Source organism: Paenibacillus sp. 2TAF8, assembly GCF_052114825.1.
Classification (GTDB): domain Bacteria; phylum Bacillota; class Bacilli; order Paenibacillales; family Paenibacillaceae; genus Paenibacillus.
This window is the reverse complement of sequence record NZ_JBFRFN010000005.1, coordinates 1-57,671: the sequence shown is the minus strand read 5'-3', so window position 1 is coordinate 57,671 and position 57,671 is coordinate 1. Positions and strand designations below refer to the sequence as shown.

The window sequence follows — 57,671 nt, the reverse complement described above, 5'->3', positions numbered from 1 at the left end:
TGGAGCCTGTGATGACAACGGGTTTATCGCTTTGAACCGTCATATCAAGGAAGTAGGCTATTTCCTCCATCGTGTCTGTGCCTGTAGTAACCACTACGCTRTCATATTGAGCTAATGCTTTATCTACCGTTTGTGACAAGTCGTACAAATCAGCCATCGAATAGGAACCGGAACCGGAATTGCCGAATTGCAGTGTGCTTACATCCGCAATTTTCTGTTTGTCCGGCAAATCTTTGACCATGTCAGCAATGAGCAGTGTGCCTGCCTTGTAATTTTGGAAGCTGGTTGCGTCCTCGGATTGTCCCGCAATCGTTCCGCCTGTTCCGATCACAAGCACATTAGAGAGTGGAGATTGTTTGGAGGATTCCGGCACGGCCGGGATGGTGGTGTTACGTGCTGGCGTGGTCGGGGTGCTCTGAACAGTGCTGGTTGTACCTTTTACCTCTACCGTAGCTGCCTGAGCGGCATAAGTCCCGATCGGGGACAGGGATAGAGTTAATGCGGTAAATGCAGCGGTACTCCATACGGCCCAAGGGCGAAGGTTAGATGACTTTTTCATGCTGACACACTCCTTCAAGTGATTTTTTGTGTGAGGTATTCTCTTTTTTTATGTAAGTAGATTGAGATAATACTATTTTATGTTAGGTAATATAACAAACTTAGGATTATATAGAGATAACGATTACAATCAATGTTTTTGATAGATAAATAGATATTTAATAGGGAAAATGGCTGAATTTAAATTTATATAATTTTTAGTTGAAAGGTAGTTGGAGAGAAAAGTAGAGAAAAAACGTCATATTATGTTATTAAAATTAACACAATCATCTTTCGACATTTACAAGGGTAGTTGGTAGCATGCGTTGGGTCGCGAGACTTATTTACGCGGTTTTGGTTGGAATCTATATCCAGTTGTGGTTATAATGGATATGAATACTATATGTAAATAAATATATATAATTGATTGGAGGAAACACGATGAAACAAGCGCCCCGAAAATATGCCAATTATATTCCTATTCGGGAATTGCACAGCAAGGAGCGACAACTATTTCCTTTCCAGGTGTACGCAGAGCTTCGTGAGAACACTCCAGTCCGATATGATGAGCATCGTGAATGCTGGGATGTGTTTCGGTACGAAGATGTACAGTATGTGTTAAAAAATCCCAAGTTGTTTTCTTCCGAGCGTAACCGCGCCGGTACGAGTATGTTAACGACAGATCCACCAAAGCACAAGCAACTTCGCGATTTGGTCAATCAGGCGTTTACGCCCAAGGCGATAGAAGCTCTTGCACCACGTATTCAGGAAATCACGGATGAGTTGCTAGCTCCGCACTTGTCGGGTGGAAGGATGAACCTGATTGATGATCTCGCAACGCCACTACCCGTCATCGTTATTGCAGAACTGATTGGTGTTCCGGCTACAGATCGGCGTGAATTCAAAGAGTGGTCTGATGTGCTTGTGAAAGGTGCGCGTGATGATAGTGAAGAGGCTTTTCAAGAGTTGGAGAAAGAAAAGCTGAAGAATATCAAGGAGTTGTACGCCTATTTCACAGACATTATGGAACAGCGTCGTCTAAAGCCTCAGGACGATCTTATCTCTTTGCTACTAGATGCGGAGATAGAGGGAGAGAAGTTAACAGAGGAAGAAGTGGTCAATTTTTGCATTCTCCTGCTGGCTGCCGGGAACGAGACAACTACCAATTTGATAGCCAATGCAGTGCGCATTCTCTCTGAACAACCTGAACTGCAAGAGGAGTTGCGTGAGCATCCGGACAAGGTGGCAAGTGCCGTAGAAGAGACACTACGTTATTATCCGCCGATTGTAGCCATTGGACGTGTTGCGAGGGAAGATATAGAACTAGGAGGCAAGGCGATCAAGGCAGGTCAACAGGTTATATCCTGGGTGGGGGCTGCTAATCGCGATAGTGCACAGTTTGAGCGTGCAGATGAGTTTGTGTCCGATCGTAAACCCAACAGACATATGGGATTTGGGTTCGGAATTCATTTTTGCCTGGGTGCACCGTTGGCGCGTTTGGAAGCTAGAGTTGTGTTGTCCACGTTGCTCCAGCGTATGGAACAGATACAGTTAGTGCTTGATCCTGAAAGCTCGTTAGAGCCAATCCAAAGCGCTTTTGTCTTTGGTGTGAAGGAATACCCGATTCAATTCCAGGAAAGACATATATAAAAGAAAGCCGCTCTCAGGCCAGAATTTGAACTGCTCCCCGTCAAGTAGACACTTAAAAAAACAAAAATGATTCGTTTGGATACCTTAGCTCGGATGACGTGCTGAGGTATCTTTGTTATGCTGCTCTTCGGTATTCGTTCGGAGATAGACCATCCAGACACTCTGTGTAACGGTAGTTGTTGTAGTAACGCATATAACGACGAATTGCGCAGTACAAAGCTTCATAGGTGTCAGCCTTCGTAAGATAATAACTTTCTGACTTGTAAGTGCCCCAAAATCGTTCAATGGGCTGGTTATCCAAACAGCGACTTACACGAGACATGCTCTTTGTAAATCCGTACTTCAACTGGAGCCTTTTATACTCATGAGACGTGTACTGAAAGCCTCTGTCGCTTTGGATCATTGGGGACACACCTGGATGCTTGACGTATGCTTTTTCCAGCGTATCCATCACGAGTTTATTGTTGTTGGAATAACCCAGTACCCATGAAACAATGGAGTTATCGTATAGATCAATAATGGCACTTAAATAAGCTTTACGCCCATTTCCATACTTCAGTTCTGTCACATCGGTAGACCATTTGACATTTGGAGCAGGGGCATCAAAGTTGCGATTCATTTTATTTTCAGCTACATGGATCGCTGTGGCACTCACGTAATGTGGCCGTTTTTTACGAATGACTGCTTTTAGCTCCAGCGCACGCATAATTCGGTAATAGCGCTTTTTATTGTACTTCTGGTTCAGCTTCCGATTTAATTGGGTGCGCATTTGACGATAGCCCAAAATTCCATCTCGCTTGTCATAACGACGCTTCACTTCTTTAGCCAGCATACGCACTTCACGTTCTCTGGCAGAAGGTATCCATTTTAACCATTTGTAATAGGAAGATCGTGCTACATCAGCTAACACACATAATGCCGCAATAGCGTATCCCTTTTCACGGTGTAGTTCTTGTATCGCTTGATACCGTTCTACATGCCTGACCAGGGTTAACGTGGTTTTCGTCGCCCGATCTCTGCCAACTTTTTTGCGAAGGCATTCTCCATCTCCAGGTATTCATTTCGGGCTTCCAGTTCCTTGATCCGCAGTTTAAGTTGTTCCTGCTCGCTCAGTTCTTCTACAGGCTTTTTACGCCCCCGACGATCTTGGAGAGCCTCTTCTTGACCTGCTTGATATTTCCGAACCCATGCATATACTTGCGAATAAGACACGTCATACTTCTCAGTCGCTTTCTGATAGTCCAGTTCATGTGAGAGGATATATTTTACAATTTCAATTCGTTCCTCGAATGTGGTTTTACGTCCTTTTTTCATGTGAGATCGTCCTTTACCTTGAAGGGTGTTTTTCCATACGATCTCCCCAGTATACTTGGAAATCCATCTCGATAAAACGCTTCGGCTTGAAATATGATAGGTTTGGATTGCCTTTTCTATGGAGGAACGTCCAGATAATACATCCTGCACGGCAGCTTGTTTAAGCTCGTTGGAGTACGCATGCTTTGTTCTTGATTCCACTAATCCGGACAAGCCCTCTTCTTTATATTTCCATATCCATTGCCTGATCGTATACGCACTACATCCTAATTGCTTGGCTTCCTGGTTTGGACTAGACCCCAACCCAAGGCACTGCTTCACTGCACGTAGTTTCGCTTCAAGAGACACCTGGCTTCGTTTAGACATTAAAAAAACTCCCATCATAGTAGACGTAGAAAGTTTTGTTTTTTTCTACTGTCTACTATGATGGGAGCATATCAATTGGCTCTGAAGCGGCTTTGCTTTTTGTTGCGTGTTATACCTTACATATGGAAGTGTAATCATAACTTTTAGTTCCGTTCTTTCTTGCTGACGGACTTCCCCCTACAAACAAATATCGTTTTCAGTGCTCATTTAGGCGAACAGGTTTTTTGTAAAGCTTGAACCGAACCCAAACCATGTTCAGCAGAAGTAATCCGCCCGAAACGATAAACAGTCCTTCAATGCCGATGAATCCGGCCATAAATCCACCTATAATTGCACCAAGCATGTTGCCTAGCGCCAGTGTACTTGTGTTAAAGCTGAATGCCCGGCTGATCATGTTGTCAGGTGAGTACCCGCGAATCAAGGCATTTACACTCGGGAGCAACCCGCCCATAAATATGCCCATGGCAAAACGGACAAGGATGAGTTGCCATACCGTTTGAACAAATGCTTGAGGGATAAGCATAATTCCGGTCCCAATCAGCGAAAAGGTGAGCACCCGGTGTGGACCGATCCGATCACTGAGTTTTCCAAGCACCGGTGACATTGCCATATTGGATAGACCGGTTACAGCGCCGACCATGCCAGCCCAGAATGCAACATTCACTTGAGTTCCATGCAGTTTCTCTACATAAATAGGCAAGAGCGACATCGGACTGATCATCGCAAATTGCAGTAGGAATGTCACAGCGAACAGTGCCGGTAGCTGTGGCGATTTAGTGAGCTCTTTCAAACCGGATAATACGGATTGATCAGGTAACTTCGCGGCTTCTTGGCGGTCGAATTTCTCCCGTACCAGGAACATGGCCAGCATGGACGCTGCGAAGATCAATCCGCCTGTAATATAAAATATAGGACGGAAGCCCACCGCATCTGCAAGCAATCCGCCAATAAGTGGTCCTAGAATGGTGCCTGCAACCTGACCAGACTGACTAATGCCCATGGCGAAACCCATTCGATCCTTCGGTGTTGTGCTTGAGATCAGGGCAACGGCTGCCGGATTGAAGCCGGAGATCGTTCCGTTGAGCAAACGCAAGAGAAGAAGTTGCCAAGGATTCTGTACGAAACCCATTAATGCAATGACAACCGCCATCCCGAATCCGGAGCGAAGTAACATGATTTTTCTTCCGTATTTATCTGACAACTTGCCCCAGAGCGGCTGAAACAAAAAAGAGGTGAGGAAATTGGCTGCAAAAATAAATCCGGCCCAAATACCAATCTCATGCTCGCCTACAACGCCAAGATCTCTGGCAAGAAATAGCGATAAAAAAGGTGTAATCATGGTCATGCCTGCATTGACCAGGAATTGTCCAAACCAAAGCACAATGAGATTGACTTTCCACAGTTTCAAAGTGCTTTCACTTCCTTTCAAAGAATTTTCTGTAACTCTCAAAAAAAACGATTCTTTCATTATATCACAAATGGCATATAGGGAGGGGCTTAACGAATGGAATAGATTAGGGTGTAACGAATGTCATAGTATTGTCACTTGGAACACATCCGCATATGGTTGTTACGGCTGTTTAAAAAGGGCATAATGGTAGTTATGAGTCCAAAAACTATTGGAGGCTTCTTAACATGAGCTATAATGATCGTCTGATTCGGGCCAGTTTCAAACAGCAGGTAGACCGTGTGCCAGTGTGGTACATGCGCCAAGCTGGACGTTACGATCCCGAATATCGCAAAATTAAAGAAAAGTACTCCTTGCTTGAAATATGTCAGCAACCTGAGCTGGCGGCTGAAGTTACGCTCATGCCTGTACGTAAGTTGGGTGTGGATGCGGCTATTTTGTATTCCGATATTATGAATCCGGTTGCTTCACTCGGGATTGATTTTGACATTGTAAAAAATATTGGTCCGGTGATTGATAATCCTATTCGYTCTGCTGCCGATGTTGACCGATTGCGTCCCATTGATGTGGAAGGCGATCTGTCTCACATTCTGGAAACAATCCGTATTCTGGACAAGGAACTGGACGTTCCACTGATTACATTCGCAGGGGCTCCGTTTACTATCGCAAGTTATCTGATTGAAGGTCAGCCTTCGAAAGGGTATATCAGAACGAAAACAATGATGTACAGTGAGCCTGAAGTGTGGCACAAACTGATGCAGAAGCTTGGTGATATGGTCATTACATATATCCGTGCTCATATTGCAAATGGCGGTAAGGCATTTCAGTTATTTGACAGCTGGGTAGGGGCACTCTCTCCCAAAGACTTCAAAACGTATGTGCTACCAACCATTACTCGTATCTTTACCGAATTATCCGATTTGAATGTACCGAAAATCTATTTCCCTGGTGTGGCTTCGGGCGAACTGTTGCCAACCCTGCACGATCTGAATGCGAATGTTATCGGGCTGGACTGGAGAGTCTCCATTTCCGAAGGACGCAGACGCCTAGGTGGCAAATTCGCTGTGCAGGGCAACCTCGATCCGTATATCCTGACTGCGCCAATGGAATTAATCAAAGAACAGGCGAAAGTCATCATTGATGAAGGGATTAAGGATCCGGGTTATATTTTCAATCTGGGACATGGCCTGTTCCCTGAAGCTTCGCTTGATAAATTAAAAGAACTAACGGCATATATTCATGAATATTCAACAGAAGCTTTGAAGACGGGAGTGACGGTAAGCAATGACTAATACAGTAGGCGTACTGGTGATGTCTTATGGCACACCTGAAAATATGGAAAGTGTAGAAGCGTATTATACGCATATTCGCAGAGGGCGTCCGCCTGAGCCGGAACAGCTGAAAGAACTGAGAGATCGCTATGAAGCGATTGTTGGCGGTGTTTTCCCGTTACGGGAGAATACGGATAACCAGGTGAAAAACCTTCAGGAGACGTTGCAAAAGGATGAGCGTCGAGGCGAGGTTGAATTCCGCTGTTATCAAGGACTGAAACATGCTTATCCTTTTATTGAGGATGGTGTGGAACAGATGGCGAAAGACGGTATTAAGAATGCTGTTGGCATTGTGCTTGCGCCCCATTTCTCCACCATGAGTGTAGGCAGTTACATCAAACGTGCACGGGAAAAAGCCGAAGAGCTTGGTATCCAGATGTCCTTTATCGAAAGTTATCATTTGCATCCGAAGCTCATTCAGGCTCTTTCTACGCGGGTAAGTGCTAAGCTTGATGCATTCGAAGAAGCGGGAGCGAAACGCGGAGATGTGAAGGTGCTGTTTAGTGCTCATAGTTTGCCCGCGCGCATTGTTGACATGGGTGATCCTTATCCGAATCAGTTGCTGGAAACTTCCGAGGCTATTGCTTCCCGAGTGGGGATTGCCAACTGGCAGTTTACTTGGCAAAGTGCTGGGCGGACTGCTGAACCTTGGCTTGGCCCGGATATTCTTGATACACTCCAAGAGCTTTCGCGCGAACAAGTGGAAGATGTGCTCGTAGCTCCAATCGGCTTCGTCTCGGATCATCTGGAGGTATTGTATGATCTCGACATTGAAGCCAAAGCGATTGCGAAAGAAATGGACATGCGGTTGATGCGCATTGATTCGCTTAATAGTGATCCGTTGTACATGGAGACATTGAGCGATTCTATTATTAGCCGATGGCAGCAAGGGTCTGATAAGTAATGGAAGACAAGAAAAGACGTATTGTTATTGTCGGCGGGGGCCTGACAGGCCTCAGCGCGGCATTTTATATCCGCAAGCATTACAGGGAAGCTGGTTTTGAAGCTGCGATTACCTTGCTTGAGAAGAGTTCGTCTATGGGCGGCATGATCGAAACGCTGCATCGGGACGGGTTTGTAATCGAGAAAGGTCCTGACTCTTTCCTGGCTCGCAAAACAGCGATGATTGATCTGGCAAAGGAACTGGAGATGGATCATGAACTCGTCAGCCAAAACCCGGAGTCGAAAAAAACATACATTATGCAGCGCGGTAAGCTTCATCCAATGCCAGCGGGGCTCGTGCTAGGCATCCCCACAGAACTGAAGCCTTTTCTAAAAAGCGGTCTGGTCTCTCCGGCAGGCAAGCTACGAGCGCTGATGGATTTTATAATTCCACCCAAGCGTACAACAGAGGATGAATCTCTCGGTTATATGATTGAGCGCAGGCTTGGCCCAGAAGTGCTGGAAAACCTGACTGAGCCGCTTCTGGCGGGCATTTATGCAGGAGATATGCGAAAGCTAAGCTTACAAGCAACTTTCCCGCAGTTTGGAGAGGTGGAGCGTGATTATGGCAGTTTAATCCGAGGTATGATGACAGGACGTAAACCGACCGAGACACATACAGGCACCAAACGGAGTGCTTTTCTGAACTTCCGTCAGGGGTTGCAAAGTCTTGTGCATGCGCTTGTCCATGAGCTTCATGATGTGGACCAGCGTTTGAATACAGCTGCCCAATCTTTGCAACGTCTGGATGGCGAGGATGCCCAATATCGCGTTGAACTTGATAACGGACAATTTCTAGAGGCAGATGATGTTATAATCACCGTGCCAACCTATGTGGCTTCTGAGTTGCTCAAGCCCCATGTGGATACATCAGCGCTGGATGCGATCAATTATGTATCTGTCGCTAACGTTGTTCTGGCCTTTGAGAAAAAAGAAGTGGAGCATGTCTTCGATGGATCAGGATTTCTTGTGCCGCGGAAAGAGGGACGTAATATTACGGCCTGCACATGGACATCGACCAAATGGCTGCATACTAGTCCGGATGACAAGGTACTGCTTCGTTGTTATGTTGGCCGTTCCGGAGATGAACAAAATGTGGAGCTTCCTGACGAGGCACTTACGGAGCTTGTAATGAAAGATCTTAGAGAAACGATGGGCATTGAGGCCACACCGATTTTCTCGGAGATCACAAGATTGCGTAAATCGATGCCGCAGTATCCTGTAGGCCATCTTGAGCATTTGGCTAACCTTCGTAAGGAGCTTGGAGATAAGCTTCCGGGTGTTTTCATTGCCGGGGCCGGTTATGAGGGCGTGGGCTTGCCGGACTGTATCCGACAAGCCAAAGAAATGTCTGTACAGGCCGCTACACAGCTTACTGCAACAAAGTAAGAGCATGAACTTATATCCGCCGCCCCGATGTAGAAGCATCTACAGAAGGGCGGCTTTTTTTATAGGATGTACATCCAGAATATGCTTGTTATAATGGTATTCATATGGATCTTTTGTTAAGAAGAGGAGTTGCTTATGTATCCCCCAAGATCACAACGAAGCTCAGAAAAGAAAAAAGTAAGACGAACCCGTAATACAAAAATCAGGATTGTCAATGTAATATTAATTGCAGCAATTGCTCTTGTCGGCTTATATTACATGCTGAACACACGTGAACAGCAACCGTCCCAGCCTGCGAATTCAGAGGTAGTACAGCAGGAGCCGCCTTCCGGATCGGAAGACAAGGGTGGGGGGGCGCTGAATCAGTCAGATACTGAACCTGCTAACACCTCGGATGAAGATTCTTCCACGGTTAATGAGAAGCCAGGGGCAGAGCCGGGCAATACTGGAGATCGCTCTGGATCGGGTACGAGTGAAACATCTGGAGTTGGTGGTGAGAAGCCGGCAACGGGAACAAATCCTGCAACCACGGGTAAAGGGACCCCGGGTAAGACGGGTGATGACAAGGGGACACCTTCAACATCGGATTCATCCAAGGATGTCACCATTCATTTTGTCGGAGATATTCAATTTTCCGGAAAAGTTGCGGAATTGCTGGAAAAGAACGGATACGACTATCCATTTGCAAAGCTTGGCTCCATGTTTAAGAGTGACGATTTAACCATCGGTAATCTGGAGACCCCGGTGACCCATGGAGGTACGGGTGCTACGGATAAAACGTATGTGTATAAATCTTCGCCAAAATCTCTACAAGCGATGGCTGCAGCAGGATTTGATGCCGTTAATTTGGCTAACAATCATATTCTGGATCAGGGCGTGGAGGGTTTGGTTGATACGTTGACGTATCTCAATGATTATGGAATCGCGCATGCTGGCGCGGGCATGAATGAGGCAGATGCCTATGAGCCTGCTTATTTCGAGCGCAAAGGCATGAAGATTGCCTTGCTTGGTTTCAGCCGGGTTGTTCCCGTTACAAGCTGGAAAGCGGATGGGAATAGGGCTGGAGTGGCAGAGGCGTATGACTCTACAAGAGCGGTTGAAGCCATCAAGACGGCCCGGAAGAAGGCGGATCTGGTTATTGTTGTAGCCCATTGGGGAGAGGAACGTGTGAGTACCCCAAATGAGGATCAAACGAGGCTTGCACATGAGTTTGTCGATGCCGGTGCCGATTTGATTATCGGGGGTCATCCTCATGTTCTGCAGGGGCTTGAGTACTACAAAGGCAAATGGATCGCATATAGTACGGGGAATTTCATTTTCACCAAGTCGACGAACGAAGAAACGTGGAAAACAGCTGTCTTTCAAGCACGCTGCAGCCGAGAAGCTGCATGCAGTATGAAAGTGATACCGTATGAGGCCGCCCTTGGGCAGGCTGTACCAATGCTTGACGATGCCAACCGACTTCTGCTCGAGCAGATGGCGAAGATGTCACCAGGAATTAGAGTTACCGCGGATGGAGTTGCTATACCTAACTAAGAAGCGTACTGCTGAGGAGAGATGATAATGAACAATCTGTGTGTGGCACATCGTGGGTTTTCTTCCATAGCACCGGAGAACACGATGGCCGCTTTTAATATGGCGATGGAAAGACCGGAAGTTCAGTGGATGGAGCTGGATGTACAATTATCCCGTGACGGCATACCTGTAGTGATCCACGATTTCACATTGGAGCGTACGACAAATGGCAAGGGTAGAGTGAAGGATATGGATTGGTCTGCGTTGAAACAACTGGATGCAGGATCATGGAAAGACAAGAACTACACAGGTGAGCGTATCCCTTCGCTTAGCGAGGTCTTGGATCGTTCTGTCGGCAAAGTTCGATTAAACATCGAATTGAAAACACAAGGAGATATGTACCCGGGTTTGCCTGCAGCGGTGATCCACGAAATTAGAAAAAGGCATATGCAGCATGATGTCGTTATCACATCTTTTGAACCAGCCGCATTAGTTGAAGTTAAAAAGCTTGCGCCTGAATTACAAACCGGTCTCATTATCGATGCGAAACCAGGGGATCTGCGTGTAGCGTTGAAACAAATGCATTGTACTTTCCTTTCACTCGGATACACCAATGTAGACAAAGCGTTGATGAGTGAAATGAATGCCGCAGGTATTCGAGTGATGGCGTGGACAGTAGATGACAAAGCAAGTATGAAAAAATTAGCGGCCATCGATCCAGATGTGATGATATGTACCAACCGGCCTGATGTATGGGAAGACGCGTTTCAGGAAACGAGCAGCCGTTTTTTCAGACCTTAATCCAGGCCATAATCTAAAACTGTAGTTGAGCTAACAAATGCAGCATTCAATCTAGCAAAGGTGGTTACAGCTCTATGTTAACTAACATTCGCAATGTGTATTGTGTAGGACGAAACTATAAACTTCATGCCGAAGAGCTTGGCAATGCGGTTCCAGATGAGCCGATGATTTTTATGAAACCTTCTCATGCTGTTGTTGCTCTGGATGGAGAATGGCTTGAACTGCCAGCCTCGAAGGGTGAAGTTCATTATGAGGCCGAACTGGTGATTCGTATAGGTCAGGATTATAAGCCGGGAGTACCTGTTGATGAACTGGTGGATGCCTATGCGTTCGGTATTGATTTTACGTTGCGTGATGTGCAGACGGTCATCAAGAAAAAAGGACACCCGTGGACGGCTGCAAAAGGGTTTAAAAACTCCGCACCAATTACAGCCTTTCAGACATTCCCAGGAGCGGCTACGCTGCAAGAGAAAGATTTCACTCTCACGAAGAACGGTGTTCAGGTTCAGCGTGGGAATATCATCAACATGATCTTTAGTTTACAGGATATTGTGGATTATGTAGGGCATCATTATGGGCTAGGACCAGGAGATATCATTTTCACGGGTACACCAGAAGGTGTAGGGGCTACTATGGCAGGAGATGTGCTTGAACTGGCATGGGCCGGCGAAACTCTGGGAGCATGTACAATCAAGGCAGCGGAGTAAACGATCAGCGAAGTGATCCGCAAGATGTATGGCAATATAGCACAAATCAACATAGAATCGTGTTAGCAGGGGGCGTGCGTAATTGCGCTCTTTTTTGCGTTTCGCTGCCTTGAATAATATTAGATTGAAGCGGAAGATGGACTAGATATATGCTCTGTTGGCGCTTTCTGTGATCAATTCTGCAATTTCCATGGACTGAAGTGCGTGTTGCTCAGAGCTTATACTTCCACTAGCAAGACGTTCATCCAGCTGAGTCTGAAGCTGTTTGATCTGAATGGCAATAGCTTTGGCGTAATTACCTTCGCTACTCTCAGCAATCGTTCGCAGCGAATGTCCCTGGTACAATTTCTCTGCCAGTTCCTCTTCGGAAGCCTGGTTCAGTGCACTAAGAAGTTCATCGTCTTCATTCTCACTGCTGCTATCCAGGTCAACAATTGACCATTTGGGTTCCGGAATCGGGTAGATGGTTGATTTGCTCCATGCAGATCCGGCGAAAGACATCGTAACAATCATTGTGCCCAGTATAAAAACTCTTTTCATATTCATCGTTATGCGCCTCGTTTCTATCGTTGTATACGAAATGAATCGCAGTTGTTCTTGTTGCTTGAGCTAAACTTATTGTAACTCGGGAACCTGAAGCGAAACTTAAAAATGAATAAGGTTTTGTTTGGGGGTAAGTTCGGTTTCGGCATTGGCCTCAAACCGTGGTATAATTAACTTTCAAAAAAATAAACGTCATGTGGACGGTACAGGTGTCACATGCAGGAGAGCTTATGGATTGGATTATTGGTGCTGTTTGCGCTTCACTGGTAGCAGGGGCTGCTTATGCTAAAAAATCGCTAACCCTGTCTGGATGCCTTGCAGCAATCCTGATGGGTACCATATATTACGGGGCAGGCAATCTGTTCTGGTTCGGCACACTGCTGTTATTTTTCATCACGTCAACACTGCTTTCCAGATTTCGCAAAGACCGAAAGCAAGAGATGGAGAAGTCTTATGCCAAGACAGGTAATCGGGATGCTGGACAAGTGATGGCAAATGGCGGCATAGGCATGCTGTTATGTCTGGCAAATTGGTTCATTCCGCATTCGGCGTGGATGTATGCTTTTATTGGGGTCATGGCAACGGTAACTTCAGACACATGGGCAACAGAGATCGGAAGTCTTAGCCGCAAGCCGCCTCGTTCTGTACTTACTTGGAAGATGTTAACACCAGGAGCATCTGGCGGAGTTTCATTATTGGGTAGTTTCGCTGCTGCTTTGGGCGGTGCTGTCATTGGTGCAGGAGCTTTTATTTTTGCATCAATAAGTGGTATAGATCAAACAGGATGGCTGGGGTGGGCTTTGGTTGGGCTAATTGGTGGTTTGGCTGGAGCGTTCGCGGATTCGTATCTGGGTGCAACGGTACAAAAAATGTATCGCTGTACGGTATGCGGACGTGAGGTTGAAGTTCATGAGCATTGTGGTCAGCCAACCGTAAGCGCTCGGGGCTGGTCGTGGATGAGTAATGATCTGGTCAATGTGCTGAGTTCTGTGATCGGTGCATGCATAGCCATCGGATTAGGCAGTATTTTGGCGTTATAGGGAGGGAATGTAGGTTGAATACGGTGCAGGGAGACAAATCGGAGGCTATCTTGGATGCGGCCTACGGCATTTTTGGGTCGAAAGGATTCTACGAAACCAAGATGTCCGATATTGCCGATGAGGCTGGGATTGCCAAAGGCACGATTTATTTATATTTTAAAAGCAAGGAACAATTGTTTGTCGCTGTATCCAAACGGGATTGTAATAGCTTTATCAGCCGTCTGGAATATGCATTACAAGCACATGAGAACACAGGTGACAAGCTTGGCGCTATCGCCAAAACACATCTGACGTATTATTATGAACGGCGCAATCATACAAAATTATTTTTTATGGCACCGAATAATGACCCGGATCTAATGAAATTTATGAAGGCTTTTATGAACGAGTACATGAGCATGGTATGCAAGGTTCTTGAGAGTGCAAGCGTACCCGAGCCTGTGCTGCTGGCTGAAGCCTATATCGGCATTCTGGACCGACTGAAGATGGATATCATGCTGAATCCGGAATTTAATGAGCAAGATCTGAACAAACGGATCGCTTTTGCAGCGGCGTTGTTTTTGGACGGATGCCGTTCCTTTTTACGGGTATAGGCAGATAGGGAATCGTATAGTAGTTTTATAACGTAGTTGAGGATAGAGCTTTTCAAATTATAGAGAAGTGTGGGTAACGGGCAATGAATATAATGACGGTAGAACAAGTTGCAAAAAGTTATGGTGAGAAAATACTGTTCAAAGATGCTTCATTTGGTATGGCAGATCAGGATAAAATCGGCGTCGTTGGTGTGAACGGTACAGGTAAATCCACGTTTTTACGAGTTATCGCAGGTCTGGAACCTGCTGACGAGGGACAGATCTCTATCGGTAATGACGTGCGAGTGCAGTTTCTGGCACAGAATCCGGAGTTCAACCCGAACAATACGGTATTGCAGCAAGTGTTTGAAGGTGATAGTGCCGAGATGAAAACGGTGCGTGAGTACACGGAAACGATGGAGTTGCTTGAATTGAACCCTTCGGATAGCGCTCTGAATGATCGTTTGATGCGTTTGAATCAACAGATGGAGCAGTTACAGCTCTGGCAGATGGAAAGCGAAGCGAAGAGCATTCTATCCAAGCTAGGCATAGAGCAATTTGATGCGCATATGGGCACTTTGTCGGGTGGACAGCGTAAAAGGGTTGCACTTGCTTCCGCGTTAATTCATCCTTGTGAACTGCTCATTCTCGATGAGCCGACGAACCATATCGATAATGATTCCGTTGTTTGGTTGGAGCAGTATTTGCAGAAGCGCCGCGGCGCACTGCTGATGATTACGCATGATCGCTACTTCCTAGATCGTGTGGCCAATGTCATGCTGGAGCTTGATCATGGGCGTTTATTCCGTTATGAAGCGAATTATACACGGTTTCTGGAGTTGAAGGCTGAACGGGAAGAACGGGAGTCTGCATCGGAGCAAAAGCGAAAAAATCTGTTGCGTACCGAGCTTGCATGGATTCGCCGAGGAGCCAAAGCGCGGACGACCAAACAAAAGGCGAGAATTGATCGCTTTGAACAACTCAAAGATCAGCAGGGGATTCAACGTTCTGGCTCACTGGAAGTGTCTGTTGGCTCTACACGTTTAGGGAAAAAGATATTGGAGATTGAACATCTCTCCAAATCTGTTGATGATCGCAAGCTGATCAATGATCTCAGTTATATTGCAGTCCCTGGCGACCGGGTGGGCATTGTAGGCCCGAACGGTAGTGGTAAGTCTACCTTGCTACAGATGATTTCAGGCCGATTGCAGCCGGATGCTGGAGAAGTTGTACTGGGCCCAACCGTGAACCTGGGTTACTTCACTCAAGAGCATCAGGAAATGGATGAAACGCTTCGAGTGATCGAATACATCAAGGAAGTTGCCGAAAATGTGAAAACAGCGGATGGTTCACTGATTACTGCTTCCCAAATGCTCGAACGCTTTTTATTCAGTCCTACAGCGCAATGGACACCGATTGCCCGGCTGTCTGGCGGAGAGAAGCGCCGATTGTATTTGCTTCGAATTTTGATGGCAGCACCGAATGTTCTGCTGCTGGATGAGCCGACCAATGACTTGGATATTCAAACGCTTGCTGTGCTTGAAGATTATCTGGATGAGTTTCCGGGCGTTGTATTCGTTGTATCCCATGATCGCTACTTCCTTGATCGCACAGTGGACAAAGTGCTGGCGTTTGAAGGGAACGGAGCGATCCGAGTACACGTTGGTGATTATAGTGAATATGCAGAATGGATGCTGAAAAATGCCCCTGGAAGTCAGGAAAACGGTGCCGGATTAGCCAAGAAACAGGTCATCGAAAAAAGTCCAGAAGCATCGGCTCTCGCATCAACGCAGGCAAAACCTAAACTGAAATTCAGTTTCAAGGAACAGCGTGAATATGATCAAATCGACGAAAACATCGAGAAAGCTGAAGCAAATCTTGCTCGGATTAACAAGGAGATGGAAGAAGCATTCAGTGATTCAGCCCGTCTACAGGAATTAATGGCGGAGCAAGCCGAGGCAGAGCACGACCTGGATGAATTGATGGAACGTTGGACTGTGCTGAATGAGCTGGCAGAGCAGATTGAGCAGAACAAATCCTGACCTTTATTATACGTGCAAAACATATGATTGCCTTTCTCTCATAAAGCGGCCGAATGTCGCTTGGGAGGAAGGCATTTTTTGTTGAAATATAAATAATGATTCAGGTAAGGCGGATAAATATGAAACGTTATCTCTGTTCATTACGTTTTATTTAGTAAAGAATTCCATAGAAGGGAGAGGTTACTGAGTTGATTAATAAGGAAATCAATGAACAACTTGCCGTGCTGAAGGAAAAAGGAAGAATCTATGATAAATGGACGAAGCGCCTTCACAAGCTCAAAGATGAGGAGAAACAGTGGGGAATGAAAGTGGAGCAGTCTACCGTAGCTCTTCAGAAGGAACAAAGAGATGTTGATCGGCTGAACAGTATGAGCTTAGCCTCATTTTTCTATGATCTGATCGGTAAGAAGACTGAACGTTTGGAGAAAGAAGAACTGGAATTGCTGGAGAGCAAGGCAGCATATGATACAGCATGCCGAATGTTACAGGATATACAAGAGCAGCGGATGCAAGTCGAGCAGGAACTTCGCAGACAATCTCAATATCAGTTCTGGGAGAGTGACTACCAGGTTTTATGGGGGAAGAAAGAACAAAGCTTGCTTAAACAGGACGAAGAATTGCAACAATTAGCAGAAGAACAGGAACATCTGGCGAGTGAGCTACAGGAGCTTAATGAGGCTCTCAGAGAAGGTGAGTATCTGGTATATGCGCTTGAACGTGCTGAGAAAGCCTTGGAATCAGCCGGGAATTGGGGCATCTATGACATGATGGGTGGAGGTGGAATCTCTACGCATATCAAGCGCAGCCGTATGGATGATGCGCAAGTAGCTATTATGGATGCGGGCAAGCGTCTTCGACGTTTTCAGAAAGAGTTGGAAGATGTAGAGATGGCAGTTAATGCAGATTTGAATCTGGGTGGTTTGCTGTCTTTTGCAGACTATTTCTTTGATAATTTCTTTGTGGATTGGATGATTCAGGACAAAATTCGCAGTGCCGAAAAACAGGTTAAACACGGGCTAAGCATGGTGAGTCAGACATTACAGGTATTACAGAGTGAAATTAAGGATCACGAATCCCGGCTTGACGTTCAGGAGCGTCAGTATCGCGATTATGTTGAACATGCGTGACTAGGTCGTGTCTTAAAACTCGCTGAAGTGCATCTTTTACCGTCTTTTCGCCCCCTGCCGCGTCACTTTCCCTTGACGTGCCCCGGCACGCCTGCGGTAAACTTCCTTGCTTGGAACGAAAACCCGACAAAATCTGCTTCCTTCGGACTTTTCAGACACTCCCTAAACTAATGAACGTATTTTTATGTACCGTATTTCGCATTGTTGCCGTTTGGAATAATAAAGGACACATTCCTCTCTCACACGTATTGATCATGTGCAGAGTGGGCGTGTCCTTTTGTCGTTAATTCCATTCAGTAAATTGAGTCAAGTAAAGTGAACTGAAAAATGAATGAAGGTAATTGTTTATTTACTTCGTGGTAATGTATGCGGCAAGTAGCCGGGCTGTATTGATCACCGCTTTTTTGTGCGTGCGCTCCATGGAGTGCGAAGCGTGAACTCCGGGGCCGATTAGAGCAGCGCGAATGTTGTTGCCGCCACGCAGAGCAGCACTACCATCTGACCCGTATTGGGGATAAATATCTACTACATAGTCCATGCCGTCCTGTTTGGCTAGCTCGATAAGACGGCTTGTCATATCGTAGTCATAAGGACCGGAAGAGTCTTTTGCACAAATAGACACATCGGTCTCTTTGCAGCTTAGGTCATCACCCATAGCGCCCATATCTACAGCTATCATTTCACTGATTTCAGCTGGGATATAGGCAGCTCCGTGTCCAACTTCTTCATAGTTGGATATCAGCAGAGAAACATTATGTACCGGTTTCCAGCCTTCACGATGTGCAGATTCAAGGATACCAAATAGGGCAGCCACACTGGCTTTATCATCCAGATGGCGGGATTTGATGTAACCGCTTGGAGTGATGACAGCCCGTGCATCAAAGGAGATGAAGTCACCTACATTAATGCCCAGATTTAAAACATCCTCTTTGGAAGATACGACTTCATCGATCCGGACTTCCATATGGTTTTCTGAACGCTCGAACGTACGGGCATCCGGATATACGTGCACAGATGGATGTAAAGAGAGGATCGTTCCCGTGTACACTTTGCCGTCTCTTGTGTGAATGGAGCAATACTCGTTCTCGATGCTATGCATCGTAAAACCGCCTACAGAGGTCAGTTTTAGGGTGCCGTAAGAAGTAATCGATCGCACCATTGCACCAAGCGTGTCTACATGCGCACTTAGAGCAACGGTTCTGGAAGGATCTTTACCAGGCAACGTGAGCATAGCTCCACCTTTGTTGTTCAGTTCACAGGAAATGTTCAGGGATCCAGCTTCATTGCGAATCATCTCCATAATGTGATGGGTGTATCCGCTGGGACTGGGTGTATCGAGTAATTTTTTTAAGAAAGAAAGAACGTAAGATTCATCAATGGTAAAACTCATTATTATAGTCCTCCTTAATCATGCAGGCGCTGGTCGAACAGAATACAGCCTGTCTGGGGAGAATGTCTGTCCATTCCGATCCACCAGCAGGCTGTCTCTGCTTCACAACGTACCTGTATTGTTTCCTTTGTGCTGAGCTTGGATTGAATCGTTGTGCAACTGTTGATCATATTCAGATTCGTTTGGACTTACGGAATCCAGATTGTCGTACGAAACAGATGCAGGAGCGCTGGCTACAGAAGCTTCCAGTTCAGCTACACGAAGGTGTAGGCGTTTGTTCTCCCGTTGCAATCGATATTGACGGTAAATCCCGTAAGAACCTACAATAATACCCCCAATTAACGTACAGCCTAGAATCAGCAAAATCAATGGAACCCGAACCGTATTGAACAAGAGGTTAACCTGAACAGAATCTACATTGATGACTGCGAAAATTCCTGTCAGCAGTGCAAAAACAAGACCTGCTATAAGCGCCCATTGCATTTTCATGATGTTGCCTCCTTGTTGTGGACCAATTGCGAACTAGAATGCATTACCCTTTTTCATACGAACTGTATCTTGTTTGATTATAAAATCCCTTGCCCGTCTGGGCAAGGGATATAGATTACAGGGGATTGCAACCTTATTTGGTTAACTGTTCCATCTGTTCGATCAATTCCTTGAAAACACTCATCGCTTCATGAATAGGCTGCGGTGTCGACATATCGACACCCGCTTTTTTCAAAATATTGATGGAGTAGTCACTGCCGCCACTCTTCAGGAAACCGAGATAACGATCCACTGCAGGTTGACCTTCTTCCAGGATTTGCTTGGAGAAGCTGGTTGCTGCCGAGAATCCGGTAGCATATTTATAAACATAGAAGCTGTTATAGAAGTGGGGGATACGTGCCCATTCCATCTCGATATCTTTATCAACGACCATATCTTTACCATGATATTGTACATTCAGATCATAGTAAATTTCGGATAGAAGCTGTGGTGTAAGTGCTTCACCCTGTTCTGCACGTTCATGAATAATTTTCTCGAACTCAGCGAACATGGTCTGACGGAATACTGTCGTTCTGAACTGATCTGCATAATACGTAAGTAAATACAGTTTTTCCTTCGGATCAGTGGATTTATTCAACATGTAATCCATGAGCAGAGCTTCGTTTGTCGTGGAAGCGACTTCTGCAAGGAAGATCGTATACTGTGCATCACGATACGAAAGGGTGGTATCTGAATAATGCGAATGTAACGCATGACCCATCTCATGTGCCAATGTGAACATGCTGTTCAGATTGTCCTTATGGTTGAGCAGTACATATGGGTGAGTGCCATAAGCACCCCAAGCATAAGCGCCTGAGCGTTTGTTCTCATTCTCGTAAACATCAATCCAGCGATTATCGTATCCAGCTTGAAGCGCGTCTGCATATTCTTTGCCGAGCGGCGCCAGACCTTCCTTCACGGTCTTTTTAGCTTCCTCATAGGTAATGTCCATTTTGTATTCATCCACAAGTGGAGCGAACAGATCGTACATGTGTAGCTGGTCTACACCAAGCAACTTTTTACGTAGATCCATATAACGGTGCAAGAGTGGAAGGCTTTCATGGATCGTGTCTACCAGGTTGTTATATACATCCGTTGGGATGTTGTCACCATACAGGTTCATTTCCATTACAGAAGGATACTTCCGCACGTTGGCATAAAACATATTTTTGGTTACGTTGGCATTCAGTGCTGCGGCAATCGTATTTTTCTGTTTTGCATAGGTTTCATATACTGCTTTGAAAGCACGTTCCCGCACTTCACGGTTGGGATTCTCCAGAAACTGAATGTAGCTGCCATGAGTCAATTCAACTTCTTTGCCATTCTCATCCTTAATACGTGGAAACTTAAGATCTGCATTGTTCAACATGCTGAAAATGGTTTGGGGAGCCTGAGAAAGGTTGCCGACCTGTGCAAGCAGTGCTTCTTCAGCCTGACTTAACACATGAGCCTTTTCCCGCTTCATCTCTTCTAGGGTAAAGGTGTATGCGGATAGTTTTTCATTTTTAATGAGAGCGTCAAGCTCTGAATCCGGTAAAGAAAGAATCTCGGGTGTAACAAAGGAAAGTGCTTCCCCTACCCGTACACCGAGCTTCTGAGCTTTTTGGGAAAGGCTTTGATATGTAGGATTGGCTGTGTCTTCATCTTGATGCATGCGAGCATATACGAAAAGACGCTCAAGCTTGAGCCCGATTTCGTCTTCGAATTCGAAGCTGGCTTTGAGGACGTCCGGCTGATTTAATTTGCCTTGGAATTCGGAGGCTTTTTTCAACATAGAAGATACTTCTTCATATTCCTGATCCCAAGCCTTCTGATCTGCAAATAAATCTTCCAGTTTCCAAGTGTGCTCGGCTGGTACTTCGGAACGTTTCAATAGTTTACTCATGGGAATCCTCCTTTGATTATGTGCTTGATGTGCTGAAAATACCGGCATAGCCGCCTTCGTCCCCTGTGCAGATGCGGCAGGAGATGAAGGAATCAGACTAAGAGTCAGAAGAATGAATAACGATTTTTGATATTTCAACAGCCTTCCTCCTTACCATACGAATAACTTAGAAAAATTACATCCAAATTACTTCGTATAGTATGACCTGGGCAGAGCTGAAATATTTGAGCGCCTTGAACCACGTGTAAGCACACCCAGTATCTTGAATCAGGCTCCCATGTTAACGAGGTAATATACGATAAGGAAAAAAGCGAAACAAACGAGCAGGGTAGCAATTAGAGCCATTCCCCTTCTTAGACGATCCGGGACGGAATTACGTCCTAGGATCAGAGCGAACCCGAGTGCAAAGGCAAGGATGATAAAGATAACGACATTGCCTGAATCCAGCTGCATCGATTAAACTCCCTTAAAGGCAGCCATCAGCGCACGCCATTCCTCTTCGCGATTCTCGAAGTCTTCCTTTGGGAAACGGCGCTCAGCCCAGTGCATCAACGCAGGACGGCTGAGGAAGGTATGGCATTCTTCGCCCCACTCTTCGGAAATTTCTCGCAGAACGAGATATTTGCCTTGGACTTCTACAGTCATCATATTCCACTTGTCTGTTTTGTATATTTCGTGTTTTTTTATCATAGGTAGTCTCCAAACTAACGGTTTTGGTAAAATGATACCGTACCCTACGATGCAAAGCAAATTATTTCATCGTTTTTGGAAAAGATAAATTGCAAAATGGAAGCCCATACAGTATAATAAAGGTATTCGCCATAGATGGCGATATTTTTAGGAGGTTGTTCATTTGAAAGGTACAGTTAAATGGTTTAACGCAGAAAAAGGCTATGGCTTTATTTCAGTTGAAGGCGGCGAGGACGTATTTGTACATTTCTCCGCAATCCAAGGCGACGGCTTCAAAACTTTGGAAGAAGGTCAAGCGGTAGAATTCGAAATCACTGATGGAAACCGTGGTCCTCAAGCAGCTAACGTAACTAAATTGTAAGATTTTTCCGGTACACACGGACTTCTTATAAATGATCTATTATAGCTGAACATAACAAACACAAGCACAGTCCCCATTCGGAGGCTGTGCTTTTTTTGATCTTACAAAACTCACGATGAACGGCTGGTAAAAGTACGAATGAATTGAGTACCAAAGCCAATCAAGGCAGCCAGGGCAAAGGCCATCGCCGTGAGATAAAACGTGTGACGCCCGGTAAGCTCCAGAAGCAAGCCCCCCAAGGTTCCGCTTAACAGTCCAGAAGCGCTCGACCATACAATGGTAAAGAGAGCCATGCCCGTTGCCCGATAGTCATCGGGGACAAGCCGGGTTACATAACGAACGGCAGTGACATAGAAGATACCGAAGGTAACGCTGTGCATGGTCTGAATAAGTACCACAGCAGTAGGTGTGTGTGAAACAGACATGAGCAGTAAACGAACCGTATACATTAAGGCTGCCAAGGTGAGGAGTGGAAGCTCTTTATACTTGTTGCCGTACTTGCTCAATAACAAAAATATTGGAATCTCACTGACAGAGGAGATGAGTAAGGCCCAGCCGATCAATCCCTCACTTGCACCCAAGTCTTTGAGTGTTATTGTCAAAAAGGCTTCGTTCATCCGATGTCCCATAGCGAGCAGGAACACACAACCGAAAAAAGCAAGAACATCTCTGCGCTTCAAGATAGCCCACAAACCGGATAATTCCATTTTGCTGCCGCCACCGGAGGGTTGATCACGTAATTGGAAGCTAATCAGTAAGGTTACAGTTGCTAGGCTGATACAGATCCACATTGTCCATTCGGGACCAAAAGATCCGAGTACATATCCAATGCTAAGTGCAAAAAAAGCGTATCCGATCGAGCCAAAGACCCGAATGGACGTGAAATTTCGGCCATATTTGCTTGCTGTAGTGATCGCCATCGTATCGGAAAGCGGGTAGACCGGATAATAGAAAAAGTAAAATAAGGTTACAAGTACAAACACTTCGCCGAAGCTTGATGCATTGGCCAAGAGTACACCAGTGACTAATTGCCCGCCAAGCAATAGAATCATTACTTTCCGTACAGTCTTGTATTTGTCGCTCGCCATACTCCAGAACATGTTAGAGAATACAGAGATGAGAGGACCAATGCCATACAAATAACCAATCTCGGCCGGGCTGAAGCCGAGATGGCTGAAGTAAAGTTGAAAGTAGGATACCACGAGTGCGGTGGACCCGAAGATGGTGAACATCAGTGCCCGAAGCCAGTTCTGATCTGGTCGGGCCATATGACTTGATTTCATGTTGAGAAGCTCCATTCTTAAATACAATTCAATATTTAATTGTTTTTGATCATTGATTTTCTGAATTTCACTAGCCTTTCATGGATGAAGACCCTCGAGATGGTGGGACAGACATCGTTGGTTCTTTTTGCGTGCGCCGGATGACCAGCCAGACGATAATCAGTTCTGCAAGCAAACCGATTGACTGGGCGGCTGCCCCAATCATACCGTTCCATGCGGGGAAGATGCTGACGAGAATGAGCAACACTATGATGGTGCAGATGGCATTGGCACTCTGCGAACGAAACATCGTTTTGGTCTGTCCGCGAAGCAGGATGAGGCCGTTACTGAAATCCAGGAATGGGGAAATCAGTGGGAAGAGCACAAAAACGCGCAGTGTCCAGAGACTTTGTTCAAGCAGCTGTCCCTGAACGCTCATCATATTCTCTAATACCCATGGTCCCAGTGGGGTATACGCAATGGACACAGTCATAAAGAACGGAATAAAACCAGTAACAAGTGCGAATTTCTTGACGAGCTTCGCATCAATCAGATAGAAATTCAGCACGATCTGATGAATATAGGTGAAAAAACTCAGCATGAGCTGCATCAGACTGCTCGCTACAGCAAAAGAAGAGATAGCCAGCGCGATTCCAGTTGTTTTACCAAGCACAATGTTGATCACGGGACCTATAAAAAGTGCTACAAAACTGGAAAGAAGCAAGGGCTTGTAAAAACGATACACATCTCCCTTGCTCTCAACGGGATGATCCTCAAGCTTAGCAGGCATTTTCCGCATAATGCTTCTGCCCTCCAAGTAGCTGACAAGGGCTTCAATCATCATACCTGCAGCAAAGATGATAGCGCCTACACGTCCACTGTTAATGGAGTCTGTGTAGATGAAATACAGAGATAATCCATACATACCTGCTAATCGAAATATCATACCAATCGTGAGCCATTTGGTTCGGTTGTTCGTGATGATAATGCCTTGGTAGATATTACGGATGACAGAAAAAATACTCACATACATCAGGATCTCGTAAACGTCGATCACTTTGTCCAGCAGATCCGGGCTTACGCCGAATAGATATTTGAACACCCCGGTACCCACGGGGGAGTATACGATAAGAAACCCAATCAGTAAAACGCAGGCCAGAAATATTTTCGTTACAAACGTAAGAGCCTGAAAAGAGAGGCGGTCACGCACCAACGCAGAACAGGTTTGGCGAAGTAAAGTGGAGGGGCGCTCCGTGAGGGTCAGCAAACTTCCGGCAATGGCATAACTTGCAATAACAGTCTCCGGATGAGCAGAACGGGCGAGTGTGCTGTTAATGATTACGTGTGATATCGTAACTAGAGAGGCGGAAATGCCAAGTGGCACAAAAAAAGAAAATAACCGTCTCCACGAAAGTGGTTCACCTGACGACATGTCAACGACTCCTTTGATGGATAGAAATATGGATAGTATATCATAAAGTTTTGGACGGGGATGCGATTTTTTACGCGGTTTATGCGGCAGATCATTTGTACAATTAAGGGGATCATATTATAATAGGAATGGTTAAAATCGCTCTAATACGTATTCAACCAAAGTGGAGGCACATTTATTTTGAGCCAATCAAATCGAAAACGTCATCAGTACCCGCGAGGACCGCTGGCATTGATGAGAGGGGTGTACAAATACACCATTCCGGAAACGCGCAAGGCATTAGATGGATGGCGTGCTCAGGCGGAGACAATTCCAAATGAGGAATTGCGTACACAAGCACTTGCCAGTCTGAAGGATAAACAATTTCACTGTGAAGGTGGAACCGTCTATGCTTTGGCTGATATGCCGAACAGACACATACTTATTCCTTTGATCGTTTCATACCAAACCATAAGTGATTATTTGGACAATCTGTGTGACCGCAGCACCTCGATGGACCCGGATGACTTTCGTCTGCTCCATCAATCCATGCTTGATGCGGTAGATCCCGAGGCGACGCCTATCAATTATTATGCACTCCGTGAGGAGCAAGATGACGGTGGATACTTGCGGAATCTGGTGACAACATGTCAGAAGCTGACTTGTCAGCTACCGGGATATGCGTCAGCCAAGCCACAAATACAGGATCTGGCAGGCCTATACACGGACCTGCAGGTATATAAGCACATCAAACCGGAACTGAGAGAAACGGCCTTGCTCGAATGGTGGTCGGAGCATCGCCACCGCACGCCTCAGTTTCGCTGGAACGAATTTGCCGCTGCTACTGGCTCTACTCTGGGTGTATTTATGCTGTTCCTTGCTGCCAGTGACGATCAGTTGACCGAAGAGCAGGCAGTTTCAATCCACACTGCCTATTTTCCGCACGTATGTGCACTGCACATCATGCTCGATTATTTAATCGATCAGGATGAGGATCGTGCCGGTGGGGATCTCAACTTCTGCAATTATTACGAGAATGTAGAGATGATGCTGGACCGAATTGCTTTTATTGTGGAAATGGCTCGTAGTGATGTGCAGAGGATTCCGGGAAGTGCTTTTCACCGGATGATTATTGAAGGACTGATAGCCATTTACCTGTCTGATCCCAAAGTCAGCGAACAACAGGAAGTTCGTGTTGTGTCCAAACGTCTGATGAAGAAAAGCCCGATTACACGCGTGTTTTTCTTCATTTTCAGTCGCTGGATACGAAAGCATATGTAAGTCAGGTGTATTATTGCGGAGCCTGAAGTGAAACTAGAGGAGGAAGAAACATCATGACAGCAGTAAAAAAAATCGCAGTGCTAACGAGCGGTGGTGATTCACAGGGGATGAACGCGGCTGTTCGTGCGGTTGTTCGCAGCGGACTATTTCACGGATTGGAAGTGTTTGGTGTTCAACGTGGATATCAAGGGCTTTTGAACAATGACATTTTCCCAATGGATTTGCGGAGTGTGGGAGATATTATTCAGCGCGGGGGAACCGTTCTGCAATCTGCACGTTGTAAAGAGTTTTATACTGCTGAAGGGCAGCAAAAAGGGGCAGATATTTTGCGTGCGCGTGGCATTGATGGTCTCATCGTGATCGGTGGGGACGGTTCATATCATGGCGCAAACAAACTGAGCAAGCTAGGTATTAACACGATGGGCTTGCCAGGTACGATTGATAATGACATCTCATTCACGGATTATACGATCGGATTTGATACATCCGTAAGCGTTGTGGTTGATGCGGTGAACAAATTGCGTGACACGATGTCTTCGCATGAGCGTTCTTCCATCGTTGAGGTTATGGGTCGTCACTGCGGCGATATTGCGCTGCATGCCGGACTTGCTTCGGGAGCAGAAACCATTCTGGTGCCAGAAGTACCCTTTGACATGGACGAAGTGGCTGAACGTATGAAAGCCAACTTTGCACACGGCAAACGCCACAGTATTATCATCGTAGCTGAAGGTGTAGGTAAAGGCGAAGACGTGGCCAAAGAACTGATGGAACGCTGCCCGACATATGAGCCGCGTGTTACCGTTCTTGGACACATCCAGCGTGGTGGTACACCAACGCCATTTGACCGTAACCTCGCTAGCCGTCTTGGTGACTTCGCCGTTCGTAGTTTGATAGCGGGCGAGACGGATAAAGGCTGTGGACTTGTCAAAGGTGAGCTCGTTCTGACCGACATCGATAAAGTAGTAAACACCAAAAAAGAGTTCGATATGGAAACGTATGAGCTTGCACAGCGCTTGTCTCAATAAATTCTTCCAAAAAAAGAGCACAGTCCGTATGATTCGGAGTCGTGCTCTTTTATTGTATTATCAGGTTAGCCGGTAATTACTGTTTAGCCTTTTTTCTAGTCACTGTTAATGGAGTATTCTCCTTCATCTACGCGAAGAGAAGCTTGCGAGGAGAACGCTTCTTGCTTATGCGCGAAGGGGAGCTTGTTTTTGCACCCGGAAAAGCCTCCATAGAAGTGCAGTCGCCCCCACCGCGAGTCCTGCAATAAGACCAATCCAGTATCCAAATGCCCCAAGTGAAGTGTAAGTTGCCGTAAAATAACCAACGGGCAGACCGATAATCCAATAAGCAACAAAGGTAATCATCAATGCCGGATTTACATCTTTGTACCCGCGTAGCGCCCCTTGTGTAGGTGTTGCAATGGCATCCGAGATTTGGAAAAAGATTGCATAGATCAGGAAATGTTGGGTTAGTGTAATTACTTCCTGTTCATTGGAGTAAATTCGTGCAATCGACTCTCCAAAAACCACCAAAATGATCGCTGTAACCAAAGATAGCCCGATTGCTCCCCCAATGCCAAGCAGACTATACTGTTTGGCGTCTTTCAGTCGGCCTGCACCATTTTCAAAGCCAACCAGAATGGTGAGTGCCATACAGATGCTCACAGGCAACATATAGAGCGTGGAAGCGAAGTTTAATGCTGCCTGATGAGCAGCTATAGTGACCGTATCGAATCGGCTCATTAGCAGCGTGACTGCGGCAAAGATGGACGTTTCAAAAAAGGTGGCGAATCCAATGGGAACTCCGATGAGCAGGAGCTCTTTCCATTTGCTCAGAGAGATTCGTGACCATTGTCGGAAAACACCATACTGAGCAAACGGCTCCATGCGATGGGCAAAAAACAGGCTGATCAGAAAAATAAGCCAATATGTACAAGCTGTAGCTACACCTGCGCCAACACCGCCTAATTGAGGGAACCCAAAGCGTCCAAAGATAAGCAGATAGTTCAGCAAAATATTGACGGGAAGCGAAACGAGTGTGATGAGCATGGTGACACGTGTCTGTCCCAGTGCGTCCATAAAACTGCGCAGCACAGTGTATCCGAACAGTGGCATGATACCAAAGGCAAGCGCGCACAGGAAATAAAACGCTACATTTGCAACATGCGGCTCCAGAGGCATTCCTCTTAAAATGGGACTCAGCAGAAGAGCGCCTGCTCCGAGCACAATGAGACCGACTGCTATTCCAAGGTAAAGTGCCTGGATCACACTATGTCCGATCTGATCGTTCCGCCTGGAGCCAAGCAGATGAGAAACAACAGGGGTTATGCCCATCAGAATTCCGCTAAGCCCGGTTTGCACAGGCATCCATAAGCTTGTACCTATTGCTACTCCTGCGAGATCGGCGGGGGAGAATTTACCGGACATGTTGGTATCGAAAAATGACATGGCCGAAAGTGCGATCTGAGTAGTAAAGATGGGCAAAAATATAATCAGGAACTGTCTGATTTTCTGTGGGAAACTCGATGTATTCATATTCACTAAAAATGCCTCGCGATCTATATAGTTATCATGCTGATGTCACATCAGACAGCTATTAATTGTAGAGGATTTTTACGGATTTGGATAGTGTAGCAGGTGGATAGGAGTTAGAAATGGATCTCGTGAAGTTACCGATTACAGTAAAATGATGACAGTAAAACATTAAAACCCCGTTCCCACTACAAATGGAACGAGGTTGAGAGAAAGAATGTTTGCAACCTGAGGATGATCAATGAGGTCAAATGAATATTTGTGATTATAAGTCCAATTTATTTGTATTGTACACCAGGTGTGTAGCGATTGGAGGCATTCCACAGCAGATATTCATCCACGTTCATTTCCTTCATCGCCCTGATCTGATCTTCTACCTGTTTTTTGCCATATTTGATATAATGTCCGCTACCCAGCCAGCTTGCCGTGAAGTCTTGAATCCATGGACGAATAACCGGTTTGAGTTCTTTCGTGGGGTCAAGTTTCTTATGCGTATCCTTCATGGAACCTTTAATCGTAGTGTAGGGGTCTTTGTCAGGGTCTTTCACGCCATACCAGCCGGTAGAATAATGACTTGGATAGACCATAGGCGAGATGACATCCACGTTTTCCGATATTTTCACAAAATCCTGACCAATGCCTTCGGCTGCAGGTACGGAGGCAGCATATCCAAATATATCTACCGAAACTCGGACACCGAGTGGTGCAAGCTCTTTACGTGCGTATTGCACGAATTCTGCGACAACGTCAACGCGTGATTGATCGGTTTGCGAGTACTTCAGTTTATCTGCACGCGTTTCGAATCCCTCGGGAAAGCGAACGTAATCAAACTGAATTTCCTTGAAACCAAGCTTGGCAGCTTCTTTGGCAATTTCAATGTTATAATCCCAGACTTCCTTGCTGTAGGGATTCACGAAACTGTCTCCTTTGCCGTTGGCCCACACAGAGCCGTCTTGATCACGAAATGAAAGCTCGGGGTTCTTTTTGGCCAAAATGGTGTCTTTGAATACAACGATACGCGCAATGGGATAAACCTTGTGTTTTTCTAATCGTTTCATCAAGGCGTTGATATCCCGAATGAAGGACTTTGCTTCGCCCATTTGGTTCACTGCTGTGTTTTTCGTAGGGTAGGTAATGTATCCGAGATCATCTTTGACATCAATAACCATAGCATTCAGTTCAGTTTGATCTGTTAGTTCGAGCAATTGCGCCATACGGGCACCACCTGCACTGTATGCGGTGACATATATGCCTTTAACAATAGGGGCGTCGGGTTGAGGGTCTACCTTGGCAGGCGGGTTGCTAGCGTCGATGATGACTTGTTCTTTTTGTGATTGGATAATGGCAGTGTTTAAACTGCTGCTTAATGAGGGTAGTTGACTATTATTGCTATGACCCAGATCCGCAGTGACCGACGTTCCTCCGAAACTTCCCAAGGCCATTGCGAACAAGGCCCATAGTATGTTCATACTTTTCCACTCCCTTTATGTACATTCCATAATTGAATTATAYAGCAAAGCCTCCGTGCTTTTAACCATATTGATCCTTTTATGAAACAAGTGGGAAAGTGAAAACCGCTTCCTGACTGAGGAAGTCCCTCGTCAAGAAGCGGCGTAAACGGTCTGAAAAAATTATTGGATATATACATCATTTTGATGCTCACAAATACTGTACTGAATGATTTCCATTGCATCTCCCTGTTCCAGGATGCCCAGCCCATCCCGGAGAACAATCAAAGAGTCGAGTTCATTCGGTTTCAAGAAAGGGAGCATTTCCGGGCACCATTTGTTGACAATTTCAAACAGTTTTACCGTTTCCGTATCCACAATAATCACCCTTTCCTACTCGAATTCCAAAATGGTAATTCATTCGGCGCGAATCGGGAAAGCATATGGCTTTGTGAAAAGTAAAGGTTATAACCTGCTTACAACATATTTAAGAGCGCTGCATCATTATTATACCACAAAGTTATGAATTGTTAACGGGCGGGTGCCTAGCTGCGGCGGAATGAACCCATAACGCCCACCGTTTCCACGATGTTAACAAAAGCCTTCGGATCAGTTTCTTTGATAATCCGTTTGATCTCAACCAATTCGTAACGGGTTGTCACAGTCATTAACATATCCTTTTCAATGTCCGTGTATGCCCCTTGCGTTTTAATTTTTGTAACTCCACGCGGTCTGCTCAGCAGTTTTTTCAACATGGCTTCGGTTTCGTTCGTGATAATGTACAACGTTACTTTGATATGACTGATATGAATGAGATCCAGCACTTTGCCTGTAACATAGATCGACACCATGGAGGCGAGAGCGCTGTTCCAGTTATTGTTCAGGTAACCGGCTAGTAGAATGATAGCTCCGTTCATACCTGCCATGACGGTTCCGATTGGGAAATCACGATTTCTTGTGAATATAGAGCCTACAATATCCAGACCTCCAGTAGAGCCGCCAACTCGGAAGGATACCCCTGTGCCGAGTCCAACAAGCACTCCGCCAAACACACAGCTTAAGAGTGGATCGGAGGAGACAGCAGAAACAGGCAGCAGTCCAATAAACCAGGAGGTGGCTGCTACCGACACAATACTCAATATAATGAAACGTCGTCCAAGAATAAACCAACCTGCTATGAGCAGAGGGATGTTAAGAACAAAATACATTATACTAAGGTTCAGATTTGTAAAATAACCTAAAAGCATGGAAATACCGGATACTCCACCGCTGAGAAGCTGATGGGGTACCAAAAACCAATTGAAGCCGCAAGCAATCGCCGCAGCACCCAAAATGATCACTAAAGAGTGCCATATTATTTTGGGCAATTTAATCACCTCATTTTTATTTAAAACCAGATTGCTGGTAATCTTGAATAGTTTTATGATATAATGATTTGTGGATATTCTTGAGTAGGAAACTTTTCCCAAATCGATAGCTAAAATTTGAAATGTTTCAAACCCATGATTGTAGTTTTAGTCTTATCTTGGGGACCCATTCATGGAATTATGTTCGTTCATGAAAATAATTCGTCCCGTTGGGATACCCTATAAATATTAACGCTACTTAAGAATACAGACAACAAAGTGGATTGTCCACCATGTCCACCATATAAAAGGAGTATGAATAATTTTGACAAATTTAAATTTCACAGATTTCAATCTTGAACCACTGGTGCTGCAAGCCATCACTGAGCTCGGGTTTGAAGAAGCAACGCCGATTCAATCCAAATCAATTCCTCTGGCACTTGAAGGCAGAGATTTGATCGGTCAAGCTCAAACAGGTACGGGTAAAACAGCGGCATTCGGTATTCCGTTGATCAGCAAAATCTCCAAAACGGATGATAAAATCCGCGCCCTCATTATGGCACCTACACGTGAACTTGCGATCCAAGTCGCTGAAGAGATCGAAAAACTCACTCGTTTCAAAGGTCTGCGCTCCCTGCCAATCTACGGCGGACAAGACATCGTACGTCAGATTCGTGCATTGAAAAGAAAACCACAGATTATCATCGGTACACCGGGACGTCTCCTTGACCACATCAACCGCAAAACAATCAAACTTGATGATGTACAAACTGTTGTATTGGACGAAGCAGATGAAATGCTCGATATGGGATTCATGGAGGATATCCAATCCATCCTGAAACAAGTTCCAGACGAGCGTCAAACGATGTTGTTCTCTGCAACAATGCCTCCTAATATTCAAAAATTGGCTCAACAATTCTTAAATAATCCAGAACACGTTTCTGTTATTCCTAAACAAGTCAGCGCTCCGTTGATTGATCAGGCTTATATTGAAGTTCCTGAGCGTCAAAAATTCGAGGCACTTAGCCGTTTGCTGGATATGGAATCTCCAGAACTGGCTATCGTATTCGGACGCACAAAGCGTCGTGTTGACGAATTGGCTGAAGCTTTGCAAAAACGTGGATATTCGGCTGACGGTCTTCATGGTGACTTGTCTCAAAACCAACGTGATACAGTAATGCGTAAGTTCCGTGATGGCAGCATTGATGTACTCGTTGCTACAGACGTAGCCGCTCGTGGTCTCGATGTATCCGGCGTAACACATGTAGTTAACTTTGACCTTCCGCAAGACCCTGAAAGCTATGTTCACCGTATTGGTCGTACAGGTCGTGCGGGTAAAGAGGGTGCAGCATGGTCTTTCGTAACACCACGTGAGATTGATCACCTGCACTTCATCGAGCGTGTAACACGTCACCGTATTCCGCGTAAACCTTTGCCAACAATGGCAGAAGCGGTTGAAGGAAAACAACGTGTAACGGCTGAACGTCTCCTGGAGATTGTTCAATCCGGTGAACTCAATGAATACAAAGGTATCGCTATTCAAATGCTGGAGCAGTACGATTCTGTACAATTGCTGTCCGYAGCTTTGAAACTCCTGACAGGTGATAAAAAAGATGCTCAGGTGGATCTGACTCCTGAAGATCCGATCCGTGCAAAACGCCGCAGACCAGATGTACGTTCGGGCGGACGTAAACCATCAGGTTACAGCGGTAACCGTAGCAGCAGCGGAAGCAGCGGCGGTGGCTACAACCGTGATCGCAACAGCAGCGGCGGCGGACGTGGCGGTTATAATCGCGACCGTAACACTGGTGGAAGTAGCAGCGGCGGAAGCGGAAGCTACAACCGTGATCGCAAACCGCGTCCAAGCAACAACGAAGGACGTCGTCCTGCTAGAGACAACTCTTTCGAATAAGTGTAATATTAACGAGGATGGGGCAGGATGCTGCTCCGTCCTTTTTACTTTGTTGATTTTCACAAAATTTCCATTTATTAGAGTTGTGAGGTTAAGTCAGAGGGATCTTCTTTCGGGAAGTGCTGGCTTTTCCTATATATAATAAGGTATATTAATATTAGAATTCAGGTTACACGCAAGGTGCGGAGGAGGAGAAATGTTTGGAATTTAAAGGAGCTATGGGCGGGCTTTACCGACTGACAGAATGGATCACAAGACTGGCCGCAAGCAATCTCTTGTGGGCGATCTGTTCGTCACCGTTCTTGTTTTTCATGATTATGAAACTGCTCGTCATGCAGCAGAATCTCGCGAACGAATCATTACAAATGAACTGGGCTATTGCCATTGTGGCACCGCTTACACTGTTTCCGGCAACCTCAGCTTTGTTCACGGTTGTTCGTAAATGGAATATGGGAGATACGGATGTGCCGATCTTCCGTACATTCTTTACAGGTTACAAGGATAACTACAAACAAAGTTTAATCGGGGGCATTTTTTACACACTACTGTTCGCGATCATGTATCTGGACTATACGGTTTATATGACGCAGTTCCGTAATATGCAACTGGTTGGCATAATTATGCTCGTGTTGTTGCTGTTGTTGTTTGTATCCCTGTTTAACTTCTTTTCTATGGTTGTACATTACCATATGTCGATCGGCCTTATTATCAAAAATGCAGTTCTGTTAACGTTGATTCGACCTTTCCGTGTGTTCTCCACATTACTGGGAAGCGGGTTGCTGTTCTATTTCGGATTGCGTTATCCGGTGCTGTTTATCTTCTTCATTATGAGCATCGTGGCTTGGTTTGCATTTTTTAACTTCTATGCTACCTATAACAAAATGCAGGAGCAGATGCAAAAGATTCAATTACAGAAAGAAGAAGAAGAGGCCGCTGCACTGGCTGAGAAATCAGGAGAACAGGATGAAGTGCAGAGTTCTGAACCTGCTGACAATAAAGAGTTTACACAGCAAAAATAAAACATGCCTGTATGGCATTTACTTTTTACACAGTTAGGGATATAATAATTGTACATCCTGCGATGTACGTTTCGGTTATTCGTTGTTTTGAACCAATGATGATGTCTTCGGGAGATTAATACAAAATGTTGCTGAAAAGCCCTGTCTATACGACATGGGGACTTCAAATGCATTTTTGCAGTCACCCACCTGCCAAGCAGGTTCATAAGACAATGTAGCCGGACGGCATAGGCGGGTTTCTAATTTTACAATGTACAGCACCCTGACTTTCCTTGTTACGAGGAAACCGGGGTGTTTTTATGTGGGTTTATGGATGGATCCGATAAATAATTGGATTCGGATTATTGTTGATCCGTGTATTTTTGTTAAATATGATGCTTACCCTTTTGTTACTACTTGAACAATGTTACACTAGAATACATAATGGAACGGTTACACTCAAAGGAGGAAGGGTCTTGACCTTAAAGAGAACGCTCGTCGGTATCATCCGAAGTATGGAGGGAACCAGCGATCGAGCCAAGGATCCCAAATTAAAAACAAGGTATTACAATTTATCTAAAGAGAAAGCTTGGGAAGAAGTTTCTTCGACACTCAAAAAAATTCCGGGATATAAAGTGCTCCATGAAGTGCACTCGGTAGGTGAAATTATACTGGAGAAACGCACGACGTTTGGGCGCACGATGGATATTACGGTATCCATTATTTCAGTAAGTCCTGTTCGGAGTGCGGTGGATATGTACTCTGCTTCTCGCGGTTCAATGGGGGATCTTGGTTCAAACTATCGTACGATTATGCACTTGTTCTCTGTACTAGATAAAAAGCTTAGCAAGTATAAGGCGAATGAGTGAAATAAATGATGAGATAATAAAAAGCGAGAGAAGGCTGACCTTCCTCGCTTTTATTCTGCACATATGAAAGTTGTTTTACAGCAAAGCTTTTACAGCAGCGATGGCTTGCTCGAAGTTAGGGGAGTCCGTCATCTCAGGCAGATACTCCACATATGTAATTTTGTCTTCGGCATCCACAACAAAAATAGAACGCATGTCGAGTTGGAATTCTTTGATCAGAACACCATAGTTTTCGCCGAAAGAGCGTGTTTTGTAATCGGAAAGTGTAACTACACGATCAACGCCCGCTGCACCGCACCAACGTTCCTGTGCGAATGGAAGGTCTACGCTGACGGTAAGAACAACAACGTTCTCTCCGAGATCGGCAGCTTCAACGTTGAAGCGGCGAGTCTGTGCATCACATACGCCAGTGTCCAGGGAAGGAACAACGCTGATTAATTTGATCTTGCCTGCGAAGTCTTTCAGGGATGCATCTTCAATCAAGTTTTTGCTCACAGTGAAGTCAGGTGCCTGATCGCCCACTTTCAATTCGGGTCCGATCAATGTGATAGGGTTGCCTTTGAATGTGGCTGCGCCTTTACGTTCTTGTGTCATAAATAATGTTCCTCCTTATAAATTGGTGATCCGTGCCAGAATCCATTATAATCTTTTATGAAAGACATTGTCCAATCTGGGCTTGTATCTTTACGATGGATTTAAAAGATAGGTCTGATTTTAACAGGGTGGAGTGAAAGTAAAAATCTATGATATTTATTCGTTATGAAAATTGGAAAGATTATTTGAAGTACTTCCCTTTGACGTCGATTTTTTTAATTGCAAATGTTGTTATGTTTATCGTGTTAACGGTTAATGGCGGGGCGAGAAGTATTCCGGCTTTGTTTCATTTTGGAGCATTGATTAATGACGGTGCGTACTTGAATGAGTGGTGGCGTTATGTAACAGCAATGTTTCTTCATGGAGGTTTTGATCATCTGTTGTTCAACAGTTTTGCGCTCATTGTATTTGCTCCTCCTTTAGAGCGATTGCTTGGGTCTGTGAGATATGGCGTATTGTATCTGGGTGGAGGTGTAGTAGGGAACATTCTGGCCATTGCGTGGTACAAATCGATTGGTGAGCTTACCATTTTGTTAGGGGCATCTGGCGCGATCTATGCCGTCTATGGTGCGTTTCTCTACATAGCGCTGTTCCAACGGAACATCATGGATGAGACATCACGCAAAACGTTGTATACGTTGTTGCTATTCGGTATCATTTTTTCCTTTGCAGTTGCAAACGTCAGCTGGATGGCACATTTGGGTGGTTTACTCGGAGGGTTCTTTATTTATGGTTTGATCATTCGCTTGTGGCAACCTCGCATCTTCAGGAAATAGTCGGAACGTTCTTAAGATGGAATGCGGTCAACGATATTGCAGGGTATAACAGATTGGAGCGATCAGGCAAGTGGAATTAAGACAGTTACATTATTTTCTAAAAGTAGCACAGAAGGAACATGTTACACAGGCGGCAGAAGAGTTGCACGTGGCACAGTCTGCGGTCAGCAGACAGATTCATCAGCTGGAAGAGGAGCTTGGTGTTGATCTTTTTATGCAAAAAGGACGTAATTTGCAATTAACTGCGGTAGGGCAGCTTTTTTGCAAACGGGTTGAAGGTATTTTGAAGGATTTGGACAAAGCTGTGGGTGAAGTGCATGAGTTTCTTGACCCCGAACATGGGGAGATTCGGATCGGCTTCCCGCATAGTTTAGGAATTCATCTCATCCCTTCTGTAGTAGCGGCTTTTCGTCAGAAGTATCCGAATGTGAAATTCAGATTCAAGCAGGGGATGTACCCGACTTTGATACGGGATGTATTGTCAGCGGAAGTGGATTTGGCGTTTATTTCACCATTTCCGGAAAAGCATGACCAAGTGGCTGGTGATATTGTGCTGACAGAGGAGTTACACGCCATTCTGCCGCCGAATCATCCGTTAGCAGAAGAAGAGACGATTGCACTGGAGCAGCTGAAGGATGAGAAATTTGTATTATTCAGCAAAGGTTACTCCCTGCGGCCTATTGTGTGGCATGCTTGTCTGGAAGCTGGGTTCACACCAAAAATTGCTTTTGAGGGTGAGGAGACGGACACGATCCGTGGTTTGGTAGCGGCGGGTATGGGAGTCAGTCTGCTACCGGAAATGGCGTTATTCCAGACGAATCCCCTACAACCTGCACATGTGGCGATTTCTCATCCGAAAGTAACACGAACGATTGGATTGATTCACCGTGCAGATGATAAACTGCCGCTCGTTGCGCAGTCTTTCCGTTCGTTTTTACTTCAATACTTCGGTTTACAACAAAACAATACCCCATCCGGATAACGGTGGGGTATTGTTTTTGTTTATTTAGCTTATTCATTTAACAGTTAAAACATTTAATCACGGCTGTTAAAGATCCCGATGTAACGAATCAGTTCAAGTAAAGAGATCAATGCAGCGGCAACATAAGTCAACGCGGCGGCGTTCAACACTTTGGCTACGCCTTTTTCTTCTTCGTTACGGATATAACCTTCAGATACCATAATCTCACGAGCTCGATTACTTGCGTTAAACTCGACCGGCAATGTAATCAATTGGAATGCGACAGTAACGGAGAAGAAGATAATCCCGATACCGACCAGGTTCATCGCGTTAAAGATGAAACCCGCGATCAACAGGAATGGTGCAAGTCCAGATGCGAAGTTTACAATTGGAAAGATGCGGTGACGCAATGCTAGCATAGGGTAACTTTCCTTATGCTGAATGGCATGACCTACTTCGTGACAAGCAACAGATAAGGCCGAGATGGACTTTTCATAATATACAGGTTCTGACAAACGTACAACCCGGTTGATCGGATCGTAGTGGTCTGAAAGTGAACCGCGAACCGGTTCGATCGGTACATCGTGCAGGCCATTGGCATCAAGCATATGACGAGCTGCATCATAACCGGTCATTCCGTTCTGATTGGGTACTTCTGACCAGCGTCTAAAGGTACCTTTAACGCGAAATTGCGCCCATAACGAGAGCAAAAAGGCGATGATGATCAATACGAACATACCGTTATTAAAACTCATATCCATTCCTCCGCTTTCATAATAAGCTACATCATGGTGTTCTCAAGCAAGATTTTCAATGCTTCCATCGTGCCGGCGCTTTTGGTAAGTAGTCCTGCCATCATCTTGCGAGCTTGTGCAGGTTTCATCTCTCCAAGCAGTGGTTTAAGTTCATTGACTTCTCGCTCAAGTTGCTGCACATGGAGTTCAAGTGTTGTCAGTTTGCTGGCTACTTGTTCTTCTGTGCTGACCAGACGCCACTTTTCAAGAGATTGTTTAATCTCTTCGAGACTATACTTCTCTTGTTTCATCTGTACAATACGTTCAAGTCTGGTTAAGGTTTCATGACTGTAAAGACGATAATTTTTTTGTGTACGTTCTTCGGGAGCTATTAACCCGAGCTTTGTGTAATAGTCAATTGTCCGTTCGCTTACACCAGCCGTTTTGGCGAGTTCGCCAATTCGAAAAAGTTTCATATCCCCAATGATATTCACCTCGCTTGCAAGTTCAAATGTAGGGAAATGTGGTTTCCTCATGCGCTTCACATGGAACACGCCTAATTTTTCTTACTAATAAGTATGATACATGATCATGAACCATACAGTCAAACGTTATGCTTTGATCAATAGCTTGCTTCATTTCTATATCTATGTGCTCAAAGCAAGTGATTATGTACTTAAGTGCAAGAAAAAGACGTAAGACTTTATTCCCATAAAATATTTTTGGAAATGATGAAAATACTCTTGTCAACTTTCCTTACTTCTGCTTATAATGACATTAAGAGTTTCACGATATGTTAACAAACATAACATAAGAGGGAGTGGGGTACATGAGAAAGAAATGGTTGGTTTCAATGTTAGCAATGCTTACTTTACTGGCTTTCCCAATGAGTGCATTTGCAGCGGCAGCAGAGGGCCCGAGTAATATTGAACTTCAAAGTGGTCTGAACTCTGCATTTACGTTTCTGGCTGTAGTGTTGGTGTTCTTTATGCAAGGGGGATTTGCACTCCTTGAAGCGGGTTCGACACGAATGAAAAATGCAGGACATATTGCGGGTAAGACGATCCTGACATTGGGCATTTCAGTTATTGCGTTCTGGGGGCTTGGTTTTGGCCTAGGCTTTGGTAACGGTAACGGATTCTTCGGAACAACCGGTTTCTTCATGAGTGGAGATAACATGGCAGCTTCCTTTGAATCACTTGCTTTCTCTGATGTTCCACTAACGATTAAATTTGTATTCCACCTTGCATTTGCGGCTGTCTCCCTGGCTATTGCCTGCGGTGGTATGGCAGAACGTGCAAAGATGAGTGTATATATCGTGTTTGGTACACTGTATACCATTATTATGTATCCGGTTGTTGCTCACTGGGTATGGGGCGGAGGCTGGCTCGCAGAGCTGGGTATGCAGGATTTCGCGGGTTCAACAGTCGTTCACTTGACTGGTGCAACTGCAGCGCTGGTAGCTACTATTTTGCTAAAACCACGTATCGGTAAATACAACAAAGACGGTAAACCTAACATCATTCCAGGTCACAACCAAGTATATTCCGTACTCGGGGTTATTATCCTCTGGATCGGTTGGTTTGGTTTCAACCCAGGTAGCACATTGTCCGCAATGGGTGAAGGATTCTTCGGTTATGTGGCACTCACTACAAACGTAGCTGCAGCTGCCGGTGGTGTTGCTGCACTGTTGATCTCCTGGGCAGTCCTCGGGAAATCAGATATTCCTAGCATGTTGAACGGGGTGCTTGCTGCACTCGTAGCGATTACTGGGGCTTGTGCTTTCGTAGAACCTTGGGCAGCGCTGGTCATTGGAGCAATCGCAGGTATCATTACATTCTTCACGGCTCAATATTTCGATCGCAAAGGTATTGATGATCCGATCTATGCGTTCTCTGTACATGGTATTGCTGGTATGTGGGGAGCCATCTCCACTGGTTTGTTCGCAACACCTGAACTTGCTGAAAAAGTAGGCGTAGGTCAAGCGGGTCTATTCTATGGCGGTGGATTCCACCAACTGGGTGTACAGTTGTTAGGTCTTGCTGGCGCATTTGCCTTCGTACTTGTGATGTCCTTCATCATTCTCGGCGGTATGAAAGCTGTAATGGGTATTCGCGTTACTGAAGAAGAAGAAACTATGGGCCTCGATCTCAGTGAACATGGTACGTATGGCTATCCTGAGCAAATGAAACATGCTGAGTCCAAATCAGGCGGTACGTTCAGCTCCTGAGGTAAACGATGATTGAAATTGCTTCAAGGAGGCTGGATGTGATGGAACCTATCTCAACAACGAATCTTTCCTGGTCTTATCAAGGGATTGATGGTGCGGCTTCTGTACATGAGCTGCGCCAGGCCCGCGTCACTTTACAGAGAGAGCTCCAGGAATCATTGTCCGCTTCCTTGTCGCTGGTCGAATGGTACGAAACGGTAAATGAACTGCATGACCGCATTGCACGGAAAGCAGTAGAGTTATGCATTCAGGGGATGGTAGAGGAGGGCTTCGGCCAGCCTCCCGTCCCCTATGCCTTTATCGTATTTGGAAGCTCCGGCAGGGAAGAAGCGACATTATGGAGTGATCAGGATAATGGCATGATTATCAGCGATACTCCGCATGCAGGAAAAGAAGAATATTTTATGGAACTAGGAGTACGTATTGCCGATCTATTGGAACAGTTGGGTTATGCCAAATGTGAGGGCAAGGTGATGTGCTCGGAGCCGCTCTGGCATAAAACATTGGCTGATTGGCAAAAGCAATTATTCGAATGGAGTTCCGACTTAAACTGGGAGCCGGTGCGTAATCTGATCATCGCTTCCGATATGCGTTTTATTGCAGGGGAAGCTAATCTTGCAGAGGCTTGGCTTACGAGCTTTTATGAACAGTTCCGCCGAGTTCCAGAGCTCTCTGATGCAGTGTTACGTAATACGGTAAAACATAAGGCGACGTTAAATATACTGGGTCGCGTAGTTACAGAGCGATTTGGTGAACACGCAGGCGGTTTTGATGTCAAATACGGTGTGTATATTCCGCTGGTCAACAGTGCCAGATTTTTGGCTTTACAGCATGGAATTCAGGAATCATCAACGTTAAAACGAATGGAGAGACTGACTTCGCTTGAGGCGCTTCCTTTTCAGTTAACGGATACGTGCCAGCGTGCGTTTACGTCTGCGCTGAAACTGCGCCGAAATACACCTGTTGTTATCCGAGAGGATTTGCAGCAGAGTGGTGGTTTTTTGGACGAAAAACAAATGAAACAAAAGCAGATTCATTATGATCTGAGAGAGACACTGGGACTCGTTAAGCGAGTGCACCGTGCTTTGCAGAGACAGTTGCGTTTTGCAGAAAGGAGACGTCCATGAGAGAGCCGGCTAGGGGCAGTACAGGGTTTTGGAATTCGCTGCGTCAGGGAGGGGTTCCTTCCGCCATCGCTTCCATTATGGGAGCCCCTACGGCGCAACATATGGCGTTCATCCGTTCCATGATGAGGGAGCAGCGTAGACCAGAAGTGTTGCATACACCTTTAAAGGAACTGGATGCAGTGGTGTTTGATCTGGAAACAACGGGCTTTTCCCCCCAGCATGGAGATGAGATTCTCTCCTTTGGTGCAGTGCGCATTCGAGGCGGTGTTGTACTGGAGGAGGAACAGTTTTACACTGTGGTACAGTCAAAGACGGCGGTGCCGAAGCATATTACTGAACTTACGGGAATTACGCAGCAGATGACAAAAGAGGCGCCAACACTTCTGAAGGGACTACATGATTTCATGTCTTTTGTTGGTGGGAATGTACTTGTTGCTCATGCGAGTGCGCATGACCGTGCTTTCCTCAATGCAGCGTTGTGGCGAACCTCCAAAGTCAGGCTGACCCATCGTTTGATTGACACGATGATGCTCGCCCGTTGGCTTGAACCCACAAGACCCGGATACGGGCTGGATGAATTACTGGACTCGAGAGGCATTCCCATCTATGGGCGACATCATGCGCTTGAAGATGCTAAAATGACGGCGCAGTTATGGTCTTGTTATCTAGAGGACATGCAACGAAAAAACATTGAGACATTGGGTGACCTCTACACTCGGTTAAGTCATGCGTAACGTTAGTGGCACCAGGCAATACGAGGGTATAGAAGACGATGCCCCTCGTCGTCGCTGTTCTTCATTCGATATAATCTGGTAAGCATTCAGGAGCATGCTTGACGTCGCCTCGTTTGAAGCTGAAGTTGAGACAGAAAGATCAGGTGCGCCAATCAGATAAGTCTGAACCACACCTGCGAAGTTCGGAAGGGCTTGCAGATCCTCCTTCGAAGGAATCGGTATTGTGCGCGGGTGGGAGTGAAAGATACCAACGATGGTACATTCGGAGTAAAAACATTGTATCCATTCCCTTTGATCGAGTGAGAAGTGATGCAGCGGGTCAGGCGCTACGTTACGAATGGGCTGAAACCGACTGATTCGTATGCCGCCCGCTGCGGTTTCACCCAGCACAACCCCGCAGGCTTCCTGCGGCAGCGAAAGATGCATGTGCCTGGACATTTCCTGTTCCACCGAGCGGGGGAGAGTTAAGGTGTTTTGCTGCCCGTGAAGTGCTGCCATTTGTATTCACCCCTCTCTCTTTTGGCTCCTGCTTATGCAGGGGTCCTTTTTATTTTATTTTGTTCCATCTGGATTGTAAAATTTTAAGGGAAAAGGGTACAATATCATAAAGGATCGTTGTGACACTATTTGGACACTTTGACTGAACAAGAGGGTGGCGAATGATGAAACGTAACATATACATACTGCTTGGAGTTGTTCTGCTTGTTGGTATAGCGCTAGCTCAGAATAAGGACAGTGGCATAGCAGCTGTTTTTAAACAGGAGCAACCTCTGCCAACGGAGACAGGGCCGAAGGCTGGTTTGCTAGCACCGCCGTTCTCTCTGAAAGGGATGGATGGTAAGACTTATAGCGTGGGTGGGGCGAAAGAAAAAGCAACCTTTGTCAGTTTCTGGGCATCATGGTGTGATCCATGTAAACAAGAAGCACCGGAACTAAACCATTTCGCGGAAAAATACAAGGACAAGCTGGATCTGTACGGTGTAAATGTTACTTCATACGATAAACTGAAGGATGCCAAAGCTTTTGTGGATGAGTACAAGCTTACATTTCCGATTCCGCTTGATGAAAAAGGAACAGTATATGCTCAATATAATGGCGTTGCATTTCCAACGAATGTTTTGATTGATTCTCGTGGGGTCATTCAAGAGATCGTACTTGGCATATTGCCAGAAAAAGAGCTGGAGAAAAAAATTAAAAAGTTGATTGCAAACTAAAAGGACTGTGTGCTTACGTGTTCTGCAATTAAAAAAGCTTCTGCTGCCATCAGTAATGGCTGCAGAAGCTTTCTTTATTTTCCGGGAAATAAGAATTTGGACTGTGTTTAGGCTTGATTTAAAATTTTAATGATTGATCAGCCCAGGAGTCGGGATCGAGATTGGGTCCGGCTCGTTCAGGATATTTTCCTGAAGCAAAGCATACCTGAAACTGTGTACAAGCGCTTCCCAACTGGCTTCGATGACATTCTCGGATACACCAACCGTGTTCCAGGTGTTCTCTGTATTTTTGGATTCGATCAATACACGAACTTTGGCCGCGGTGGCATCCTTCTCATCCAATACACGAACTTTGTAGTCAGACAAGTGCATATGAGCAAGAGAAGGGAAATACTGCACAAGTGCTTTCCGAAGTGCGTTATCAAGCGCGTTAACTGGACCGTTGCCTTCCGCAGCGGTGTACACACTTGTTCCTGCGACATTTAGTTTGACAAAAGCTTCGGATACAACGGATTTACCAGCCGTTTTCTCCACAAGCATTTTAAAAGATTCGAATGTGAACAGTTCTTTCATATCTCCGTTGGCTTCACGAATTAATAATTCCAGTGAAGCATCTGCACCTTCAAATTGGTAACCTTGATGTTCCAAATCCTTAATTTTTTCAATGATCTGGCGTGAGTTCGCACTGCTTGGGTCAAACTCCAAACCGAGTTCCTGCGCTTTGGACACGATATTACTCTGTCCAGCCAGTTCAGAGACAAGCACACGCTGCTTGTTGCCGACCAGTTCTGGCACGATATGTTCATATGTCCGTGAATCACGCAAGATGGCTGATACGTGGATCCCGCCTTTGTGAGCAAAGGCGGCATTACCCACGTAAGGTTGGTTAATGGGCATATTCACGTTTGCAATCTCACTGATGTAGCGGGCAACATTCGTGAGTTGTTTCATGGAATCATCTGACACACACTCGTAACCAAGCTTTAACTGTAAATTAGGGATAATGGAAGCAAGATTGGCGTTACCACAGCGCTCACCATAACCGTTCATTGTGCCTTGAACCTGACGAGCTCCAGCTTGTACAGCGCTGAGGGTATTTGCAACAGCCAGCTCACAATCATTATGAGTATGAATACCAAGATGAGCATGAGGCAGCGTTCGGTGCAGGGTGGACACGATCTCGTGAACTTCGTGCGGCATCGTTCCGCCGTTGGTATCGCACATCACCAGCCAGTCAGCCCCGGCTTCATGAGCTTTGGTCAAGACGGCTTGTGCATACTCGGGGTTATTTTTGAACCCGTCGAAAAAGTGCTCGGCATCAAAAATGACTTCCATTCCGCTTTGCTTCAAGAATGCGATGGAATCATAGATCATAGATAGATTTTCATCGAGCGTTGTTTGCAAAGCGGTATGCACATGAAAGTCCCATGATTTTCCGACCAGTGTTGCGGCCTGTACCCCGGATTCAATCATACGCTTCAAGTTGGCATCTTCGCTGGCAATGCTGCCTTTGCGACGTGTGCTTCCGAATGCAACGACCTTGGCGTTCAGCTTCAGTTCCTTGACTCTTTTGAAAAACTCAATGTCCTTGGTGTTGCTGCCTGGAATTCCGCCTTCAATATAATGAGCACCGAGGTCATCCAGCTTTTTGGCAATTTTGAGTTTGTCATCTGCCGATAAGCTGACACCCTCTCCTTGTGTGCCGTCACGTAAAGTCGTATCGAAGATGGAGATGGCCTTTGACATGAAGATCCTCCTTTTAGGTAAAGCGCTGTTTTATAAGTTTTGGTCGTGTGGTTGAAAAGCAGTTAAAAATGTTAATGGATAAATCCTTCGATGTAGCAACGCTACACTGTGTTAAACTGGTTTGATAGATTTGTCCCAAAGGTGTGAATTTGTATAATTAAGTATTATAGCATCATTATAGCCAAATGCTACATAGAATTCGCAGGTTAACGTAAACATTTGCCGATTTAATTGTGTAAAAGCGTCTGGGGATATTAAACAGACATCTATGTTATAATTTGGTTTGATGGAAGAGAGGGGATAACGGTGACTATAGTATGGGAGAATGTAATAATTGCAGTAATTCCTCTGATTATTATTGGTCTGGTTGTCCGGGCCATTTTCAAGAATAACAATAGACCTGGACGAAAATAAAGTGAACTCCCGGGCTGGGAGGATAGAAAGGATGGGAGGCGTGAAGTCTTCAGACAGCAATCCTCCAATCGATGTAAGTGAGTATTATCCAGCAGCAGGCAGAGTGATTCTGCATGTGGACATGAATGCCTTCTATTGTTCTGTACATGAAGCAGAAGAGCCGGAGTTATATAGTGGAAAGGCAACAGCCGTTGCGGGAAGCAGTGAACTGCGCAAGGGTGTCATTGTTACTTGTTCATACACAGCCCGAGGCAGAGGGATCTCCACGGGCATGGTTGTACATCAAGCGATGAAAAAATGTCCTGATCTGATAGTAATTCGCCCTGACTTTCATCTGTATCGTCAATACTCCAGAGCTTTTATGCAGATTGCATATAGTTATACGCCGCTGCTGGAAGCGACCTCGATTGATGAGTGTTATCTGGATATTACGGGGTCCAAACAATTCGGAACACCTATTGAAATCGCTGAACAGATTCAGCGGAGAATCATGGAGGAACTTGGCCTGCCGTGTTCCATTGGGATTGCGCCGAACAAGCTGCTTGCCAAGATGGCTTCGGATCTGAAAAAACCGAACGGCATATCGATTTTGCGGATGAGGGACGTGCCGCGTATTTTATGGCACAGACCGTGTAACGAGATGTTTGGCATTGGGAAGAAGACAGCCGAGAAGCTTAAAAAGCTGGGGATAGATACGATCGGCCAACTGGCTAAATCTGATGAAAAAATGCTGACAGACCTGTTTGGTGTGAATGGAACATGGCTCAAAAATTCGGCAAATGGTATTCATCACTCTCCGGTCGTTGCTGAACGGGAAGCGAACAAATCGATTGGACACACGACGACACTGCCAGCCGACGTCTCTGAAATAAGTGATATCCAGCGGGTATTTCTCAACATCAGTGATCAGGTTGCCCGAAGATTACGCAAACATGAAATGTTCAGTCAGGGCATCCAGATCACCATTCGTACCCCTGACATGAAAACGATCACGAGGTCACGCATGATGGATATCCCTACAGAGGACGCAGCAGTCATTTACCGAGAAGCTTGCCAGCTCTTTGCAAAACATTGGGGGAGCGGAAAGCCTGTACGAATGCTTGGCATTACGCTGCAGAATTTGATTCCGCGGGAGGAATCCGCTGTGCAGATGGATTTGTTCGAATATGAACAGAAGCCAAAAAAGGAAAGTTTGATACGTATTATGGATCAGTTACGGGATAAGTTTGGTGAAAATGCAGTTGTCACCGCAGGTATGCTGGGTGATGATCCTTCCACATTACTTCGCAACCACAAGGTAAGGGGAACTTCATTGCAAAAAGATAACTTGCAAAGTTTAGATTAAATAGGGATAATATAAAGTTGTGGTTATTGCAAATTGATTTGTAATTATTCTAACTTTGGTTTAATATGTTTTTAGATAAAAACACGGTTCGTGGTGAATCCTAGGAGGAGAGATTGTATAATGAGTAAATATACTTGGGTTGAAAAAGATACATGCATCGCATGTGGCGCTTGCGGAGCAACAGCTCCAGATATCTATGATTATGATGATGAAGGTTTGGCAGAAGTTATTTTTGATGGTGATGCCAACCATGGAATCAAGGCTATTCCTGAAGATTTGTTCGATGATATGCAGGATGCATGCGACGGCTGCCCTACAGATTCCATTAAAGTAGCGGACGAGCCTTTTAATAAAGAAGGTTAATTTTTCTCCATATTGTACAATAAGGCACATGTTTTGTCCCAGTGACAGAAGGTGTGCTTTTTTATGTGTTTACATAGTTAGTACCAAGTACTGAAGTCCTATGCATATTTTGCCTCTGGCTGCCGATATATACTCTATAAGCACAAGGCGGAAATAGTGGAGGATTAGATGCAAAACACGGATCTAAGGTCATATGTCAAGAAACATCCAGATAATAAAATGGCATGGTATTTGCTTGGCAAAGAGTATCTGGGCGAAGGACAGGAAGCGAAGGCGAATTATTGTTTCCAACAAGCGGGCGAAGTGTACGAAGCTTTTGAACGCAGTAAAGCTCCTGCCGACATATGGATGGATTACCAGGAGAAGCTGGTAGAGGTGTCTGAGCAAAAGGAGAAAAAGAGGCGCAAACGCAAAATGTGGCTGACGCTGCTAATGTTTCTCTTGTTAGCAGGTTTGCCACCTGCGGATGCCCCTGGTGCCAATCGTGGGGCAGCGGACGCTCTGTCTGAGGCTCTGGAATCAGAGGATGACATGCCAGATGGAATGCCTGCGAAAGAGCAGCGAGGAGCGAGTCAGGCGTCTGTGGAACAGAATAATGTGTTCACTGCTGCTGGATTTGGCAATGGAAATGATGGGGGAACAGCACTTGCTGCTGCCTGGTCCGAATCAGGAGCAGGGGTTAAAACAACGGCTGTACTCGGCATGCAGACAGCTAAGACGTGGTACATCTGGAAACGGGACATGCCTGTAAAATATATTATGCAAACGAATCAAAAAGGCAAGCTTACGGCCCAGAGTTATGATGCTAAACAATGTAACTGCAAACCTCCCGAAGTTTCCTCCAAGATCAAACGAATGGCGCTCTCCTGGACAAGCAAACAGGAGACAGCTGCGGCGTTATCAAGTGCAATCATCTCATATCATAAGCAACACAAAGCGTGGCCAAAGAGTGTCACTGCCTTGGCTCAGCCGTTTCCAAACAATATTTTGGGAGAAACTTCAGCTGAAATGAGCGATATGTTTCCAGAACTGTTAGCGATGTCTCAAGCCAAGACTCAAGCGGTAGAGAGGGGGGCTGCCGATATCGGGAGAACACAGGCTGCTGAATTATCCAAGGGGAAAAAGGCTCCGTTTGCTGATACATTGGGTGGACAGCCCTTTTTGGAGAAGCCGCTCGAGATTGTTATCGACAAGAGTAACCACAGGCTGGCGCTCATAAGCGGGAGCACGATTGTTCGGATGTATGAAGTGGGTCTTGGCGGGGAGCGGACGCCTGAGGGCTCATATGTCATTACGGATAAAGTGGTTAATCCGAATGGTCACTCGAATGGAGAGTTTGGAAGTCGAGGCATGCAGCTTTCGAATACGAATTATGCCATCCACGGGACTAATGAGCCAGATAGCATCGGACTTGACGAGTCCCTTGGATGTGTGAGAATGAGCAAAGCGGATGTGGAGGAGCTGTTTGCTCTTGCTCCGCAGGGAACTCCGGTACGCATTGGTAAAAATTTGCTGCCAGAGCTTACGTCTGTGCCAAAGAGCGAACAGCGGTATAAGTACAAACTTGTTCCTCAGCAGAACAATCCAAACAAAACGTATCACTGGTTAAACTAATTTTGCGTACATTCCGTATGTTCGTTTTATCCGTAAGCATCCGCTTTGTTCAGCGATCTCCATATGTAGGTTAAGTCACAGCCTTCTGAATCATCTACATATTGGCAATAATAATCAGAGCACCAATGATAACGATTAAACCTCCAACGCTGGCTGCTGTCCATATGATGGCTTTGCGATTAACCTCTTCTTTTTTTTGCTGCAATGCAGGTGGTTTACGTTTCTGAGCCATGGCTTTTTTCCTCCTTAAGTAGGTATCGAACTGGTATAGAGCAACCATGCTTTCATTGTAAAGAATTCAGCCCGCTATTTCCAGTAGGTGGGTTGATTTCTTATGTATAGATCATCTGATTTGAATTTTGTTTGTCTATGCGCAAATGACTTTCTTTTTGAAGGAGAAAAGGCTAGACTTGTGAGTAGAGTTTTTTTACATATGAGGACGGGGATCGGCCATATGGCGTACCGAACCAGAACGGAGTGAGTGATTTGTTATACAAAAGTCTTGCTAAACCTTTATTGTTCAAAATGGACCCTGAACAGGCCCATCATCTAATTATTGGTGGCCTTAGTGGTGTAGGTAGCGTTCGTCCAGTTCCGTCTGGACTGCGTGTCATGTATGGCGTGCGGGAAACCCCGGATTTGGCTGTGGACATGTTCGGCTGTCATTTTCCTACACCGGTTGGTCTAGCTGCAGGTTTGGATAAAAACGGACAGGCCGTTACTGGATTTTCCTCGATCGGGTTCGGTTTTATGGAAGTGGGAACTGTGACGCCACTGGCTCAGTCTGGCAATGATCAGCCCCGTCTGTTCCGTTTGCCGCCAGATGAGGCGCTGGTGAACCGGATGGGCTTCAACAATCTGGGTGCAGAAGCGATGGCAGGCGAGCTTGCACGTCTTCAGGAACGGCGTATCCCTGTAGCGGTGAATATCGGTAAAAATAAAGTTACTCCGAATGAGGAAGCTCATCTGGATTATGCGAAGTGCATTCAGGCGTTATATACTTATGCAGATCTGTTTGTGGTTAATATCAGTTCACCAAATACACCGGATTTGCGTAATCTGCAACATGGGAATGAATTGAAAGAATTGCTCGCTGCGGTCATGGAAGAGATGAATCGTCAACAGGCCAAGGCTGGCGGAGCAGCCAAATCTGTGCTTGTCAAAATAGCGCCTGACGTGAATGATCAGGAACTTGAATATATGGTTAGTACTATTGCAGCGAGTGGGGTGTCGGGTATTATTGCGACAAACACAACGATTAGCCGTGAGGGTCTCTCGCATCAGCATGCGCAGGAAACGGGCGGGCTAAGTGGCAAGCCGCTGCGTGAACGTTCAACGGAAATTATTCGTCAGGTGTACAGACAGACCGAAGGCAAGCTTCCGATCATCGGCTCAGGTGGTATTTTTACAAGTGAGGATGCCTATGAGAAAATTAAAGCCGGGGCAAGTCTGGTGGAAATCTATACTGCGTTGATCTATGAAGGGCCAGAAGTGAATCGCCGGATTCACGCCGGATTACGCGAATTGCTCCGTAAGGACGGTTATCATCATATATCAGAGGCGGTTGGTGCAGACCACCGTTAAGAAGCTATAGAAAACCCCAGAACACGAATTATAGAAGCGAGGAAGAGTAGATAATGGATCGGGACTCTTCCCCCCGGCAAACATCATGTATAATGGATAAGAACAGGGGATGCTATAGAGACAGGAGGCTTAACCATGGACGGTAGAGACTGGGGTACATTTTTACTTCCTTATGAACAAGCGGTAGAGGAATTGAAGGTAAAATTCAAGACGATGCGGGCGGAATTGAAAAAACGGGAAGAATATGCCCCGATTGAATTCGTTACTGGCCGTGTCAAAAAAATCTCCAGCATTCTGGAAAAATCAAGACGTCTAAATGTAGCACTGGATGATGTGGAGACAGGGATAGAGGATATAGCTGGTATTCGAATTATGTGCCAGTTCGTGGATGATATTCGGCGGGTGGCTGAATACATCAGAGCTCGGAAAGACTTAACGGTATTGATTGAAAAAGATTATATAACCAACTTCAAAGAAAGCGGTTATCGCAGTTTTCATATGATCATTGAGTATCCCGTACAAACAGCTCTGGGTCAGAAAAAAGTGCTTGCCGAAATTCAAATTCGGACGCTTGCTATGAATTTCTGGGCAACGATTGAACACTCCCTGAGCTATAAATTTCGGGAAAGTCTGCCGGAAGATATGCGAGCGAGACTGAAGAAAACGGCAGAAGCTGCCTTTGTTCTGGATAACGAGATGTCAGCGATTCGTTTACAGATTCTTGAAGCGCAGAAGGCATTCGAGGATGACTCCAATATCGTATCAAGAACGTTGAGCATCATTCAACAACTGTATTTCTATCATCTGGTTCATGAGGCGATTGAAGCACAAAGACGATTTAATGATTGCTGGGAACGGAATGATATGGAGGGGCTCAAAGTGTTGCTGGACGATGTGAAGGAACTTCTGAACAACGCCAGAAAGGGCGAAAATCCAGATGAGCAGTTATGAACCACTCTACATTGATTATTTGATTTATTTCAATCGGGATCAGGACTATTTCGAATGTCATGAGGTGCTTGAGGAGTTGTGGCTGGAACGCAATCACGATCCACTGTACAAAGGTCTGTTGCAAATCGCGGTGGGGCTGTATCACTACAGAAACGGTAATCTTCGCGGAGGAGGAATGATGCTCCAGAGTTCACTAGAGTTGCTGGAAGTATATCCAGACATTAGTCTCGGTATCCAGCTTGGGGCTTTGAAGGCAGACGTTCGTAAACTTGTGAGGGAGTTACAGGAAAACAAACTTGAAACACTTGAGTATCGTGATCTGTCTATCCTTATTGAGGATCAGGCACTTATTGAGCAGATACAGACCAGGTCGCTGGAGCTAAAACCTAATGTTCCGCAGCGGCGAAGCCCAACCCGAGGACGAATTTACGAAGAGAAAATGAAGGCGCTGCAGCAAGCCGAGCTACACGAGCACAACGAGAACGCTAATCATCATGCAAATAATTAGGATTATATATCCTATGTCTTGTATAACAAGACACCCCGACGATTCCGGTACAGGAATGATCGGGGTGTTTTTAATTTATTGAATTTAGTTTTACCTATAGTTCATTCAAGTTAGCTTTTACTTGGGGCTGTGTTTCCTTTATACTTTTCGAAAAATTGCTTGTAGTCATCCAGCGAATAACCGTTGTCGCTTCCATTCTCTTTCAAGCCGCCAACCATGCGGTCTTTCTCGACGCCATCTTGATAATAAACGAGGGTAGGTGTGAATTCAATGTTGTAATCCGTCCAACCCTCTTCAAACTCCCGTAGATTAAATTGTGGAAGCTTGATTCCTTCACTGTCCACGAGCGGCATCAATTGCGGTGTCGTTGCACGGCAGTGTGAGCAGTCGGAAGCAAAGAAATAAACAAAGAAACTGTCCTTCTTGTCGATTCTAGCTTTCAGATCTGCCGGCAGAATGATTTGTTGATAGTTGGGATCGTCCAGCAATTCCCGTGTAGCTGGATTAAGCTTGGAAGCTGCAATGCCATAAGCGTTTTCTACAGTATCCATCTGTTTCTTGGATTGTTGGTTCACGAGAACCAGCGCAGCAATCATGACGACTAGTACGCCGAGGAAGATAAGGATTGAGGCACTTTTCTTTTTCTTCTTGGAATTCATTGTTCATCCCCCATTATTCATATCGAGATAAATTGCAACAAAAATATAGGCTGGGATAATATGCATAAACAACCGAATTTTTGCTGATAAAACAATCTATTAGCATTATACTACATTACACGCTGTAGTGGAATACACATGATAGGATAGGCAAGCAAAATCAGGATATGATAACATAGAGCAATATGTCATTTTAACAGGATAGGATGAGTGGAACTATGGCCGTACAGCTACCTTTGGGCTTTGCAGAGCGAATGCAACGTTTGCTTGGCGAAGAATTTGAATCTTTTATGAAATCGTATGAACAATCCCCGCATGCCGGGCTCCGCGTAAACACACTTAAAATATCAATGGAACAATTTAAAGAGATTGCCCCGTTTGACTTAAGACCTATTCCATGGTGCGAAACGGGTTTTTACGTGCCTCATGGGGTGAAGCCTGGCCTGCATCCTTATTACCACGCGGGTCTCTATTATATTCAGGAACCGAGTGCAATGGCTCCGGTGGAGCAATTGGATGTAAAGCCGGGTGACCGCGTGTTAGACTTGTGTGCTGCGCCTGGGGGGAAATCCACTCAGATTGCTGCCAAGCTTCAAGGTAAAGGAGTGCTGGTCACGAATGATATTCATGCGGAGCGAACCAAAGCATTGGCCAAAAACGTGGAACTGTATGGCGTAAGAAATGCAGTTGTGCTCAATGAGTCACCGGAGCGCATCGCGGATGCATTTCCTCATTATTTTGATAAAGTGCTGATTGATGCGCCTTGCTCAGGCGAAGGCATGTTCCGCAAGGATGAAGACATGGTGAAATCCTGGGAACATCATTCTGTGGAGAAATGTGTGCTGATGCAGCGCGATATTCTGGAAACGGCAGCGCGGTTACTGGCTCCGGGAGGTACGATTGTTTATTCGACTTGTACCTTTGCACCGGAGGAAAACGAAGCGATGATTGCCGAGTTTTTGAAGATGAATCGTGACTATGCAGTGGTAAATATTGCGGATAACGCTGGTTTTGCCCCAGGACGCCCGGAATGGGTGCGTCAGATGTTGCCCGTGCAGGCAGCTGAGACAGAAGAAGTGTTGGATCAGACACGTGGCACGGCCCGATTATGGCCTCATCGGATAGAAGGGGAAGGACATTATGTTGCTGTGTTAAAACATCTTGAGCGTATTGAGAGTGGCACGAGACGTTCAGAAGAACTTATTGATGAGTTCAATGGAAAGTCAGGTAAAGAGCTGGATGAAGAAAGACAAAGTATCGGACAACGTGTACATGAGTCCGAATTGTTGTATGACCCAAGTGAGGATCGTTCCTTTTTACGATCGGCTTCGCTTCCTATGACCAAAGCCGATCGTAAAAAGGAACGTTTGTTACGGGTTGAATCCAGAGAAAGCAACGACAAAAGTACACGAGGAAGTAAGTACACTGCGAAATCAGGCAAGAAAGGGAAAGAGGCTGGTGGTCGCAAGCCTGAGCGAGTGCAAGGACGAGGTGCTGATTCCAGCTCAGTTGATCCATTAGCGGTCTATGCTCAGTTTGTACATGAAAATCTGGTTATACCGCTTGAGGGTGAAACGGTATGTTACGGAGATCGTGTATATCAGTCAGCTGTAGGTGCCGCCCGACTGGAGGGACTGAAAGTGATTCGCCCCGGATGGTTTATGGGCACGGTTAAAAATGGGCGATTCGTGCCTTCCCATCCGCTGGCATGCGCTTTGCGTGCATCGGAGGCGCGTCGAAGTGTAAATCTTTCTTCTGCTGATGGAGAAGCGGTGAGGTACCTGAAAGGGGAAACGCTGAACATTGAGCAGGAACGGGTCAATTTACAGGAAGCAACAGTAACCAAGGGTTACGTGCTTGTATGTGTGGATGGATATTCTGCTGGTTGGGGCAAATGGTTGGACGGTGTATTGAAGAATGAATACCCTGCAGGCTGGAGGTGGACATCGGTATGAGTGGAAAAGGAAAACAAACGCAGCGCTTGGACAAAATATTGAGTCATATGGGTGTAGGTACGCGCAGCGAACTTAAAAGAATGGTGAAGCAGGGACGTATTCACGTGGACGGCAAAGCAGTGAAGGACAGTGGCATTCAGGTTGATCCGGCGATCCATGTCATTGAAGCGGATGGTGAGCGGATTGTGTACCGGGAAATGATCTATCTGATGCTTCACAAACCGCCCGGTGTTGTATCTGCTACGGAAGATGCTCGGGATAAAACGGTGCTGGATCTGTTGCGCAAGGAAGATCGGATCTTTCAACCGTTCCCGGTCGGAAGGCTGGACAAGGATACGGAGGGACTTCTTATTTTGACTAATGATGGACCTCTTGCTCATGATCTGTTATCTCCTCGCAAGCATGTGCCCAAAACATATGAAGCGCGGGTACTAGGGAAAGTGGATGAAGAGGACGTACAGCGTTTCGCAGCGGGCGTGCAGCTTGATGACGGGTATGAGACTATGCCAGCCGAGTTGACCGTACTCGGATATGAAGAAACAGAGGAAGGCATTGTATCGCTTATCTCGCTAATCATCCATGAGGGGAAGTTTCATCAGGTCAAACGCATGTTCCAGGCTGTAGATAAACGTGTCATCTATCTAAAACGTGTAGCCATGGGAGAACTGAAGCTGGCTTCCGATCTGGCGATTGGGAGTTACCGCGAATTAACTGAAGATGAACTAACTTGTTTACGAAAAAATAATGTAGCCAACTAAACACAGATGGGATGAGAAGCATATGACGTACAAATTGATTGCGCTGGATGTTGATGGAACTTTATTAAATGATCATCATGAGCTGACCGAATGGACACAGGAAACGTTGATTCAGGCCTCGCGCCAAGGGGCGGAGATTGTGCTTTGTTCTGGCCGAGGCCCAGCCAACACGATTCCTTTTATGAAACAGATGGGACTGGATGGGTATGTCATTACGCATAACGGTGCTGTTACTGCACAGGTAAATACCCGGGAAGTCATTCATCAATTTGCTCTGGATACCCAGGGACTTGAACCTATTATGAAGTACTGCCGTGAAAATGATGTGCATTTTGATATCAATACTGCTTTTGGTCTATATGTGGATCAACCCGAAGGTTTGGAGCTGCAGGTAAGGCAGATGTATTACAACTTTCTGGCTGAGCCGCTCAAGCTACCCCGGTGGGCAGATATGACTGAACCTCTTGCTAAGTTTACAGCGTTTGGTCCTATCGAGCAGATGGACGCTGTCCAGCGCGAATGGACGTCCTGGAATTTGCCTTATTACATGACACGCAGCGGAGACTTTTTCATTGATTTGATGCATCCCGAAGCTTCCAAAGGAACGGCGCTCAAAAGGCTGGCTGATTCCAAAGGCATTGCGTCTTCTGAGATTATGGCCATCGGCAACTATTTCAATGATATTACGATGCTCACTTTTGCCGGTAAAGGGATTGCGATGGATAACTCTCCTGAAGAGGTGAAAGCAGCATCTGATGAAGTGACCTTGTCCAACAATGATGAAGGCGTTGCGCACGCCATCCATAAGTATATTCTGTCGGTATAAATTCTTTAGGACCGTTAGCTGATCTACAAAAATGAGCTCCCTGGGCCTGCGGAAATTGCACAGTGCCTCATAAACTACTGTCTCTGGGGACATCCTATGAGAATACGTTAGGAATGAGGAGGACTGGCAATGATACAGATCGATTTAACGACAGACCTGCGAACAACAAGTGGTGAAGTGCAGGATATTATGGTGGATGGCCGATATGTGGGTTCACTTTTACTGATCTACAGAGAAGGGGAGCGTTTGTCAGGCAGCTTGCAACTGGAACAGGAATTGATAGAAGAGGCAGTAGAACAGCTCATTATTGATAAGGTCCATGCTTACATCCGCGCGCTTGGGGATGCGGTGGCGGCATCCTACTATGAAGTGTTGGTGAGCTGTGGCACGTTGCATTCCGTCCTGCAGCCAGCGGACATCAATGAGGAAGCGTTATGGTCTTCTGCCGGAGGAGCAGCATCGGAAGAAGATCAGGAGTATGACGAGAGCCGTTATGACGATGTATTACCTGACGAGATAGATATCATTCCTACATCTCGGGAGGATTCTTTTACATACGAAGACCGGGAGCACCTTCTGGAAATGGAGATGGTCAGTGCCGGGCGTAACCTATCGAGCTATGTGTTCAACGATGTCGAAGGAGAAGAGATGGCAGAAGCTACGCTGAAACAGTATGGACCTGACGCACAAGGAGAAATTCACTGGTATGACGAACCTGATGAAACAGTGCAGGAAGCTGCGGCAGAGCTGCTTGTACGGGAACTGGACGAGGAGATCATCGATACGATCACGATCCGGATGTGGCATCAGGGAAACGAATTGCAGACGCTCGAGTGGGTGCACCGTGATTTTTCCGAGGAGCTTGATGAAGATGAAGAGGCGGACGAATCCCTCGAGTCCATCGACGATTTGATCGAGCCGGAAGAAGTGGAAGAAGCAGGCTATGTCATGCTTAGGAACCGGGATCGGGAGTTCAGAATCTATGATCTATTCGTGCAGGAGCGTGGAGGTCTCCCTGTCGGTACGGCAACCATTGATACGTCACATTCAGATCTGACAGGTTATATGGATTATGATGTACCTGGTACGAGTGCACAGCGGAAAACTTTGGTGGAAGTGCTGATGCGGGAGCTGAACAAAGAGATCGAATTCGACTCCTTGCATCTCACCATGCTTTACCGTAATCAGATTATTGATGAAGCCAGAATAGAAGGGTAAGAGGCGAAATAAAATGTACCCCTTGTAAAGGACAAATTAAAAAAGGTTAGGCTGCTTCAAGCTGTCGTCTGTATCGTGCAGGCGGCAGCTTGTTTAAGTTCCATTGACCTCGATAATGGTTGTAATAGATCATGTAGCTTTTCACTTCTTGCTTAACC

General features: G+C 45.7%; 57 protein-coding genes and 1 other RNA gene (1 of these 58 running past the window's edge). 34 read left to right on the top strand and 24 right to left on the bottom strand.

What is annotated here, in order from left to right; all coding sequences use genetic code 11:
* Positions 1-559 carry the start of an asparaginase gene (locus AB4Z30_RS09145; RefSeq protein ID WP_441925471.1) on the bottom strand. It extends 653 nt beyond the left edge of the window, so the window shows 559 of its 1,212 coding nt (coding positions 1-559); the start codon lies at positions 557-559; its stop codon lies beyond the left edge, outside the window.
* A 419-nt stretch (positions 560-978) separates the two neighbouring features.
* Between AB4Z30_RS09145 and AB4Z30_RS09140 the strand changes: the two genes are divergently transcribed.
* A complete protein-coding gene (locus AB4Z30_RS09140; protein WP_441925469.1) occupies positions 979-2,187 on the top strand; it encodes a cytochrome P450 in 1,209 nt (402 codons plus the stop codon).
* 115 nt (positions 2,188-2,302) lie between these two features.
* On the opposite strand, the gene AB4Z30_RS09135 is transcribed toward AB4Z30_RS09140, so the two are convergent.
* The 3 genes from AB4Z30_RS09135 to AB4Z30_RS09125 form a co-directional block, all read right to left on the bottom strand.
* Positions 2,303-3,145 (bottom strand): IS3 family transposase, encoded by an 843-nt coding sequence (locus AB4Z30_RS09135; RefSeq protein WP_441925842.1) that lies wholly within the window; start codon positions 3,143-3,145, stop codon positions 2,303-2,305.
* A gap of 32 nt (positions 3,146-3,177) precedes the next feature.
* A complete protein-coding gene (locus tag AB4Z30_RS09130) occupies positions 3,178-3,867 on the bottom strand; it encodes a helix-turn-helix domain-containing protein (RefSeq protein ID WP_441925467.1) in 690 nt (229 codons plus the stop codon).
* Between the two features lie 196 nt (positions 3,868-4,063).
* Positions 4,064-5,275, bottom strand: a complete 1,212-nt coding sequence (locus AB4Z30_RS09125) for an MFS transporter (RefSeq protein WP_441925465.1) — start codon at positions 5,273-5,275, stop codon at positions 4,064-4,066.
* A 227-nt stretch (positions 5,276-5,502) separates the two neighbouring features.
* Between AB4Z30_RS09125 and hemE the strand changes: the two genes are divergently transcribed.
* The 6 genes from hemE to AB4Z30_RS09095 all read left to right on the top strand — a co-directional run bounded on the left by hemE (position 5,503) and on the right by AB4Z30_RS09095 (position 11,960).
* Positions 5,503-6,567, top strand: coding sequence for a uroporphyrinogen decarboxylase (gene hemE / locus AB4Z30_RS09120; RefSeq protein ID WP_441925463.1), 1,065 nt, complete (start codon positions 5,503-5,505; stop codon positions 6,565-6,567).
* Positions 6,560-7,510 carry a ferrochelatase gene (hemH, locus tag AB4Z30_RS09115; protein WP_441925461.1) on the top strand — a complete coding sequence of 317 codons (951 nt, stop codon included), beginning with the start codon at positions 6,560-6,562 and terminating at the stop codon, positions 7,508-7,510. Before hemE ends, hemH begins: the two co-directional genes overlap by 8 nt.
* Positions 7,510-8,937 (top strand): protoporphyrinogen oxidase, encoded by a 1,428-nt coding sequence (gene hemY, locus AB4Z30_RS09110; protein WP_441925459.1) that lies wholly within the window; start codon positions 7,510-7,512, stop codon positions 8,935-8,937. The genes hemH and hemY overlap by 1 nt, the downstream gene beginning before the upstream one ends.
* A 135-nt stretch (positions 8,938-9,072) precedes the next feature.
* Complete coding sequence (locus AB4Z30_RS09105) at positions 9,073-10,473, top strand: CapA family protein (RefSeq protein ID WP_441925457.1); 1,401 nt, start codon at positions 9,073-9,075, stop codon at positions 10,471-10,473.
* Positions 10,474-10,500: 27 nt separating this feature from the next.
* Positions 10,501-11,253: a glycerophosphodiester phosphodiesterase gene (locus tag AB4Z30_RS09100; RefSeq protein WP_441925455.1), complete on the top strand. Its 753-nt coding sequence runs from the start codon at positions 10,501-10,503 to the stop codon at positions 11,251-11,253.
* 74 nt (positions 11,254-11,327) lie between these two features.
* Complete coding sequence (locus AB4Z30_RS09095) at positions 11,328-11,960, top strand: fumarylacetoacetate hydrolase family protein (protein WP_441925453.1); 633 nt, start codon at positions 11,328-11,330, stop codon at positions 11,958-11,960.
* 141 nt (positions 11,961-12,101) lie between these two features.
* On the opposite strand, the gene AB4Z30_RS09090 is transcribed toward AB4Z30_RS09095, so the two are convergent.
* On the bottom strand, positions 12,102-12,506 hold the full coding sequence (locus AB4Z30_RS09090) for a hypothetical protein (protein ID WP_441925451.1): 405 nt from the start codon (positions 12,504-12,506) through the stop codon (positions 12,102-12,104).
* Between the two features lie 227 nt (positions 12,507-12,733).
* On the opposite strand from AB4Z30_RS09090, the gene AB4Z30_RS09085 reads away from it, so the two are divergent.
* The 4 genes from AB4Z30_RS09085 to AB4Z30_RS09070 all read left to right on the top strand — a co-directional run bounded on the left by AB4Z30_RS09085 (position 12,734) and on the right by AB4Z30_RS09070 (position 17,284).
* Positions 12,734-13,543, top strand: a complete 810-nt coding sequence (locus AB4Z30_RS09085; RefSeq protein WP_441925449.1) for a DUF92 domain-containing protein — start codon at positions 12,734-12,736, stop codon at positions 13,541-13,543.
* 14 nt (positions 13,544-13,557) lie between these two features.
* Positions 13,558-14,136, top strand: a complete 579-nt coding sequence (locus tag AB4Z30_RS09080) for a TetR/AcrR family transcriptional regulator (protein ID WP_441925447.1) — start codon at positions 13,558-13,560, stop codon at positions 14,134-14,136.
* 83 nt (positions 14,137-14,219) lie between these two features.
* Complete coding sequence (locus tag AB4Z30_RS09075; protein WP_441925445.1) at positions 14,220-16,157, top strand: ABC-F family ATP-binding cassette domain-containing protein; 1,938 nt, start codon at positions 14,220-14,222, stop codon at positions 16,155-16,157.
* 188 nt (positions 16,158-16,345) lie between these two features.
* Positions 16,346-17,284, top strand: coding sequence for a hypothetical protein (locus AB4Z30_RS09070; protein ID WP_441925443.1), 939 nt, complete (start codon positions 16,346-16,348; stop codon positions 17,282-17,284).
* Between the two features lie 349 nt (positions 17,285-17,633).
* Here AB4Z30_RS09070 and AB4Z30_RS09065 read toward each other — a convergent pair whose 3' ends face one another.
* The 5 genes from AB4Z30_RS09065 to AB4Z30_RS09045 form a co-directional block, all read right to left on the bottom strand.
* The gene (locus AB4Z30_RS09065; protein ID WP_441925441.1) at positions 17,634-18,674 is read right to left on the bottom strand and encodes a M42 family metallopeptidase; all 1,041 of its coding nucleotides are present in this window, start codon (positions 18,672-18,674) and stop codon (positions 17,634-17,636) included.
* A gap of 102 nt (positions 18,675-18,776) precedes the next feature.
* Positions 18,777-19,163: a LapA family protein gene (locus tag AB4Z30_RS09060; protein WP_441925439.1), complete on the bottom strand. Its 387-nt coding sequence runs from the start codon at positions 19,161-19,163 to the stop codon at positions 18,777-18,779.
* A 133-nt stretch (positions 19,164-19,296) separates the two neighbouring features.
* Positions 19,297-21,087, bottom strand: a complete 1,791-nt coding sequence (pepF, locus tag AB4Z30_RS09055) for an oligoendopeptidase F (protein WP_441925437.1) — start codon at positions 21,085-21,087, stop codon at positions 19,297-19,299.
* A 267-nt stretch (positions 21,088-21,354) separates the two neighbouring features.
* Positions 21,355-21,540 carry a hypothetical protein gene (locus AB4Z30_RS09050; RefSeq protein ID WP_090924720.1) on the bottom strand — a complete coding sequence of 62 codons (186 nt, stop codon included), beginning with the start codon at positions 21,538-21,540 and terminating at the stop codon, positions 21,355-21,357.
* Positions 21,541-21,543: 3 nt separating this feature from the next.
* Positions 21,544-21,777 (bottom strand): hypothetical protein, encoded by a 234-nt coding sequence (locus tag AB4Z30_RS09045; RefSeq protein ID WP_090924721.1) that lies wholly within the window; start codon positions 21,775-21,777, stop codon positions 21,544-21,546.
* A gap of 163 nt (positions 21,778-21,940) precedes the next feature.
* Between AB4Z30_RS09045 and AB4Z30_RS09040 the strand changes: the two genes are divergently transcribed.
* Entirely contained in the window at positions 21,941-22,138 is a 198-nt protein-coding gene (locus AB4Z30_RS09040; protein WP_056700251.1) for a cold shock domain-containing protein, read from the top strand.
* A 110-nt stretch (positions 22,139-22,248) separates the two neighbouring features.
* On the opposite strand, the gene AB4Z30_RS09035 is transcribed toward AB4Z30_RS09040, so the two are convergent.
* Both AB4Z30_RS09035 and AB4Z30_RS09030 read right to left on the bottom strand, forming a co-directional pair.
* Positions 22,249-23,421, bottom strand: a complete 1,173-nt coding sequence (locus AB4Z30_RS09035; RefSeq protein ID WP_441925434.1) for an MFS transporter — start codon at positions 23,419-23,421, stop codon at positions 22,249-22,251.
* A gap of 70 nt (positions 23,422-23,491) precedes the next feature.
* Complete coding sequence (locus AB4Z30_RS09030; RefSeq protein ID WP_441925432.1) at positions 23,492-24,832, bottom strand: multi antimicrobial extrusion protein MatE; 1,341 nt, start codon at positions 24,830-24,832, stop codon at positions 23,492-23,494.
* Positions 24,833-25,012: 180 nt separating this feature from the next.
* On the opposite strand from AB4Z30_RS09030, the gene AB4Z30_RS09025 reads away from it, so the two are divergent.
* Together AB4Z30_RS09025 and pfkA are read left to right on the top strand one after the other, a co-directional pair.
* Positions 25,013-26,092, top strand: a complete 1,080-nt coding sequence (locus AB4Z30_RS09025; RefSeq protein ID WP_441925430.1) for a tetraprenyl-beta-curcumene synthase family protein — start codon at positions 25,013-25,015, stop codon at positions 26,090-26,092.
* A 53-nt stretch (positions 26,093-26,145) separates the two neighbouring features.
* Positions 26,146-27,117 (top strand): 6-phosphofructokinase, encoded by a 972-nt coding sequence (gene pfkA, locus AB4Z30_RS09020; protein ID WP_434751851.1) that lies wholly within the window; start codon positions 26,146-26,148, stop codon positions 27,115-27,117.
* A gap of 165 nt (positions 27,118-27,282) precedes the next feature.
* Here the strand turns inward: pfkA and AB4Z30_RS09015 are convergent, their stop codons facing one another.
* From AB4Z30_RS09015 to AB4Z30_RS09000, 4 genes are all read right to left on the bottom strand, one after another.
* On the bottom strand, positions 27,283-28,632 hold the full coding sequence (locus AB4Z30_RS09015) for an MATE family efflux transporter (protein ID WP_441925840.1): 1,350 nt from the start codon (positions 28,630-28,632) through the stop codon (positions 27,283-27,285).
* A 275-nt stretch (positions 28,633-28,907) separates the two neighbouring features.
* Entirely contained in the window at positions 28,908-30,098 is a 1,191-nt protein-coding gene (locus AB4Z30_RS09010; RefSeq protein ID WP_441925428.1) for a putative glycoside hydrolase, read from the bottom strand.
* Positions 30,099-30,260: 162 nt separating this feature from the next.
* Positions 30,261-30,455, bottom strand: a complete 195-nt coding sequence (locus tag AB4Z30_RS09005) for a hypothetical protein (protein ID WP_090924726.1) — start codon at positions 30,453-30,455, stop codon at positions 30,261-30,263.
* Positions 30,456-30,622: 167 nt separating this feature from the next.
* Positions 30,623-31,444, bottom strand: a complete 822-nt coding sequence (locus AB4Z30_RS09000; RefSeq protein ID WP_434751847.1) for a YitT family protein — start codon at positions 31,442-31,444, stop codon at positions 30,623-30,625.
* Positions 31,445-31,748: 304 nt separating this feature from the next.
* On the opposite strand from AB4Z30_RS09000, the gene AB4Z30_RS08995 reads away from it, so the two are divergent.
* The 4 genes from AB4Z30_RS08995 to AB4Z30_RS08980 all read left to right on the top strand — a co-directional run bounded on the left by AB4Z30_RS08995 (position 31,749) and on the right by AB4Z30_RS08980 (position 35,202).
* Positions 31,749-33,335, top strand: a complete 1,587-nt coding sequence (locus AB4Z30_RS08995) for a DEAD/DEAH box helicase (RefSeq protein ID WP_441925425.1) — start codon at positions 31,749-31,751, stop codon at positions 33,333-33,335.
* Positions 33,336-33,535: 200 nt separating this feature from the next.
* On the top strand, positions 33,536-34,354 hold the full coding sequence (locus tag AB4Z30_RS08990) for a YesL family protein (RefSeq protein ID WP_441925423.1): 819 nt from the start codon (positions 33,536-33,538) through the stop codon (positions 34,352-34,354).
* A gap of 51 nt (positions 34,355-34,405) precedes the next feature.
* Positions 34,406-34,596: non-coding RNA, 6S RNA (ssrS, locus tag AB4Z30_RS08985), on the top strand.
* A 213-nt stretch (positions 34,597-34,809) separates the two neighbouring features.
* Entirely contained in the window at positions 34,810-35,202 is a 393-nt protein-coding gene (locus AB4Z30_RS08980) for a DUF1499 domain-containing protein (protein ID WP_434751844.1), read from the top strand.
* A 75-nt stretch (positions 35,203-35,277) separates the two neighbouring features.
* On the opposite strand, the gene tpx is transcribed toward AB4Z30_RS08980, so the two are convergent.
* Positions 35,278-35,796, bottom strand: coding sequence for a thiol peroxidase (tpx, locus tag AB4Z30_RS08975; RefSeq protein WP_441925421.1), 519 nt, complete (start codon positions 35,794-35,796; stop codon positions 35,278-35,280).
* Positions 35,797-35,945: 149 nt separating this feature from the next.
* On the opposite strand from tpx, the gene AB4Z30_RS08970 reads away from it, so the two are divergent.
* Together AB4Z30_RS08970 and AB4Z30_RS08965 are read left to right on the top strand one after the other, a co-directional pair.
* Positions 35,946-36,572 (top strand): rhomboid family intramembrane serine protease, encoded by a 627-nt coding sequence (locus tag AB4Z30_RS08970; protein WP_441925419.1) that lies wholly within the window; start codon positions 35,946-35,948, stop codon positions 36,570-36,572.
* A gap of 70 nt (positions 36,573-36,642) precedes the next feature.
* Positions 36,643-37,554: a LysR family transcriptional regulator gene (locus tag AB4Z30_RS08965; RefSeq protein WP_441925417.1), complete on the top strand. Its 912-nt coding sequence runs from the start codon at positions 36,643-36,645 to the stop codon at positions 37,552-37,554.
* A gap of 53 nt (positions 37,555-37,607) precedes the next feature.
* On the opposite strand, the gene AB4Z30_RS08960 is transcribed toward AB4Z30_RS08965, so the two are convergent.
* Positions 37,608-38,288, bottom strand: coding sequence for a zinc metallopeptidase (locus AB4Z30_RS08960; RefSeq protein ID WP_123064296.1), 681 nt, complete (start codon positions 38,286-38,288; stop codon positions 37,608-37,610).
* Between the two features lie 26 nt (positions 38,289-38,314).
* Positions 38,315-38,743 carry a MerR family transcriptional regulator gene (locus AB4Z30_RS08955; protein WP_441925838.1) on the bottom strand — a complete coding sequence of 143 codons (429 nt, stop codon included), beginning with the start codon at positions 38,741-38,743 and terminating at the stop codon, positions 38,315-38,317.
* 353 nt (positions 38,744-39,096) lie between these two features.
* On the opposite strand from AB4Z30_RS08955, the gene AB4Z30_RS08950 reads away from it, so the two are divergent.
* The 3 genes from AB4Z30_RS08950 to AB4Z30_RS08940 are packed head-to-tail and all read left to right on the top strand — an operon-like array spanning position 39,097 to position 42,358.
* A complete protein-coding gene (locus AB4Z30_RS08950; RefSeq protein WP_123064297.1) occupies positions 39,097-40,497 on the top strand; it encodes an ammonium transporter in 1,401 nt (466 codons plus the stop codon).
* A 41-nt stretch (positions 40,498-40,538) separates the two neighbouring features.
* Positions 40,539-41,624, top strand: a complete 1,086-nt coding sequence (locus AB4Z30_RS08945) for a DUF294 nucleotidyltransferase-like domain-containing protein (RefSeq protein ID WP_441925414.1) — start codon at positions 40,539-40,541, stop codon at positions 41,622-41,624.
* Positions 41,621-42,358 carry an exonuclease domain-containing protein gene (locus AB4Z30_RS08940; RefSeq protein WP_441925412.1) on the top strand — a complete coding sequence of 246 codons (738 nt, stop codon included), beginning with the start codon at positions 41,621-41,623 and terminating at the stop codon, positions 42,356-42,358. The genes AB4Z30_RS08945 and AB4Z30_RS08940 overlap by 4 nt, the downstream gene beginning before the upstream one ends.
* Here AB4Z30_RS08940 and AB4Z30_RS08935 read toward each other — a convergent pair.
* Complete coding sequence (locus tag AB4Z30_RS08935; protein WP_441925410.1) at positions 42,344-42,856, bottom strand: Mov34/MPN/PAD-1 family protein; 513 nt, start codon at positions 42,854-42,856, stop codon at positions 42,344-42,346. The two genes, AB4Z30_RS08940 and AB4Z30_RS08935, sit on opposite strands and share 15 nt — an antisense overlap.
* 161 nt (positions 42,857-43,017) lie before the next feature.
* Between AB4Z30_RS08935 and AB4Z30_RS08930 the strand changes: the two genes are divergently transcribed.
* Complete coding sequence (locus AB4Z30_RS08930; protein WP_441925408.1) at positions 43,018-43,572, top strand: TlpA disulfide reductase family protein; 555 nt, start codon at positions 43,018-43,020, stop codon at positions 43,570-43,572.
* Positions 43,573-43,698: 126 nt separating this feature from the next.
* Here AB4Z30_RS08930 and cimA read toward each other — a convergent pair whose 3' ends face one another.
* Complete coding sequence (gene cimA, locus AB4Z30_RS08925; RefSeq protein WP_441925406.1) at positions 43,699-45,318, bottom strand: citramalate synthase; 1,620 nt, start codon at positions 45,316-45,318, stop codon at positions 43,699-43,701.
* Between the two features lie 445 nt (positions 45,319-45,763).
* On the opposite strand from cimA, the gene AB4Z30_RS08920 reads away from it, so the two are divergent.
* The 3 genes from AB4Z30_RS08920 (at position 45,764) to AB4Z30_RS08910 (ending at position 49,054) form a co-directional block, all read left to right on the top strand.
* Positions 45,764-47,077 (top strand): DNA polymerase IV, encoded by a 1,314-nt coding sequence (locus tag AB4Z30_RS08920; RefSeq protein WP_441925404.1) that lies wholly within the window; start codon positions 45,764-45,766, stop codon positions 47,075-47,077.
* Between the two features lie 120 nt (positions 47,078-47,197).
* On the top strand, positions 47,198-47,440 hold the full coding sequence (locus tag AB4Z30_RS08915; RefSeq protein WP_421897132.1) for a ferredoxin: 243 nt from the start codon (positions 47,198-47,200) through the stop codon (positions 47,438-47,440).
* A 168-nt stretch (positions 47,441-47,608) separates the two neighbouring features.
* Entirely contained in the window at positions 47,609-49,054 is a 1,446-nt protein-coding gene (locus AB4Z30_RS08910) for a L,D-transpeptidase (RefSeq protein ID WP_441925402.1), read from the top strand.
* A gap of 94 nt (positions 49,055-49,148) precedes the next feature.
* Here AB4Z30_RS08910 and AB4Z30_RS08905 read toward each other — a convergent pair whose 3' ends face one another.
* Complete coding sequence (locus tag AB4Z30_RS08905) at positions 49,149-49,286, bottom strand: hypothetical protein (RefSeq protein WP_192895092.1); 138 nt, start codon at positions 49,284-49,286, stop codon at positions 49,149-49,151.
* 254 nt (positions 49,287-49,540) lie between these two features.
* On the opposite strand from AB4Z30_RS08905, the gene AB4Z30_RS08900 reads away from it, so the two are divergent.
* The 3 genes from AB4Z30_RS08900 (at position 49,541) to AB4Z30_RS08890 (ending at position 52,097) form a co-directional block, all read left to right on the top strand.
* Entirely contained in the window at positions 49,541-50,638 is a 1,098-nt protein-coding gene (locus tag AB4Z30_RS08900; protein WP_441925399.1) for a quinone-dependent dihydroorotate dehydrogenase, read from the top strand.
* A gap of 135 nt (positions 50,639-50,773) precedes the next feature.
* Positions 50,774-51,589 carry a GTP pyrophosphokinase gene (locus AB4Z30_RS08895; protein WP_441925397.1) on the top strand — a complete coding sequence of 272 codons (816 nt, stop codon included), beginning with the start codon at positions 50,774-50,776 and terminating at the stop codon, positions 51,587-51,589.
* Positions 51,576-52,097 (top strand): DUF309 domain-containing protein, encoded by a 522-nt coding sequence (locus AB4Z30_RS08890; protein WP_441925395.1) that lies wholly within the window; start codon positions 51,576-51,578, stop codon positions 52,095-52,097. The genes AB4Z30_RS08895 and AB4Z30_RS08890 overlap by 14 nt, the downstream gene beginning before the upstream one ends.
* 110 nt (positions 52,098-52,207) lie before the next feature.
* Here AB4Z30_RS08890 and AB4Z30_RS08885 read toward each other — a convergent pair whose 3' ends face one another.
* Positions 52,208-52,756 (bottom strand): thioredoxin family protein, encoded by a 549-nt coding sequence (locus AB4Z30_RS08885; RefSeq protein ID WP_441925393.1) that lies wholly within the window; start codon positions 52,754-52,756, stop codon positions 52,208-52,210.
* Positions 52,757-52,974: 218 nt separating this feature from the next.
* On the opposite strand from AB4Z30_RS08885, the gene AB4Z30_RS08880 reads away from it, so the two are divergent.
* The 4 genes from AB4Z30_RS08880 to AB4Z30_RS08865 all read left to right on the top strand — a co-directional run bounded on the left by AB4Z30_RS08880 (position 52,975) and on the right by AB4Z30_RS08865 (position 57,513).
* Positions 52,975-54,711, top strand: a complete 1,737-nt coding sequence (locus AB4Z30_RS08880) for an RsmB/NOP family class I SAM-dependent RNA methyltransferase (protein ID WP_441925391.1) — start codon at positions 52,975-52,977, stop codon at positions 54,709-54,711.
* Entirely contained in the window at positions 54,708-55,469 is a 762-nt protein-coding gene (locus tag AB4Z30_RS08875) for a pseudouridine synthase (protein WP_441925389.1), read from the top strand. The genes AB4Z30_RS08880 and AB4Z30_RS08875 overlap by 4 nt, the downstream gene beginning before the upstream one ends.
* Before the next feature lie 22 nt (positions 55,470-55,491).
* Entirely contained in the window at positions 55,492-56,295 is an 804-nt protein-coding gene (locus AB4Z30_RS08870; protein ID WP_441925387.1) for a Cof-type HAD-IIB family hydrolase, read from the top strand.
* Between the two features lie 129 nt (positions 56,296-56,424).
* On the top strand, positions 56,425-57,513 hold the full coding sequence (locus AB4Z30_RS08865; protein ID WP_441925385.1) for a hypothetical protein: 1,089 nt from the start codon (positions 56,425-56,427) through the stop codon (positions 57,511-57,513).
* A 46-nt stretch (positions 57,514-57,559) separates the two neighbouring features.
* Here the strand turns inward: AB4Z30_RS08865 and AB4Z30_RS08860 are convergent, their stop codons facing one another.
* Positions 57,560-57,658 carry a hypothetical protein gene (locus tag AB4Z30_RS08860; protein ID WP_441925836.1) on the bottom strand — a complete coding sequence of 33 codons (99 nt, stop codon included), beginning with the start codon at positions 57,656-57,658 and terminating at the stop codon, positions 57,560-57,562.
* Positions 57,659-57,671: the final 13 nt, after the last annotated feature.

Excerpts from the sequence above, each read along its gene's own strand:
- AB4Z30_RS09140 (WP_441925469.1), top strand. The coding sequence starts at position 979 with ATGAAACAAGCGCCCCGAAAATATGCCAATTATATTCCTATTCGGGAA.
- AB4Z30_RS09130 (WP_441925467.1), bottom strand. The coding sequence starts at position 3,867 with ATGTCTAAACGAAGCCAGGTGTCTCTTGAAGCGAAACTACGTGCAGTG.
- hemH (WP_441925461.1), top strand. The coding sequence starts at position 6,560 with ATGACTAATACAGTAGGCGTACTGGTGATGTCTTATGGCACACCTGAA.
- hemY (WP_441925459.1), top strand. The coding sequence starts at position 7,510 with ATGGAAGACAAGAAAAGACGTATTGTTATTGTCGGCGGGGGCCTGACA.
- AB4Z30_RS09105 (WP_441925457.1), top strand. The coding sequence starts at position 9,073 with ATGTATCCCCCAAGATCACAACGAAGCTCAGAAAAGAAAAAAGTAAGA.
- AB4Z30_RS09100 (WP_441925455.1), top strand. The coding sequence starts at position 10,501 with ATGAACAATCTGTGTGTGGCACATCGTGGGTTTTCTTCCATAGCACCG.
- AB4Z30_RS09095 (WP_441925453.1), top strand. The coding sequence starts at position 11,328 with ATGTTAACTAACATTCGCAATGTGTATTGTGTAGGACGAAACTATAAA.
- AB4Z30_RS09090 (WP_441925451.1), bottom strand. The coding sequence starts at position 12,506 with ATGAATATGAAAAGAGTTTTTATACTGGGCACAATGATTGTTACGATG.
- AB4Z30_RS09085 (WP_441925449.1), top strand. The coding sequence starts at position 12,734 with ATGGATTGGATTATTGGTGCTGTTTGCGCTTCACTGGTAGCAGGGGCT.
- AB4Z30_RS09075 (WP_441925445.1), top strand. The coding sequence starts at position 14,220 with ATGAATATAATGACGGTAGAACAAGTTGCAAAAAGTTATGGTGAGAAA.
- AB4Z30_RS09065 (WP_441925441.1), bottom strand. The coding sequence starts at position 18,674 with ATGAGTTTTACCATTGATGAATCTTACGTTCTTTCTTTCTTAAAAAAA.
- AB4Z30_RS09060 (WP_441925439.1), bottom strand. The coding sequence starts at position 19,163 with ATGAAAATGCAATGGGCGCTTATAGCAGGTCTTGTTTTTGCACTGCTG.
- pepF (WP_441925437.1), bottom strand. The coding sequence starts at position 21,087 with ATGAGTAAACTATTGAAACGTTCCGAAGTACCAGCCGAGCACACTTGG.
- AB4Z30_RS09050 (WP_090924720.1), bottom strand. The coding sequence starts at position 21,540 with ATGCAGCTGGATTCAGGCAATGTCGTTATCTTTATCATCCTTGCCTTT.
- AB4Z30_RS09045 (WP_090924721.1), bottom strand. The coding sequence starts at position 21,777 with ATGATAAAAAAACACGAAATATACAAAACAGACAAGTGGAATATGATG.
- AB4Z30_RS09035 (WP_441925434.1), bottom strand. The coding sequence starts at position 23,421 with ATGAAATCAAGTCATATGGCCCGACCAGATCAGAACTGGCTTCGGGCA.
- AB4Z30_RS09030 (WP_441925432.1), bottom strand. The coding sequence starts at position 24,832 with ATGTCGTCAGGTGAACCACTTTCGTGGAGACGGTTATTTTCTTTTTTT.
- pfkA (WP_434751851.1), top strand. The coding sequence starts at position 26,146 with ATGACAGCAGTAAAAAAAATCGCAGTGCTAACGAGCGGTGGTGATTCA.
- AB4Z30_RS09015 (WP_441925840.1), bottom strand. The coding sequence starts at position 28,632 with ATGAATACATCGAGTTTCCCACAGAAAATCAGACAGTTCCTGATTATA.
- AB4Z30_RS09010 (WP_441925428.1), bottom strand. The coding sequence starts at position 30,098 with ATGAACATACTATGGGCCTTGTTCGCAATGGCCTTGGGAAGTTTCGGA.
- tpx (WP_441925421.1), bottom strand. The coding sequence starts at position 35,796 with ATGACACAAGAACGTAAAGGCGCAGCCACATTCAAAGGCAACCCTATC.
- AB4Z30_RS08970 (WP_441925419.1), top strand. The coding sequence starts at position 35,946 with ATGATATTTATTCGTTATGAAAATTGGAAAGATTATTTGAAGTACTTC.
- AB4Z30_RS08960 (WP_123064296.1), bottom strand. The coding sequence starts at position 38,288 with ATGAGTTTTAATAACGGTATGTTCGTATTGATCATCATCGCCTTTTTG.
- AB4Z30_RS08955 (WP_441925838.1), bottom strand. The coding sequence starts at position 38,743 with ATGAAACTTTTTCGAATTGGCGAACTCGCCAAAACGGCTGGTGTAAGC.
- AB4Z30_RS08950 (WP_123064297.1), top strand. The coding sequence starts at position 39,097 with ATGAGAAAGAAATGGTTGGTTTCAATGTTAGCAATGCTTACTTTACTG.
- AB4Z30_RS08945 (WP_441925414.1), top strand. The coding sequence starts at position 40,539 with ATGGAACCTATCTCAACAACGAATCTTTCCTGGTCTTATCAAGGGATT.
- AB4Z30_RS08940 (WP_441925412.1), top strand. The coding sequence starts at position 41,621 with ATGAGAGAGCCGGCTAGGGGCAGTACAGGGTTTTGGAATTCGCTGCGT.
- AB4Z30_RS08935 (WP_441925410.1), bottom strand. The coding sequence starts at position 42,856 with ATGGCAGCACTTCACGGGCAGCAAAACACCTTAACTCTCCCCCGCTCG.
- AB4Z30_RS08930 (WP_441925408.1), top strand. The coding sequence starts at position 43,018 with ATGATGAAACGTAACATATACATACTGCTTGGAGTTGTTCTGCTTGTT.
- cimA (WP_441925406.1), bottom strand. The coding sequence starts at position 45,318 with ATGTCAAAGGCCATCTCCATCTTCGATACGACTTTACGTGACGGCACA.
- AB4Z30_RS08920 (WP_441925404.1), top strand. The coding sequence starts at position 45,764 with ATGGGAGGCGTGAAGTCTTCAGACAGCAATCCTCCAATCGATGTAAGT.
- AB4Z30_RS08915 (WP_421897132.1), top strand. The coding sequence starts at position 47,198 with ATGAGTAAATATACTTGGGTTGAAAAAGATACATGCATCGCATGTGGC.
- AB4Z30_RS08910 (WP_441925402.1), top strand. The coding sequence starts at position 47,609 with ATGCAAAACACGGATCTAAGGTCATATGTCAAGAAACATCCAGATAAT.
- AB4Z30_RS08905 (WP_192895092.1), bottom strand. The coding sequence starts at position 49,286 with ATGGCTCAGAAACGTAAACCACCTGCATTGCAGCAAAAAAAAGAAGAG.
- AB4Z30_RS08895 (WP_441925397.1), top strand. The coding sequence starts at position 50,774 with ATGGACGGTAGAGACTGGGGTACATTTTTACTTCCTTATGAACAAGCG.
- AB4Z30_RS08890 (WP_441925395.1), top strand. The coding sequence starts at position 51,576 with ATGAGCAGTTATGAACCACTCTACATTGATTATTTGATTTATTTCAAT.
- AB4Z30_RS08885 (WP_441925393.1), bottom strand. The coding sequence starts at position 52,756 with ATGAATTCCAAGAAGAAAAAGAAAAGTGCCTCAATCCTTATCTTCCTC.
- AB4Z30_RS08880 (WP_441925391.1), top strand. The coding sequence starts at position 52,975 with ATGGCCGTACAGCTACCTTTGGGCTTTGCAGAGCGAATGCAACGTTTG.
- AB4Z30_RS08875 (WP_441925389.1), top strand. The coding sequence starts at position 54,708 with ATGAGTGGAAAAGGAAAACAAACGCAGCGCTTGGACAAAATATTGAGT.
- AB4Z30_RS08870 (WP_441925387.1), top strand. The coding sequence starts at position 55,492 with ATGACGTACAAATTGATTGCGCTGGATGTTGATGGAACTTTATTAAAT.
- AB4Z30_RS08865 (WP_441925385.1), top strand. The coding sequence starts at position 56,425 with ATGATACAGATCGATTTAACGACAGACCTGCGAACAACAAGTGGTGAA.